The following is a 57,671-nucleotide window of genomic DNA, read 5'->3' on the forward strand; positions in this document are numbered from 1 at the left end:
CCTCATCAGCCGCGTGCGGCACAAGTGACGACGTCGCCGAGCCGGCCACCGGACACACGCGCGAACACGTCTCACTATATCGACGGCAAAACCTGACCCGTCGCGCATCGAAATACCGCTGATATCGTCGGCACCTTTCCTGCTCAGTGCGTGACTTTCGCGAACGAGTGCAGTGACCTGCCTGTTCATCGCCGGAACCAAATCGATCTACGTCGGTCGCGCGAAGATCCCGTGCTGACCATGCTTCGCGCGTGATTCTTCTGCCCCTGAACACTGTGTCCCAAGCGCAACACCTGTCGCTTGCGCCGTCATTTATCGCCTAGGCTTAATCAAGCCAATCCCTTATTCGATAAAGCTTTCCGGCGCATTCAGCAGATTCTTCCCGTATCCGAAATAGATTCTTGCGGATTCTGAAATAGGTGCGAGTCGCGCTCACTCATACACTGCCCCCTGTCAACAGAGCAGTGCCGATACCTGATCGGGTTCGCGAATGACAAACCGTCACCTCGACATGTTCTGTTTCGCCGCGTTCTGTTTTCACGCGAATTCTGCGATTCGTGTCACGTTACTGGAGCTTAAACCATGAAAAAAACTCTTCTTGCCGCTGCCGTTGTCGGCGCGTTCTCCGCGAGCGCCCAAGCGCAAAGCAGCGTCACCCTGTACGGCTTGATCGATGCTGGCGTCGCTTACACCAGCAACTCGACGACTTCGACGGCTTCGGGTTCGAAGAACTTCCGCGCGACGAGCGGCCTGGTCAACGGCAGCCGTTGGGGCCTGAAGGGCGCGGAAGACCTGGGTGGCGGTAACAAGGCCATCTTCGTGCTGGAAAACGGCTTCTCGATCAACAACGGCACGTCGGGCCAAAACGGCCGCATGTTCGGCCGTCAGGCTTTCGTCGGCCTGCAGAACGACAAGTTCGGCTCGGTGACGATCGGTCGTCAATACGACTCGCTGGTTGACTATCTGGCACCGCTGACCTTGAACGGCTCGTCGTTCGGCGGCACGATCGCAGCGCACCCGTACGATAACGACAACACGAACAACTCGTTCCGTGTGAACAACTCGGTCAAGTACTCGAGCGCCAACTACAACGGCCTGACCTTCGGCGGCCTGTACGGCTTCTCGAACAAGGCTGGCGACTTCGCCAACAACCGTGCCTTCAGCGCCGGCGTGAACTATGCCAACGGCCCGCTGACCGTGGCAGCAGCCTACTTGGAACGCCAGGGCAACACGGGCAACAACAACACCAGCGGCGCAGTCGACACGTCGAGCAGCGGTGACTCGGTGTTCAGCGCCTCGAAGCAACGCGTCTGGGGTATCGGTGGTAACTACGCCTTCGGTCCGGCAACCGTCGGCCTGGTGTACACCCACACGCAACTCCAGGGCCTGACCGGCCTGAACTTCAACAGCACCGCCGTTGCCTTCGGCAACGACGGCCTGAAGTTCGACAACTTCGAAGTCAACGGTCGCTACATGCTGACCCCGGCCGTCTCGCTGTCCGCCGCGTACACGTACACGATGGCCAAGCAAGATTCGACGGACAAGAAGCCGAAGTTCCACACCGTGACGCTGCAAGCCGACTACCGTCTGTCCAAGCGTACCGACGTGTACCTGACCGGTTCGTACCAGCACATCTCCGACAACGAAGGCACGGGCCTCCAAGCCGGTGTCGGCGCTGCCGGCGGTATGTCGTCGACCAGCTCGCAAACCGTTGTGGGCACGGGTATCCGCCACCGCTTCTAATCGACGCGGCGTGAGCCCCGGGGGCGTTATTCCGGTGCTCGCGACATGAAAATGGGCAGCCTCGCGGCTGCCCATTTTTCATGGAGAAGCGCAATCAGAAGCGCGTTTCGCGCGCCGCCCGCAGGAAGTTGTCGAGCACCGGCGTGCAATCGAGATACTCCGGCCCGCCCGCCCTGTGAAATTCCGGGTGCCATTGCAGCCCCATGACGAACGGCGCCTTGCGATAGCGAATGGCTTCCACCACGCCATCTTCCGAGCACACCGCCTCTACACTCAGATCGCGTCCAAGCGTCCGCACCGACTGGTGATGGATGGAGTTGACGATCGGCACATCGACCGGCCCCAACATCTGCGCGAGCGATGAACCCTCAGGGAACGTCAGCGTGTGCCGGTTGTGCTCGTAGGTATCGGTCACGTGCGGGATCGCGTCGGGCAGATCCGTGGCGATGTCCTGGTGCAGCGTGCCGCCAAATGCCACGTTGATGAGCTGGCAGCCACGGCAAACGCCAAGAATCGGCTTGCCCTGCTCCACGAACTCATGCAGCAATTCGAGTTCGTACATGTCGCGCATGCGGTCGCCCTGCCATTCGTGACGCGTTGCCGCTTCCGAATAGCTATGCGGCGAGACGTCCGCACCGCCCTGCAACACCAGCCCGTCGAGATGCTTCGCGTAATCGTGCAGGCGGATGTGGCTCGGATGCAGCTGACCCTGCGTGTCGACCGTGGGGATCATGAACACCAGGACGTCGCGCGACATCACCCAGTGTGCGATCGACTCTTCGAGGTACTGCAGCGTCTTGCTGCGCAGCCCCTTCGCCCCCGGCTCCGGATGGAAGATGCGCGCCGAAATGCCGATCTTCAGCGTGCGCTGCGTGATGCGCTGTCCTGCGCGCTCGTACCATGCACGAAACCGCGCCGACGTGATGCGACGCAGCACCGACCATGGCGAATCGCCCGCTTGCAGATAGGACGGCTGCGTGCCCATCGACGCTGGACTGCCCGGACGCGCCGCGCCGGCGCCGAATGTCGGCTGATGCGGCGGCTCGTCGGCACCGGCACCGCCGGTCGTGCCCGCGATCGCCGTCTCACCGACGCGTTCGCTCGACGTCGGTGCCGGCGCGCCAATCGGATTCCGCTCGGAGGCCACATCGGCGGTCGGCGCATGGACAGACGGTTCCATTGCTGGCATCGCTGGCGCCTGCGGTGTCTCCGATGCGTGCGCCGGGCGGGTGAGCGTGTCGGGATTTGCCGGCATGTCGCCGGAGGCCTCGGCCGTGCCGGCGACGGGCTTCGCCGTCGGATGTGGCGTCGCCGCGGTTGGCGGCTCCACATACTCGGATTCCTCCGGCGAAGCTGACTTGGGCGCAGCGCCGACATCGGTGGCAGGCGGTGTTTGCGGTGGGATTGCGCTCTTGCTCGTATCGGACTCGGGCTTGTTTGGCGGCTGCGGCGATTTCGGATCTTGAGCGTCGGTCATGATGGCGTTTGGATGGCGTCCGCGAAGGGGGAAAAATGGATGGACCAATGCGGCTGGCAAATTATCCCGCTGGCCCGATCCTGCCGCAACCGGGAAAGCCGATCGACCGCCAGATGCTGCGCCAGGGCACCGGGCGCGTCTCGATGAGCGATGAAACCGACACGACGCGGCGCGGTCGAAGGAAAATGTCACGCATCGCGCGCTCTTGCCAGCACTTGACGGGCCACTCGCCCCGTGAAAACAATAGGCGCACGATGCCGGATTTTTACCGATCAATGAGCGACGTTTTTCGCCAATTGAATGAAACCCCGCCCCATCTGGCGGCGATATCGCTCAAGGAGCCTGCAAGTGAAGCGTTTTCTGCGTCTGTGGCAAGTCGCCCGCCACGATTTCCGCGTGCTCTGGCGCGCCGCCCGCGATCCGCGCCGCCCGCGCTGGTTGCTGCCCGTGCTGGCGCTGCTCGCCCTCTATCTGGTCAGTCCGTTCGACCTGATCCCCGACTTCGTTCCGGTGTTCGGCTTGCTCGACGACGTCGTCGTGATCGGGCTGGTCGTACATTGGCTCATCAAGCGTTTGCCTGCCGACGTGCGCGAGGATGCGCGCGCCCACGTCTTTACGCAGCGGGCCTGATTCCGGCCGCCGGCGACAAGCAACGGCCGCGGGTCAAGCCCCCCGCCCAACGGTTTGACGAACGGCCAGCGTTCAGGGGGCTTCACATCGCGTCCCGCAGCGTCTGCGCCATGCGCCATGCGCCGCAACTCAGGGCACGAGCAACGTCGACCCCGTGGTTTTGCGCGCTTCGAGGTCGCGATGGGCTTGAGCCACGTCGGCCAAGGCGTATCGCTGATTGACCTCAATCTTGACCGCCCCCTTGCCGACGATGTCGAACAGATCGTTGGCCATGGCTTCCAGGTCGGCACGCTTGGCCGTGTAGCTGAACAGCGTCGGGCGCGTGAAGAACAGCGAGCCGCGTGACACGAGGTCGGCCGTGTTGATCTGCGCGACCGGGCCGGACGCGCTCCCGAAGTTCACCATCATGCCGAGCGGGCGCAGGCAGTCGAGCGAGCCAATGAACGTATCCTTGCCGATCGAATCGTAGACCACCGGCACGCCTTCGCCTCCCGTGATCTCCTTCACCCGTTCGACGAAGTTCTCACGCGTGTAGACGATCGGATGGTCGCAGCCGTGCTTGCGCACGAGCGCCGCCTTCTCGTCGGAGCCGACCGTGCCGATCACCGTTGCGCCAAGCGCCTTGGCCCACTGGCACACGATAAGGCCCACGCCACCGGCGGCCGCATGGATGAGGATCGTGTCGCCCGCCTTGACCGGGTAAGTGCGACGCAGCAGATACTGCGCGGTCATGCCTTGCAGCATCATCGCGGCGGCCTGGTCGTCGCTGATGGTGTCCGGCAGACGCACGAGCGGGGCCGCAGGCATCACGCGGGCCTGCGAATAGGCACCGCACGGACGGCTCGCATAAGCCACGCGATCGCCCGCCTTGACATGCGTCACGCCCTCGCCCACGGCCTCGACCACGCCGGCGGCTTCCATGCCGAGCCCGGCGGGCAGCGGCTGCGGGTACAGACCCGTGCGGAAATACACGTCGATGTAGTTCAGCCCAACGGCGTTATGGCGCACGCGCGCTTCGCCCGGTCCCGGGTCGCCGACTTCGACGTCGACGTACTTCATCACTTCCGGGCCACCATTCTGTTCGATTCGAATTGCCTTGGTCATCCTCGCTCCTTGCGCTCGTGTGATGTGTCGCGATGGGTCGTGATGGGTCAGTGCCCGGCGTCACGCCGCCGGTTGGGCCGCCAGACGCACGATCAACTGCTCCAGCAACAGACGCGCGGTGGCACTGTTGGTCGCGCACGGCACGTTGTGCACGTCACAGGCGCGCACGAGGGCGTTGATATCGGGCTCGTGCGGTTGCGGCGTCATCGGGTCGCGCAGGAACAACACCATATCGACACGCCCCTCAGCCAGTTGCGCACCGATCTGGAGATCGCCGCCGTGCGGCCCGGAGAGCATGCGCTCGATGTCGAGGCCAAGCTCGGTGGCGATGCGTCCGCCCGTCGTGCCCGTCGCGACCAGTTGGCACTGGCGCAGCACGTCGACGTAGTCGCTCGCCACCGCCAGAATTTCGTCCTTCTTCTTGTCGTGCGCGATCAGCGCAATCCGGACCTTGGGTACCGTTGATACTGTCATGGAAGCCATCTCGCAAGGGTTAAAACGTGCCCGGATACGCGCCGCCGTCGATCAGCACGTTCTGCCCGGTCATGTATCCGGCCTGTGCGCTGCAGAGAAACGCGCAGGTCGCGCCGAACTCGTCCGGCTGCCCGAAGCGACCGGCCGGGATCGCGGCAGCCCGCTTCGCGCGCGCTGCTTCGAGCGTCTGTCCGCTCCTGGCCGCCCACGCCTGCAGGGTGCCCGCGAGGCGGTCGGTATCGAAAGCGCCCGGCAGCAGATTGTTGATGGTGACGTTATGGCCAACGGTTGTCCGCGCCAGTCCGGCAACGAACCCGGTCAGCCCGGAGCGGGCGCCATTGGACAGCCCGAGGATATCGATGGGCGCCTTCACGGCCGACGACGTGATGTTCACGATGCGCCCGAAACCGCGCGCGATCATGCCGTCCACGCTCGCCTTGATGAGTTCGATGGGCGTGAGCATGTTCGCGTCGAGCGCTCGAATCCAGTCGTCGCGTTGCCAGTCGCGAAAGTCGCCCGGCGGCGGCCCGCCCGCATTGGTCACGAGAATGTCGAGGGGTTCGCATGCCGCAAGCGCCTGCGCACGCCCCTCGGGCGTGGTGATGTCGCACGCCACGGCGGTGACGCGCACGCCTGTGGCCGCACGAATCTCGTCGGCTGCGGCGTCCAGCGCCTGCGCCGTCCGGGCGACGATGACGACATTCGCCCCCGCTTCGGCCAGCGCCTGCGCGCACGCCCGTCCCAGTCCCTTGCTCGCACCGCAGACCAGCGCGGTGCGCCCCTTGATTCCCAGATCCATGTTCAGCCTTCGACAAGTGAAACGTTGGACAACTGCGGCCGTACCGCGTCTTTCAGCGATTCTAAGGGAATCGTGCGCGCCCTGCTTTGTCGGGCCCGCGCCTGGGCGATCGCCCCCGCCGAGATCGAAACCCGGACCGGCGGCGCCCGCATCGGCTAAAATCGCGGCCATGCGGGCCACACCGGCCCTGCCTCAGATTGCCTGCCATGAAACAAGACGCCCGCTTCCCGAATCTCTATATCTGCGATCATCCGCTGATCCAGCACAAGCTCTCGCACATGCGCGACAAGGAAACGTCGACGCGCACGTTCCGCGGCCTGTTGCGCGAGATCACCTTGCTCATGGGCTACGAGATCACCCGCGACCTGCCGCTCACGACCGAGCGCATCGACACGCCGATGGTCGCCATGGACGCGCCCGTCATCGCGGGCAAGAAGCTCGCCATCGTGCCGGTGCTGCGCGCTGGGGTGGGCATGAGCGACGGACTGCTCGACCTGGTGCCGTCGGCACGCGTTGGTCATATCGGCGTGTATCGCGACGAGCAGCATCGTCCGGTCGAATATCTCGTACGACTGCCGGATGTGGCCGACCGCCGTTTCATCCTGTGCGACCCGATGGTGGCGACCGGCTATTCGGCCGTGCATGCCGTGGACGTGCTGCGCAAGCGTGGCGTGGCGGCAGAGAACATCGCGTTCCTCGCCCTCGTGGCCGCGCCCGAAGGCGTGAAGGTGCTCCTTGACGCGCATCCGGACGTGAAGCTGTATGTCGCGTCGCTTGACGAGCGTCTGGACGATCACGCCTACATCATTCCGGGTCTGGGCGACGCGGGCGACCGCCTGTTCGGCACCAAGAACTGACGCGCGACGGATCGCGGGCCCCGGCCATTGCGTGGCGGGGCCCGCGTCCCCCGCCCTACCGGGCCTTGCGCCGCGTGGCCATCGCCACCCCGATGGCCGCCAGCCCCATCCCACCCCAAGCGATTGGCGGCATGTGTTCCCCGACCATGAGCCACGCGGCGAGCGCCGCCGACGGCGGCACGAGGAAAAACAGCGCCGAGACGCGCGACGCCTCGCCTCGCCGGATCATCGCCAGCAGCAATGAAATCGCGACGATCGAGTTGCCGATCACGAGATAGACGAGCGCGACGCCAAGCTGCCACGTCCAGTCGATGCGCATCGGCTCGAGCCACCCCGCAAGCGGCAGTGTCACCGCGAAGCCCACGGCGTATTGCACCAGATTGGCGGTGACCGGGTGCTGCCCCACGCCGAAGCGCTTTTCGTAGAGCGTGCCACAGGTGATCGCCCCCAAGGCCACAAACGTCAGCACCAGCCCCAGCGCCGAGGTCACCTCCACCGCCGAGCGCGCCACGATGACCAGCACCGCCCCCGCCAGCCCCAGCGCGAGTCCGATCCAATTCAGACCGCTCACGCGCTCGCCCACCAGATGCGGCACGGCCAGCGCCACGAGAATCGGCTGCAGCGAGGTAATCAGTGCCACACTGCCGGCCGACACGCCCAGACGCAGCGCCAGGTACGTCATGCTGAAGTACAGCGCCTGGATGAGCAGACCAATGACAATGAGATGCCCCCAGGCGGCGGCCGTCTTGGGCAAGGGCGGGCGCATGACGACCGCCAGGGGCCCGAGCAGCACGAGCACAAGCCCATAGCGCAACGCGAGGAACGTGAGCGGGTCGGCATACGTCAGACCGATCTTGGCCACGGTGAAGCCGACCGACCACAGCAACAGGAAGATGAGCGGGGCGGCGCGCAACCACAATGGGTCTTGGGCAACGCCGGTGCGTACCGGTTTCAGCGAAGATTTCAGCGACATGGGGGAATCAGGAATCGTTGAACGGGCGACGGCGCCCGCGGCACACCGGCGGCTCGGCACACGCCACTCACGCCACTCACGGCCGAGCGCCGGATCATTGCATCGTCGCCGGGTCAGGCGGGCACGGTCATCGGCGCTTGCTACCGCCCAGAATGCTGCCCAGCACACCGCGCACGATCTCCCGGCCCAACTGGCTGCCGATGGTGCGCACCGTACTCTTGACCATCGCTTCGACGACCGTGTCCGTGCGGCGCGACCCACCTGTGCCGCCCAGCAGGCCGCCGAGCGAGTCCTTCACGGCATCGAGCAGCCCGCCGCCCGAGGTCTCGCCGCCGTTCGGCGCTTGCGGCACGGCGCCGCCCGCGTCAGGTTGCGGCGCCTCGCCCTGGCGAGTCTGGGTGCGCCCGACGAGCCGCTCGTAAGCCGACTCGCGATCCACCGTCTTTTCATACACGCCAGCCACGAGCGAGGCAGCGATGAGCGCTGTGCGCTCTTGCGGCGTAATCGGTCCGATACGCGAGGCTGGCGGCGCGATATACGCGCGCTCGGTCACCGCCGGGCGCGCCTTCTCGTCGAGCAGCGACACCAGCGCTTCACCCACGCCCAGTTCACCGATCGCCGCTTCGATGTCGAGCAACGGATTGGCACGCATCGTCTGCGCCGCCACCTTCACCGCCTTCTGGTCGCGTGGCGAATAGGCGCGCAACGCATGCTGCACGCGATTGCCCAACTGACCGAGCACGGTGTCCGGCACGTCGACCGGGTTCTGCGTCACGAAATACACGCCGACGCCCTTCGAACGAATCAGGCGCACCATCTGCTCGATCCGCTCAAGCAACGGCTTCGGTGCCTCGTTGAACAGCAGATGCGCTTCGTCGAAGAAGAAGACGAGTTTGGGCTTGTCGGGATCGCCCACTTCCGGCAGGCGCTCGAACAACTCGGCGAGCAGCCACAACAGGAAGGTGGCGTAGATGCGCGGCGCGGCCAATAGTTTGTCCGCCGCGAGAATGTTGACGATGCCACGCCCTTGCGCGTCCGTCTGCATGAAGTCGTCGATATCGAGCATCGGCTCGCCGAAGAACTTGTCGGCGCCCTGTTGCTCGAGTGTGAGCAGTCCGCGCTGGATCGCCCCGACCGACGCGGCCGAGATGTTGCCGTACTGCGTGGTGAAGGTCGACGCGTTCTCACCCACGTGCTGAAGCATGGCACGCAGGTCCTTGCTGTCGAGCAGCAGCAGGCCGTTGTCGTCGGCAATCTTGAAGACGAGGTTGAGCACACCGGTCTGGGTCTCGTTCAGTCCCAGCAGTCGCGAGAGCAACAGCGGGCCGAGATCGGAGACCGTCGCACGCACGGGATGGCCCTGCTCGCCGAACACGTCCCAAAGCGTGGCCGGGCTGCCGTGCCAATCGGGCGTATCGAAGCCGAACTGGGCGATATGCGCCTTGAGCTTGGGCGTCTCGGCGCCCGGTTGCGTGATGCCCGTCAGGTCGCCTTTCACGTCGGCGAGGAACACGGGCACGCCGATGTCGGAAAAGGCCTGCGCCATGACCTGGAGCGTGACGGTCTTGCCCGTGCCTGTGGCGCCGGTAATCAGCCCGTGACGATTGCCCATGGCGGGCAGCAGACCGAGCCAGTGCTGGCCGTTGCGTGCGATGAGGAGTCGGTCGCCGGATTCGCCGCCCGCGCTCGCCGCCCCGTCGGGGGCAGCGGGGGTCGCAGTGACGTGGGACGATGCCGCCGGGGAAGCGGCAAGCGACGAGGTTTGCGGCGGCACGGGCTTCTGGGGCATTGAGAGACCTCGGCGGTAGACGCGGCGTAGCGCGTGACACGGCGCAGCAAACACCCGTGGCACGGTGCGGCGGCATGATAAAATTGCCTCCGATTATAGCGGCAGGTTGCCGCTCGGACTGCCCCGGCCCCGAAATGACGGGAAACCGATGGGGTCGACACGACCCACGGAAGCCCACGGGGCGATGGGGCAATTCGCGCCCGCGCCCCGGGGGTGGCGGGCGCTCGCGTTTCAACGGTTGGCCGCGCCGCACTGCGCCGGCCGGCAGAGCATACTTCGCCGCACAGCGCGGCACGACGGAGAAATTCATGGCGGGTCATTCCAAATGGGCCAACATCAAACACAAGAAGGCAGCGGCAGATGCCAAGCGCGGTAAAGTCTGGACACGCCTGATCAAGGAAATCACGGTGGCCGCGCGCCTTGGCGGCGGCGAAGTCGACAGCAATCCGCGCCTGCGCCTGGCCGTGGAAAAGGCGGCCGATGCGAACATGCCCAAGGACAACGTCAAGCGCGCGATCGATCGCGGCGTTGGCGGGCTTGACGGTGCCAACTACGAAGAAATCCGCTACGAAGGCTATGGCATCAATGGTGCAGCCGTGATCGTCGACACCATGACGGATAACCGCGTGCGCACCGTCGCGGAAGTGCGTCACGCCTTCTCCAAGTTCGGCGGCAACATGGGCACCGACGGTTCGGTGTCGTTCCTCTTCACGCACTGCGGCCAGTTCCTGTTCTCGCCGGACACGCCGGAAGACAAGCTCATGGACGTGGCGCTCGACGCCGGCGCCGACGACGTGATCACCAACGACGACGGCAGCTTCGAAGTCATCTGCCCGCCGAACGACTTGCAGGCCGTGAAGACCAAGCTCGAAGCGGCCGGCCTGAAGGCCGAAGTCGCGGAAGTCACGATGAAGCCGCAAACCGAAGTGGTCTTCACCGGCGACGATGCCGTGAAGATGCAAAAGCTGCTCGACGCGCTCGAAAACCTCGACGACGTGCAGGAAGTATTCACCAACGCCGTCATCGAGGAATAAGATGAAGATTCTGGTTGTCGGCTCGGGCGGCCGCGAACACGCGCTGGCATGGAAGCTTGCCCAATCGCCCCGTATCCAGTTGGTTTATGTCGCCCCGGGTAACGGCGGCACGGCACTCGACGAGCGCCTGCGCAATGTCCCGATCAGCGATCCGAACGTGCTCGCCGAGTTCGCCGCGCGCGAAGGCATCGCGCTGACGGTGGTCGGCCCGGAAACGCCGCTCGCCGCCGGCATCGTCAACATCTTCCGCGCGCGTGGCCTGAAGATCTTCGGCCCGACGAAGGAAGCGGCGCAGCTCGAATCGTCGAAGGACTTCGCCAAGGCGTTCATGAAGCGTCATGGCATTCCTACCGCCGATTACGAAACGTTCTCCGACGCGGCCAGCGCGCATGCCTACATCGACACCAAGGGCGCGCCGATCGTCATCAAGGCGGACGGCCTCGCCGCAGGCAAGGGTGTGGTCGTGGCGATGTCGCTTGATGAAGCCCATCACGCTGTCGACATGATGCTCGCGGACAACAAGCTCGGCGACGCCGGCGCCCGCGTGGTGATCGAGGAGTTCCTGCACGGCGAGGAAGCCAGCTTCATCGTGATGGTCGACGGCAAGAACGTGCTGCCGCTCGCCACGTCGCAGGATCACAAGCGTCTGCTCGACAACGATCAGGGCCCCAACACGGGCGGCATGGGCGCCTATTCGCCCGCGCCGATCGTCACGCCGCAGATCCACGCGCGCGTGATGCGCGAGATCATTCTGCCGACCGTACGCGGCATGGAAACCGACGGCATCCGCTTCACCGGCTTCCTGTACGCCGGGCTGATGATCGACGCGCAAGGCAACGTCAAGACGCTCGAATTCAACTGCCGCATGGGCGACCCGGAGACGCAGCCGATCATGGCGCGCCTGAAGGGCGACTTTTCGGTGGTGGTCGAGCACGCGATTGCCGGCACGCTCGACAAGGTCGAACTCGACTGGGATCGCCGTTATGCGCTGGGCGTGGTACTTGCCGCGCACGGCTATCCGGACACCCCGCGCAAGGGCGACCGGATCTCCGACGTTCCGGCCGAGACCGCCGATTGCGTCACGTTCCACGCGGGCACCCAGCTCGAGAACAACGTGCTCACGGTGACCGGTGGACGCGTGCTGTGCGTGGTCGGCCTGTCCGACACCGTGCGCGGCGCCCAGAGCGTGGCATACCAGACCGTCAACCAGATCCATTTCGACGGCATGCAGTATCGCCACGATATCGGCAACCGCGCACTGGCGCGCAAACCGGAGTAAGTCCGGCCACGCTGGAAGGGCGGCCTGAAGCACCAAACCGTTGTGTCGCGGCCCGGGAGACGTCATGTCGCCCGGGCCGTTGTCGTTTTGGCGGCGTCACACGCGCCGCACGCCGTCACACGGCTGCGATTGACAAGCGCGGGGCAAATGGGCACGCTGACACCGCGCGGGCGCGTCACTGTCTGCCGCGCGTCCGGCCAGCCCCGGCGGAATTCATGCAGTTTTCCCGACAGACCCTCGCTCGACGGAGACTTACATGTTCGATCTCGACAAGCTGGTCAACGATTACCTGATGCCGTTCGGCCTGAAGATTGTGATGGCCGTCGTCATCTGGATTATCGGCGGTATCGTCATCAACGTGGTGGCGCGGCTCGTGCGCAGCGCCATGACCCGCCGGGCCATCGACCCCACCCTCGTTCGCTACACCGAATCGACGCTGCGCATCGCCCTGCGCATCGCGCTCATCCTGACCATCCTCAGCGTCTGCGGTATCGAGACGACATCGTTCGCCGCGTTGCTCGCCGCCGCCGGCATCGCCATCGGCGCGGCATGGTCCGGACTCCTGTCGAACTTCGCCTCGGGCATCTTCCTCATCGTGCTGCGCCCGTTCAAGACCGGCGACATGATCAGCGCAGGCGGCGTGATCGGAGTGGTCGACGAGATCGGCCTGTTCGTCACCACGCTCACCACGGCCGACAACCTGCGGGTGTATGTGGGCAACACGAAGGTCTTCGGCGACAACATCACGGTGTACGACGCCAACGCGTTCCGCCGCGTCGACCTGACGGCGCAGCTAGCCCATACGGTCGATGCGCAGGATGCGATAGCGCGCCTGAAGGCACGCATCGCCCAGATCCCGAACGTGATGAGCACGCCGGCCGTCGACGTGGCGATTCTCGAATTCAATCCGGCCGGGCCAGTGCTCGCGGTGCGCCCTTATTGCCACAATCGCGACTACTGGCAGGTGTATTTCGATACCAACCGGGCCATCGCGGAGGTCGGCGGCACGGCACAGTGGCCGGTGCCGGCAACGCGCCAGATCCTCATGCCGCCGCCGGGCGACGTCGACAAAGGGATGCCGACCGCGTCGGCGGGCGGCGCCGCAGCGGCCAGCCCGCTGCCCAACGCCCCGGCGCCCTGATCGCCAGGACTTGATGCAGGTCATCCGGGCGGCAATCGGCGCGACCGTCTGCCGCGCCGGCCCACCCCCGAACGCATGGCTGCCGGTACAATCGCGGTTATTACCTCGCATCGGGACGTCACAGCATGACAGCGCAAGACGCCGCACCAGCGCCGGATACGGGCGCAGTGCGTACTTATCTGCTCGGGCTTCAGGACCGCATTGTCGAGACGCTCGGGCGCCTCGACGGCAAACGCTTCCTCGCCGACGACTGGCAACGTCCGGCCGATAGCGCGCTGCGCGGCGACGGCCGCACCCGCGTGCTCGACGACGGCGACTTCTTCGAGCGCGGCGGCGTGAACTTCTCCCACGTGGTCGGCGACAAGCTGCCGGGCTCGGCCAGCGCGTCCCGGCCCGAGCTGGCCGGGCGCGGCTTCGAAGCCCTGGGCGTCTCGCTGGTGTTGCATCCGCGCAATCCGTACTGCCCGACCGTGCACTTCAACGTGCGCATCCTGATCGCCACGGCCCCCGGCCAGTTGCCCGCGTTCTGGTTCGGCGGCGGCATGGATCTCACGCCCTACTACCCGTTCGAAGAGGACTGCCGGCACTTCCACCAGACGTGCAAGGACGCCCTCGATCCGTTCGACACCTCGTGGTATCCACGCTTCAAGACGTGGTGCGACGAGTACTTCTACCTGAAGCACCGCCAGGAGCCGCGCGGCATCGGCGGCATCTTCTTCGACGACTTCTCGGGGGGCGGCTTCGAAACGGGCTTCGCCGTCATGCAAAGCGTGGGGGACGCGTTCCTCGACGCGTACGTGCCGATCGTCGAGCGCCGCCGCGGCATGCCCTACGGTGAGCGCGAACGGGATTTCCAGGCCCATCGGCGCGGACGCTACGTCGAATTCAACCTGGTCTGGGACCGTGGCACCCATTTCGGCCTGCAATCGGGGGGCCGTACGGAGTCGATCCTGATGTCGATGCCGCCGATCGTGAAATGGCACTACGACTGGAAGCCCGAGCCGGACACCCCGGAAGCGAAGCTCTATACCGACTTCCTCGTGCGCCGCGAGTGGGTGTGAAGGCCTGCTGCGCATGACCGTCTCTTCCCCTGCTGCACCACACGCCGCGCCTTCGTCGCCCGTCGGCTCGATCCGGCGCATCGGCGTGCTGGGCGGCACGTTCGATCCGATTCACACCGGCCATCTCGCGCTGGGCGCGCTTTTTGCCCGAACACTCGCGCTCGACGAACTGATCCTGATGCCGGCCGGCCAGCAGCCGCAGAAACAGCGCAGCACCCCGGCCGAACATCGGCTGGCCATGACGCGCCTGGCCGCAGAACAACTCGCCGCCGAGCTGGCACGCACGCAGCCGACCACGCGACTGATCGTCAGCACGCGCGAAATCGAGCGCGCCGGACCGAGCTATACCGTCGACACACTGCGCGAGATACGCCGTGAGGTCGGCCCGCAGGCGTCGCTGTCGCTGCTTATCGGCTCCGACCAGTTGGTGCGCCTGGACACCTGGCACGCCTGGCGCGAGCTGTTCGACTATGCGCACATCTGCGCGGCCGCGCGCCCCGGTTTCCGGTGGGCCACCGCCCCCCTGCCGCTGCGCCAGGTCTTCGCCGAACGGGAAAAGTCCGCACTCGGGGTACAATCCACGCCATGCGGCGGCATCCTGATCGACAACTCACTGGCTGTCGACATCTCCGCCACCGAGTTGCGCGCCACGCTGGCGCACGCGCGAGACGCGGCCACGCCCCCGGCGAACCTGCCCGAACCCGTGTGGCATTACATCCGCGCGCAACACCTGTATCGCGCCTGACGGCCCTTCCCGGGCCGCCGCCTCGGCGCCCCCTGTTTCACCAAAAAGACGCACTATGGATATTCGTAAACTTCAGCGCCTGATCGTCGACGCCCTCGAAGACGTCAAGGCCCAGGACATCAAGGTGTTCAACACCGAGCACCTCACCGCCCTGTTCGAGCGTGTGATCATCGCGAGCGGCACGTCCAATCGCCAGACCAAAGCACTCGCCGCCAGTGTGCGCGACAAGGTCAAGGCCGCTGGCGGCGACATCGTCAGCATGGAAGGCGAAGACGTGGGCGAATGGGTGCTGGTCGACACGGGCGACGCCATCGTGCACATCATGCAGCCGGCCCTGCGTCAGTATTACAACCTCGAGGAAATCTGGGGCGAGAAGCCGGTGCGCCTGAAAGCGGCCGGCACCAAGGCCGGTGCCAAGGCCAGCGTGGAAGATCAGGAAGACGACGAGGACGACGCGCTCGAATCCCCGGCCCTCGCACGCCGCAAGGCAAAGTAAGCCGGCGCTGCGCGGGAGTCTGCCGTCATGCGTCTGTTCATTCTCGCGGTCGGGCACAAGATGCCCGGCTGGATCGAGACCGCTTTCGCCGAGTACGCCAAGCGCATGCCGCCCGAGCTGCGCATCGAACTCAAGGAAATCAAGCCGGAGCAACGCTCCAACTCCCGCACGGCCGAGACCGTCATGGCGGCCGAGGCGCAGCGTATCGACGCGGCCCTGCCGCGTGGCTGCCATCTCGTGTGCCTGGACGAACGCGGACAGGACCTCACGACGATGCGTCTGGCCCAGTCGCTCACCGGCTGGCAGCAGGACGGGCGCGACGTAGCGTTCGTGATCGGCGGCGCCGACGGTCTCGACCCAGACCTCAAGGCGCGCGCCGACACCCTCATCCGGTTGTCCAGTCTGACGATGCCCCACGGCATGGTGCGGGTGTTGCTCGCCGAGCAGCTCTACCGCGCGTGGAGCATCAATGCCAATCATCCATATCACCGCGTCTGACGACACCACATGTCAGAAACAAGTCGAAAATAAGTCAGTTCGCCTTGTGCGGTGCAATGCCACGTTGCGCCTAACATCAAACGACGCGCAACCCTCCGCCGTCCGGTACCCTCCAGCCATTGTCAATCCCCCATAGACGCCGCCATGCAACATGCGTTGTGCGCTGCGGGTGGAAAAAACACGATGACGTGGTAGTCTAGCCCGCGCTACACAGTTCGCACCGCGAACAACAATTAGACTTCTCGTGAACCACCGGAGATTGGCATGAAGCAACCGTCCCTGCGAAGTATCGTCCTGGCCGGCGTTGGCGCTGCAATGGCGTTCGGCATGAGCACATCGGCCCTGGCCGCGACCGAGATTCAGTTCTGGCATTCCATGGAGTCTGCCCTCGGCGAGCGCGTCAACCAGATCGCCAACGATTTCAACGCGTCGCAAAGCGACTACAAGATTGTCCCGATCTACAAGGGCAACTACGAGCAGGGACTGGCGGCCGGGATCGCCGCGTTCCGCGCCGGTAACGCGCCAGCCATTCTTCAGGTATACGAAGTGGGCACGGCCACGATGATGCAGGCCAAGAAGGCAGTCAAGCCGGTGTGGCAAGTCATGAAGGACGCCGGCGAGCCGTTCGACGAAGCGGCGTTCGTGCCGACCGTGGCGAGCTACTACGCCGACAGCAAGACCAATCATCTCGTGTCGATGCCGTTCAACAGCTCGACGCCGGTGTTGTACTACAACAAGGACGCCTTCAAGAAGGCGGGCCTCGATCCGAACACGCCGCCGAAGACCTGGGCCGACGTGAAGACCGACGCCGAGAAGCTCAAGGCCGCCGGCCTGGCGTGCGGTTTCAGCACGGGCTGGCAGGGCTGGACGCAGCTCGAGAACTACAGCGCCTGGCACGCCCTGCCGTTCGCCACGAGGAACAATGGCTTCGACGGTCTCGACGCCAAGCTGAACTTCAACGGTCCGCAGCAGATCAAGCACATCCAGTTCCTGGCCGACATGGCCAAGGAAGGCACGTTCACGTACGTGGGCCGCAAGGACGAAGTGACGTCGAAGTTCTATAGCGGCGACTGCGGCATTGCCATCACCTCCTCGGGTGCGCTCGCCAACATTGCCAAGTACGCCAAGTTCAACTATGGCGTGGGCATGATGCCGTACGACGCCAACGTGAAGGGTGCGCCGCAGAACGCCATGATCGGTGGCGCCAGCCTGTGGGTGCTCGCCGGCAAATCGTCCGCCGAGTACAAGGGCGTGGCCAAGTTCCTGAACTACCTCGCGTCGCCGGCCGTGGCGGCGAAGTGGCACCAGGATACCGGTTACCTGCCGGTGACGAAGGCCGCCTATGAACTGACCGAGAAGCAAGGCTTCTACGCGAAGCATCCAGGCGCCGACGTGGCCATCAAGCAGATGCTCAACAAGCCGCCTCTGCCGTTCACGCGCGGTCTGCGCCTGGGCAACATGCCGCAGATTCGCACGGTGGTCGACGAGGAACTCGAAGGCGTGTGGAGCGGCAAGCAAACGCCCAAAGCCGCACTGGACAAGGCGGTCACCCGTGGCGACGAACTGCTGCGCCGCTTCCAGAAGCAGGGCGGCTGAGCGGCTCCCAACACACGATGGCGCGCGCGAAGCCGGCGAATTGGCCGCGTTCGCGGCGCGCATCGTGACGTTAAAATCGTGACGTTATCCTGACTACCCGGCCCCGTCGACGACGTGGGCCGGGTTGGTTTTTTTCCGCTCATTACGTTATGGCGCATAACTCCAGAGAACGCCCTCGCTTCGGCACCGGCTGGCTGCCCTACGCGCTCGTCGCCCCGCAGCTCCTCATCACTGTCGTGTTCTTCCTGTGGCCTGCGGGCGAGGCCCTGTGGCAATCGACATCGACGCAGGACGCCTTCGGGCTGTCCAGCGAGTTCGTCGGCCTGGACAACTTCGTTTCGTTGTGGCGCGACCCGCTCTACCTCGCATCGTTTCGCACCACGATGATCTTCAGCGGGCTGGTGACGGTCTGCGGACTCGTCATCTCGTTGCTGCTCGCGGCCATGGCCGACCGTGTCACGCGCGGCAAGCGCACCTACCAGACACTGCTCATCTGGCCCTACGCCGTCGCGCCGGCCATTGCGGCCGTGCTGTGGGCGTTCCTGTTCAATCCGAGCATCGGTCTCGTCACTTTCGGCCTCGCGAAGCTCGGCATCGAGTGGAATCACGCGCTCAATGGCGGCCAGGCGATGTTCCTCGTCGTGCTCGCCTCGATCTGGAAGCAGATCAGCTACAACTTCCTGTTCTTCTACGCCGGTCTGCAGGCGATTCCGCGCTCACTCGTGGAAGCGGCGGCCATCGACGGCGCCGGGCCGATCCGGCGCTTCTTCGGACTGGTGTTGCCGCTGATTTCGCCGACGACGTTCTTCCTGCTGGTGGTCAACCTCGTGTACTCGTTCTTCGACACATTCCCGGTGATCGATGCCGCGACCGGCGGCGGTCCGGGCCAGTCGACCATGACGCTGATCTACAAGATCTACTCGGAAGGCTTCAAGGGGCTCGACCTCGGCAGCTCGGCTGCCCAGTCGGTAGTGCTGATGGCCATCGTCATCGTGCTCACGGTCGTGCAGTTCCGCTTCATCGAACGCAAGGTGCAATACGCATGATCGAGAATCGTCGCGGCCTGGATATCTTCTGCCACGTCATGCTGGTCATCGGCGTGCTGCTGGTGGTCTTCCCGCTCTACGTGGCGTTCGTCGCCGCCACCATGAACGAGCGCGAGATCTTCAACGTTCCCTTGTCGCTCATCCCGAGCACGCACCTGCTCCAGAACCTGGCCACCGTGTGGAACCAGGGCACGGGCGATTCTGCGATGCCATTCGGGCTGATGCTCGGCAACAGCCTGTTCATGGCACTGGTCATCACCTTCGGCAAGATCTCGGTGTCGATCCTGTCGGCCTTCGCCATCGTGTATTTCCGTTTCCCGTTGCGCAATCTGTTCTTCTGGCTGATCTTCGTCACGCTGATGCTGCCGGTCGAAGTGCGGATCTTCCCGACGGTGCAGGTGATCTCGACGCTCGGCCTCATCAACAGCTATACCGGGCTGACGCTGCCGCTCATTGCCTCGGCCACGGCCACGTTCCTGTTCCGGCAGTTCTTCATGACGCTGCCTGACGAACTCGTCGAAGCCGCACGCATCGACGGCGCCGGCCCGATGCGCTTCTTCGTCGACGTGGTGCTGCCGCTGTCGAAAACGAATATCGCGGCATTGTTCGTCATCACCTTCATCTATGGCTGGAATCAGTACCTGTGGCCGATCCTGGTGACCAATGCCCCGTCGATGACGACGGCCGTGGTTGGCATCAAGAGCATGATCGGCAGCGGGGACACCGCCACCCAATGGCAACTGGTGATGAGCGCCACGCTGCTCGCCATGTTGCCGCCCCTCGCGGTGGTTCTGCTCATGCAGCGGTGGTTCGTGCGCGGTCTGGTCGATTCGGAAAAGTAATCATGGCAAATCTCAAACTCCATCACGTCAAGAAAACCTACGACCGGAAAAACTATGTCCTGCACGGTGTCGACATCGACATCGAAGACGGCGAATTCGTCGTGATCGTCGGCCCCTCGGGGTGCGGGAAGTCGACGCTGCTGCGCATGGTCGCCGGCCTCGAATCCGTCAGCGAAGGCAGCATCCTGATCGGCTCGCAGGTTGTCAATGAACTGGAACCGAAGGATCGCAACATCGCGATGGTGTTCCAGAATTACGCGCTGTATCCGCACATGGATGTGCGCCAGAACATGTCGTATGGCCTGAAGATCCGCGGCATCGCCAAGAAAATCATCGACGAACGTGTACTCGCCGCCGCGCGCATTCTGGAACTGGAGCCCCTGCTCGCGCGCAAGCCGCGCGAACTCTCGGGCGGTCAGCGCCAGCGCGTGGCCATGGGCCGCGCGATCGTGCGTGAGCCCGCGGTGTTCCTGTTCGACGAACCGCTCTCGAACCTCGATGCCAAGCTGCGCGTGCAGATGCGCCTGGAAATCCAGCGACTGCACGCACGGCTGAGAACCACCAGCCTGTACGTCACGCACGATCAGATCGAAGCGATGACGCTGGCCGATCGCGTGATCGTCATGAACAAGGGCTACGCGGAGCAGATCGGCACACCGACGGACGTGTACGAGCGCCCGGCGTCGCTCTTCGTGGCGAGCTTCATGGGATCGCCCGCCATGAACCTGCTGAAGGGGCGTGTCGACACGGAAGGCCGCACGTTCCAGGTCGACGGCGGCGGACCGGCCCTGCGTCTGCCGCCCACCAGCATGGCGTATGCGAACCGCGAACTCGTGCTGGGCGTGCGTCCCGAGCATCTGGTGCCCGCCGAGCCGCACAACGGCCTGGGTGCCTTCGCTGCGCAGACCAACATCCTCGTCGATCAGCTCGAACTGCTCGGCGCGGATAATCTGGCCCATGGCCGCTGGGGCGAACAGCCCGTGACCGTGCGTCTGCCGCACGAGATGCGTCCGGCGACGGGCACGGTGGTGCCGCTGGCCATCTCCGCCAAGGCCTTGCACCTGTTCGATCCGGCCACCGGAAAGCGAGTCGAGGCATGAGCGAACCCTCGACACCGGCCCATCTGTGGCCCGCCTGGCCTTATCCGCGCATCGTTGCGCACCGCGGCGGCGGCAAGCTGGCGCCGGAAAACACGCTGGCCGCGTTCGAGACGGGCGCATCGCTCGGCCTGCGCATGGTCGAGTTCGATGCCAAGCTCTCGGCGGATAACACCGTCTTCCTGCTGCACGACGACACAGTCGATCGCACGAGCAACGGCCACGGCGCCGCCGCGCAGATGGCCTACGCGGACATCGCGAAACTCGACGCCGGCAGTTGGTTCGGCGCGCGCTTCGCCGGTCAGGTGATGCCGACCCTCGCCCAGGTGGCGGAGCGCTGCCGTTCGCTGGGACTGGCGGCGAACGTCGAGATCAAGCCATGCCCCGGCCGCGAGGCAGAAACGGGCAAGCGGGTCGCCGAGGCCGTTCAGGCGCTGTGGGCAGGTCAAACCCCACCGCCGCTGCTCTCGTCGTTCTCCTACGAGGCGCTCGAAGCGGCGGCCGCCGCCGCCCCCGACCTGCCGCGCGGCATGCTGTATGACGCCATTCCGGCACATTGGCGTGAGGACGCCCGCAACCTCGGCACCGTCTCGCTGCACGCGAACCATCAGCCGCTCGACGGCCCCCAGGTCGCACAGATCAAGGCGGCCGGCCTGCAGATGCTGGTCTACACGGTCAACGATCCGGCCCGCGCGCGCGAACTGGCGGTGTGGGGGGTCGATGCCATCTGCACCGACCGCATCGACCTGATCGGCGCCGACTTCCTCGAGCGCGCCTGAGCGCGGCCCCGACGGCAATGGGCGGCGATCCGTCCGCCGCGCGTGCTGGCGGGCATGGACGCAAGGCGGCATAATAGGGCGTTCCCCTCGCCCAGCCCATCCCCGCGGCCCGGTACATGCGATTGCAGAGCATTGCGAAGTCGTGTGCCGGGCTGGACGAATTCAAGCCAAGCCGCCATGCCGTACATCTATCTCGCGTCGCAAAGCCCTCGCCGTCAGGAACTGCTGCAACAGCTCGGCGTTCGCTTCGAACTGCTGCTGCCGGGGGCCCACGAGGACGCCGAAGCGCTCGAAGCCGTGCTGCCGGGTGAGCCGCCCGACGATTACGTGCAGCGCGTCACGCGCGCCAAAGCCGAAGCGGCCCTCGCGCGTCTGGCCCGCGCCGGTCTGCCCGGCGCCCCTATTCTTGCCGCCGACACGACGGTGTGCCTGGACGGCACGATCCTCGGCAAGCCGTTCGACGATGCCGACGCCTGCGCCGTACTCGCCCGTCTGTCGGGCACGCGCCATCGGGTGCTGACCGCCGTCGCCGTGTGCGCCGACGGGCAGATCCATCAGGCGGTGAACATCTCGCACGTCTGGTTCCGGCCAATGCGTCGTGAGGAAATCGAGCGCTACGTCGCCTCGGGCGAGCCAACGGGCAAAGCCGGCGCCTACGGGATTCAGGGCAAGGCCGCCGAATTCGTGCTGCGCATCGATGGCAGCTACTCGGGCATCATGGGGCTACCGCTGTGCGAAACCGCCGCGCTGTTGCGCCAGGCGGGCATCGACTTCTGACACATATCGAATTTGCCAAGCCTATCGAGTCCGATCGACACCTTATGAACGAAGACATTCTGGTCAATATCACGCCACAGGAAACCCGTGTGGCGCTCATGCAGCTCGGCGCAGTACAGGAATTGCACATCGAGCGCACGCTCTCGCTCGGTCTGGTCGGCAACATCTACCTGGGCAAGGTCGTGCGCGTGCTGCCGGGCATGCAATCGGCGTTCATCGATATCGGCCTGGAGCGCGCAGCGTTTCTGCACGTGGCCGATATCTGGCATCCGCGCACAAGCAACGACACGTCCACGCCGCATCCGCAGCCGCCCATCGAGAAAACGGTGTTCGAGGGGCAGACGCTGATGGTGCAGGTCATCAAGGACCCCATCGGCACCAAGGGCGCGCGCCTGTCGACGCAAATCAGCATTGCCGGGCGCACGCTCGTCTACCTGCCGCAGGAGCCCCATATCGGCATTTCGCAGCGCATCGAGAGCGAAGCTGAACGCGAGGCGTTGCGCAGCAAGATCCAGGCACTCGTGCCGGCCGACGAGAAAGGCGGCTTCATCGTGCGCACCATCGCGGAAGACGCGGCCGACGCCGAGCTGGCCAACGACATCGCCTATCTGCGCAAGTCCTGGCAGACCATTGGCGAGCAAAGCACACGCATGCCGGCGCCTTCGCTGCTGTACCAGGACCTGAACCTCGCCCAGCGCGTGCTGCGCGACTTCGTGCACGAGGACACGGGCAAGATCCTGGTCGACTCGCGCGAGACGTTCCAGAAGCTGGCCGAATTCGCAACGATCTACACACCGGCGGTGCTCGGCAAGCTCACGCATTACACCGGCGAGCGGCCCCTCTTCGACCTGTACAACGTCGAGACGGAAATCGAGCGGGCGCTGTCGCGCCGCGTCGATCTCAAGTCGGGGGGGTATCTGATGATCGATCAGACCGAGGCGATGACGACCATCGATGTGAACACCGGCGGCTACGTCGGCGCGCGCAACTTCGACGACACGATCTTCAAGACGAACCTCGAGGCGGCCTTGATGATCGCGCGCCAGTTGCGGCTGCGCAACCTCGGCGGGATCATCATTATCGACTTCATCGACATGGAAAGTGCCGAGCATCGCGACTCGGTGCTGGCCGAGCTCAAGAAGGCGCTCGCGCGCGACCGGACACGCATCACCGTGAACGGCTTCTCCCAGCTCGGACTGGTCGAGATGACCCGCAAGCGCACACGCGAGTCGCTCGCCCACGTGCTGTGCGAGCCGTGCGCCGTGTGCCAGGGCAAGGGACAGGTCAAGACGCCGCGTACGCTGTGCTACGACATCCTGCGCGAGATTCTGCGCGAATCGCGCCAGTTCAATCCGCGAGAGTTCCGCCTGATCGGCTCGCAGGCGGTCGTCGATCTTTTCCTCGAGGAGGAATCTCAGCATCTCGCGATGCTGATCGATTTCATCGGCAAGCCGATCTCACTGCAAGTGGAATCGTCGTTCCATCAGGACCAGTACGACATCATTCTGATGTAACCCCACGCAACGCTCGCACGTTCCGACGTCATGCCCTACTCGAACTACGACAACCTGGCGGCATCGAGCGAGGCGCTCGACAAACATGCCGTCGCACGCCATACGACCTGGGTCAGCATATGGGTCAATATCGTGCTCACGACGGCGCAGATCGTCGTTGGCGTCTTCGCCCGCTCGCAGGCATTGATTGCCGACGGCATCCACTCGCTCTCGGACATCGTCTCGGACTTCGTCGTGCTGGCGGCCGCACGCGGCAGCGCCCGCGCGCCGGACGCCGACCACCCCTACGGCCATAGCCGCTACGAGAACGCGGCGTCGTTGTTTCTCGGCACCATTCTGCTCGTCGTCGGCGCGGGAATGCTGTGGCGCGGTATCGAGCGTTTGCTGCATCCGGAAGAGATTCCGGAAGTACACACCATCGCGCTGGTCGTCGCCGTCCTGGTGCTGGTCAGCAAAGAGGGGCTGTTTCGCTATATGTTGCGCGCCGCCCAGCGCGTGCGCTCGGCGATGCTCGTGGCCAACGCGTGGCATGCACGCTCCGACGCGCTGTCGTCGCTCGTCGTCGCGTTCGGTATCCTGGGCAACCTCGCGGGCTATCGCATTCTCGACCCGCTCGCCGCCGCCCTCGTCGGGCTGATGATCGGTCGCACCGGGTGGAAGTTCGGCTGGAATGCGTTGCAGGACCTCATCGATCGCGGCGTGGACGACGCCACGACCGTCACCATTCGGGAGCGTCTGCTCGCGACGCCCGGCGTGCGCACCATCGACATGCTGCGCACGCGACGCATGGGCGACGAGATCGTCGTCGACGTGCATATCCTGGTCGATGCGCGTTTGTCGGTCTCCGAGGGACACTACATCGCGGAGCAAGCGCGCGCGACCGTCATGCTTGAGCCGCAGATTCTCGATGTGCTCGTGCACGTCGATCCGGAGAGCGACACCAAGGGCACCGCGTTGCAGCAATGGCCCGCGCGCTCGGTGGTGGCCGGGGCGGCGGAGGCACTGTGCCGCGCCAATGCGTTGACGCTGCACGACGTCAAACTGCATTACCTGAACAACGGGCTGGAGGCCGACGTCATTGTCGAAGGTCTGCGTGAACCGGCACGTTCGGGCACTGATGGGGCGGACGGCACGCCCGTGGGTGGTGGCATGGAACCGTCATCGCAGAGCGTGGCCGACGCGCTCACCGCGCGTTTTGGCCTGCGCGCCGTCAGGGTATTGCGGGTGACGGGGGACACCTCCGCCGCGCCTGACGGCACGGACGTCGCCACCCTCACGACGCCGGCCGCAAAAGCGACGGCCGCCGGTCCCGCCGTCGATTGACGACCGGGCCGCGGCGGCCGGGGACGACGCGTGCGGGACGGTGTGTCCCGTAAGGGCCATCAGTCTTCGTGGCGGTAGTCCGAGAACAGCATGCCCTGCCGGTCCTTGTCCGAGACGATCGGCGTGACGCCGTCGAGCGGCCAGGGGATCGCGAGCGTCGGGTCGTCCCAGCGAATGCAGCGCTCGAACTGCGGCGCCCAATAGTCCGTGGTCTTGTACAGTACCTCGGCCGTCTCCGACGTCACGACGAAGCCGTGGGCAAAACCGGTCGGAATCCACAGTTGCTTCTTGTTTTCGGCGCTCAGCACTTCGGCGACCCACTGGCCAAAGGTCGGTGAGCCTTCACGGATATCGACCGCAATGTCATAGATTTCGCCGTGCAGCACACGCACGAGCTTGCCCTGCGGTTGCTTGACCTGATAGTGCAGGCCGCGCAGCACACCCCGGACCGAACGTGACTGGTTGTCCTGCACGAACGTGAGGGTCTCGCCGAGCGCGTTGTCGAAGTTGCGCTGGTTGAAACTCTCGAAGAAATGGCCGCGAGCGTCGCCAAAGACCTTGGGTTCGATCACGCGAACCGCTGGAATGGCGGTGGGGGTCACTTGCATAACGAGATACCGGTAAGAATCGAAGGGGGGCGTTGCGCCAGGCTCAGAACAGCCGCTCGTGCAACATCGAGAGCAGGTATTGGCCGTACCCGGTCTTGGCGAGCGGTTGCGCAAGCGCCTCGATGGCGGCGGCGTCGATCCAGCCGCGCCGGTACGCAATCTCCTCGGGGCACGCGACCTTCAGGCCCTGGCGGCTTTCGATCGTCTGGATGAACGTGCTCGCTTCGAGCATCGATTCATGGGTGCCGGTATCCAGCCAGGCATAACCGCGCCCCATGATCTGGACGTTGAGCTTGCCGCGACGCAGGTATTCGTTGTTCACGTCGGTGATTTCCAGCTCACCGCGTGCCGACGGCTTGATCGAGCGTGCGATCTCGATGACGTCGTTATCGCAGAAGTACAAACCGGTCACGGCGTAGCGCGACTTCGGTTCCTTGGGTTTCTCGACGAGTTCGATGGCCTTACCCTTCGCATCGAACGTCACCACGCCGTATCGCTCCGGATCATGCACGCGGTACGCGAATACGGAAGCCCCGTCCGTCTGGCGATTCGCCGCCGAAAGCAGTGACGCGAAATCGTGGCCGTAGAACAGATTGTCGCCGAGCACCAGCGCGCACGGATCGTTACCGATGAAGTCCGCGCCGATCAGGAATGCCTGCGCCAGTCCGTCCGGCGACGGTTGCACGGCGTATTGCAGGTTCAGGCCCCACTGACTGCCGTCGCCCAGCAGTTGCTCGAAGCGCGGCGTGTCCTGCGGCGTCGAGATGATCAGCATGTCGCGAATCCCCGCCAGCATCAGCGTGGCCAGCGGGTAGTAGATCATCGGCTTGTCGTACACCGGCAGCAACTGCTTGGAGACGGCCAGCGTCGCCGGATACAGCCGAGTGCCGGAGCCGCCGGCGAGGATGATGCCCTTGCGCTTGATACTCATGCGTGCCTCAATCGTTCGTCCGATAGTGTGTTTCGATCCAGCGCTGGTATTCGCCCGACTGCACCTGGCGTACCCACTCGCCATTGGCGAGGTACCACTGCACCGTCTTGCGCATGCCGGTCTCGAACGTCTCGGCCGGGCGCCAGCCCAGTTCACGCTCGAGCTTGCGCGCGTCGATGGCATAGCGGCGATCATGGCCCGGACGATCGGTGACGAACGTGATCTGATCGCCATACGACTTGCCGTCGGCGCGCGGTGACAGTTCGTCGAGCAGTGCGCACAGGTGCTTCACGACCGACAGGTTGTTCTGCTCGTTCCAGCCGCCCACGTTGTAGACCTCGCCCGTGACGCCTCTGGCCAGCACCTCGCGAATGGCGGAGCAATGGTCGCCAACGTAAAGCCAGTCGCGCACGTTGCTGCCGTCGCCATAGATCGGCAACGGCTGACCGGCCAGCGCATTGGCGATCACCAGCGGGATGAGCTTTTCGGGGAATTGGTACGGGCCGTAGTTGTTCGAGCAGTTGGTCGTAAGCACCGGCAGGCCATACGTGTGGTGATAGGCGCGCACCAGATGGTCGGAACCGGCCTTCGACGCCGAGTACGGGCTGTTGGGCGCGTATGGCGTGGTCTCGGTGAATGCCGGATCGCTCGGACTCAGCGAACCATAGACTTCGTCCGTCGAGACGTGCAGGAAGCGAAAGGCATCGCGCGCCTCGCCGTCGAGCGTTCCCCAATAGGCACGCGCGGCTTCGAGCATCGTGAACGTGCCGACGATGTTCGTCTGCACGAAGTCGCCGGGGCCATGAATGGAACGGTCGACGTGGCTTTCCGCCGCGAAGTGCAGCACTGCGCGCGGGCGATGCTCGGCATACAGCCGATCAAGCGCGGCGCGGTCGCAGATATCGACTTTGGCAAAATGATGTCGCCGGTCATGCTCGATATCGGCCAGGTTGGCGAGATTGCCCGCGTACGTCAGCTTGTCGATGGTCAACACGGGCTCGTCATGTTGCGCGAGCCAGTCAAGAACGAAATTCGCGCCGATAAATCCGGCGCCGCCAGTCACAAAAATCATGGGCTGAAATTATATAGGAGTGCGAGAGCGGTCTTATTTGCGCGGCACGCGCCCCATCAAGAAGAATTCGTCGTTGGGCCGCATCGAGATGGCATTGGCGATGCGGTTGGACATGCCGAAAAACGCCGTGATCGCGGCGATGTCCCAGATGTCCTCGTCGTCGAGGCCGTGACGGCGCAACGCCACGTAATCGTCGTCGCCGACTTCCTGGGAGCGCTCGCACACCTTCATCGCGTAGGCGAGAATCGTCCGCTGGCGCTCGGTCAAGTCGGCCTTGAGGTAGTTGACGGCGACCTGATCGGCCAGCAGCGGCTGCTTTTCATAGATGCGCACCAGCGCGCCATGGGCAACCACGCAATACAGGCACTGATTCACCGCGCTCGTGGCGACCACGATCATCTCGCGCTCGCCTTTGCTCAGATTGCCCTCTTTGACCATCAACGCGTCGTGATACGCGAAAAACGCGCGGAACTCGGCGGGGCGATGCGCCAGCGCGAGGAATACGTTAGGAATGAAGCCGGCCTTTTCCTGCACCTCTTCGATGCGCGCGCGAATATCGGCCGGCAACGCGGCAAGGTCGGGTACGGGGAAACGGCTGATCGGCGGCTGGCTCATCGTGATCCTCTTCAAGACAGGCGGATAAAGGCTGACGTTCGCGACGCGAGGCGTCGACAACGTCAGGCGTCCTGCTGCTGTGCGTACTGAATGCGGTGCAGATGCGCGTAGAGGCCATTATGCGCCACCAGCGCCTGGTGCGAGCCCTGTTCCACGATGCGACCGTGTTCGAGCACGACAATGCGATCCGCGCGCTCGATGGTCGAGAGGCGGTGCGCGATCACCAGCGTGGTGCGCCCTTCCATCAGGACTTCCAGCGCGGCTTGTACGTGACGCTCCGACTCAGAATCCAGTGCAGAGGTCGCTTCGTCCAGGATCAGGATCGGGGCGTCCTTGTAGATGGCGCGCGCGATCGCCAGGCGTTGGCGCTGGCCGCCCGAGAGGCGCATGCCGTTGTCGCCCACGAGCGTCTCGACACCGTCGGGCATGGCCGCGACCGCATCGGCCAGATTGGCCGCCCGCAGTGCCGCCTGCACGCGCTCGGCGTCGATCTCCTGGCCGTAGGCCACGTTCGCGGCGATGGTGTCGTTGAACAGTACGACGTCCTGGCTCACGAACGCGATCTGACGACGCAGATCGGCCAGGCGCAGGTCCGTCAGCGCAATGTCGTCGAGCAGAATGCGGCCGCCGGTCGGATCGTAGAAGCGCGGCACCAGGTTGACCAGGGTCGTCTTGCCGCTGCCGGACGGCCCCACCAGTGCCACCATCTCTCCGGGCGCCACGTCGAGCGAAATCCGATCGAGCGTCGGACGCTCGCTCGCGCCATAGTGGAAGCTCACCTGATCGAACGTCACGCGGCCCTTGGCGCGTTCCAGTGTGCGCTCGCCGCCGGTCGGTTCGACTTCGACGTCCATGACTTCGAAGATCAACTCGGCGGCCGTCACGCCGCGCTGCAGCGGCTGGTTGACATCCATCAGGTGCTTGAGCGGAGACACGACGAGCAACAGCGCCGTGACGAAGGCCGTGAAGCCGCCCACGGTCATCTCGCCCGACGACGACTCGATCATCGCCACCGTAATGACGATGGCCAGCGCCAGCGAGGCGAGGGCCTGCGTCACCGGCTGCGCCAGGCCGCCGGAGACCGTCACGCGCATGGCGTAACCGCGCAGCGTGCCGGTCATCTTGTCGAAGCGCGACTTTTCATACGCTTCGCCGTTGTGGATCTTCACCACCTTGTAGCCGCCCACGGCTTCTTCAACCACGTACGACAACGCGTTGGTCAGCGTCTGCTGCTCGCGGTTCAGGCGACGCAAGCGCCGGTTGATCTTGCCGACGAGCCAGCCGATGAACGGCAGAATCACGGCCACGACGAGCGTGAGGCGCCAGTTCAGGTAGAACAGATAGCCCAGCAGGCCGACGACGGTGAGTGAATCGCGCACGAGCGTGATGAGCACCGTGGTGAGGACGCCGAGCACCTGGTTGACTTCGTAGACGAGCGCATTGATGAGCGTGCTCGTCGTCTCGCGTTGATAGAAGGCGGCCGGCGCATGCAGCAGGCGCTCGAACATGCGCACGCGCAGGTCGAGCAGCACGCGGTTGGACACCCACGAGAGCATATAGTTGGCCGAATATTGCGCCAGCCCCCGAATGACGGCCAGACCGATCACGGCGGCGGGCACGTACCAAAGGTTCCACGGATCCTGACCCGAGAAGCCCTTGTCGAGCACCGGCTTGAGCACGGCCGGAATGGCGGCTTCGGTGCCGGCCACGAGCGCCATGGCGAGAACGGCCAGGACACCCATATGCCAATACGGCTGAAGATAGCCCAGCAGACGTCGAAGAATCGGTCCGACGGGCTTGTGCGGTGCGCTCATGTAGGTGGGAGACGGCGGAAAACCGCTATTCTAACGTACCGGCCGGTCTTGCCGGGACACGTCCGAGCCGGACTCGGACGCCGCCGCGAAATTCGCCACGATGGCCGCTATCGGGGGCCGATGGCGCGCCGCAGCCAAGGGGAACCGGTATACTCCCGCCCATGGCAAGCGCACTCGAAGTCCTCCGTACCGTATTCGGCTATAACGCATTCCGTGGTGATCAGGCCGCCATCGTCGACCATGTGACCGACGGGGGCGATGCGCTCGTGCTGATGCCCACCGGCGGCGGCAAGTCGCTGTGCTACCAGATCCCCGCGCTGCTGCGCCCTGGCGTGGGCATCGTCGTCTCGCCGCTCATCGCGCTCATGCAGGACCAGGTCGATGCGCTGCTGCAAGCCGGGGTGCGTGCCGCCTACCTGAATTCCAGTCTCGGCTTCGAGGAAGCGCTCGATACCGAGCGCCGCGCCGCGCGCGGCGAACTCGATCTGCTCTACGTGGCCCCCGAGCGCCTGCTGACCGATCGCTTCCTCGATCTGCTCGACCGCCTCGACGAGCGTGGGCAACTGGCGCTGTTCGCCATTGACGAGGCGCATTGCGTCTCGCAATGGGGACATGACTTCCGTCCCGAATATATCCAGCTCTCGGCGCTGCACGAACGCTATCCGCGCGTGCCGCGCATCGCGCTGACCGCCACGGCGGACGGGGCAACGCGCGAGGACATCCAGACACGGCTCGGCCTGATCGAGGCGCGGGTGTTCGTCTCCAGCTTTGATCGGCCGAACATTCGCTACGAGATCGTCGATCGCGACAATCCCCGCAAGCAGCTGCTCGCCTTTCTGGGGCGGCATCGCGGCGAAGCGGGCATCGTCTATTGCCTGTCGCGCAAGAAGGTGGAAGAAACCGCCGCCTGGCTCGAGACGCAGGGCATTGCGGCCCTGCCCTATCACGCGGGGCTCGACGCGGATGTGCGCCGCACGCACCAGCAGCGCTTCCTGCGCGAGGAAGGGCTGGTGATGTCGGCCACCGTCGCCTTCGGCATGGGCATCGACAAGCCCGATGTGCGCTTCGTCGCGCACCTGGATTTGCCCAAGAGCCTCGAGGCCTACTACCAGGAGACCGGACGCGCGGGGCGCGACGGCGAACCCGCCGAAGCCTGGATGACCTATGGGCTGAACGACGTCGTGGTGCACCGCAGCCGCATCGACGAATCGAATGCGCCCGAACTGCAAAAGCGCATCGAGCGCCAGAAGCTCGACGCCCTGCTCGGCTATTGCGAAGCGCCGCGCTGCCGGCGCACCGTGCTGCTGTCGTATTTCGGCGAGTCGAGCGAGCCGTGCGGCAATTGCGACGTGTGCCTGAATCCGCCCGAAGTGTTCGACGGGACGATCGCCGCGCAGAAGGCACTCTCGGCCATTCTGCGCACGGGCCAGCGCTTCGGCGCGGGGCATCTGGTCGACCTGCTGCGCGGGCGCAGCACCGACAAGATACGTCAGTTCGGGCACGAGGCCCTGCCGACATTTGGCGTCGGCGGCGAACTCGACGACCAGGGCTGGCGTGCGGTGTTCCGGCAGTTGATCGCGCATGGCATCATCGAGCCCGACAGCAGCCAGTACGGCGCGCTGACGCTTAACGCGGCGGCACGCCCGGTGCTCAAGGGAGAAACCACACTGTCGTTGCGACGCCAGCGGGCCGCCGTCGGCAAGAAGAGTCGTTTTGCCGGGTATGCGTCGTCGCAGGCCATCGAGCTGGACCCCGCCGATCAGCAACTGTTCGACAAGCTGAGGGCCTGGCGGCAAGACATCGCCAAGACGCAGCAAGTGCCGGCCTACGTTATCCTGCACGATCGGACGTTGCGTGAGCTCGCCCAGCGCCGTCCCCGTCATCGTGAAGGGTTGGCCGATATCACCGGACTTGGCGAAGCCAAGATCGAACGCTACGGTGAAGCGCTTGTCGAGTTGCTCACCGACGTCGCCAACGCCTGATCGCCGCCCGGGTCCGAGGATCGGATGCCGCCATTTCGTGAGTCGTCATGATTGAAGCCACACCGCCCGTCTCGTCTTCACCGCGTCTGCCGCTCACGGTCACGATTCTCACGCGCAACGAGCGTCACAACATTGCCGAGTGCATTGCGTCGGTGCAATCGTTGGCGTCGCAGATCGTTGTACTGGACAACGCGAGTACGGACGGCACGACGGACATCGCTCGCGCCGCAGGCGCGGAGGTGCATGTCACCCCCGACTGGCCTGGCTTCGGTCCGCAGAAGAATCGTGCGCTGTCGCACGCGACACAGCCCTGGGTACTGTCGCTGGACGCCGATGAACGTGTTACGCCCGAACTGGCGGCCGACATTGCCGCGGCGATTGCGCAAGGCGGCCACGCGGGCTATCGCATCCCGCGTCTGTCGCAGTTCCTCGGGCACTGGGTGCGGCATTGTGGTTGGTACCCAGACTACGTGTTGCGGCTGTTTCGGCGCGACGCCGGACGCTTCTCAGACAATCTTGTGCACGAACGCGTGATCGTCGACGGCGAGATCGGTGCGCTCGCGCATCACCTGCTGCATTACAGCTATACCGAAGTTCACCAGGTTGAGGACAAGGTCCAGCGCTATGCGCGTGCAGGCGCGAAGGAGATGGCGCTGCGCGGCAAACGCGTCTCGCCGCTAAAGCCGTGGATCAATGGCGGATGGGCGTTCGTGCGCACCTATGTGCTGCGCAGAGGGTTTCTCGACGGCGCCACCGGCGCCGCGATCGCGCGGATGAATGCCCGCAGTGCCTTTCTGAAGTACGCACTGCTGCGACACGGGGAAGCCTGACGCACGCGCAGTACATACCGCAAATCACGAACTGCGAAAGCGAAATGGACGCCGATGGCGTCCGTTTTGGCTTCATCCGACGTCGGCGTTACTTGGCGAGCGCCCGCTTCACACGCGAGCGGAACCGTTCCCAGCGCAGCGTGCCGTCCTCAACGGGCTCGGGCAGCCGCCCATCGCTACCCGCTGGCACCGGCTTGCCACGGCGCAAGTAATAGCGGTCGAAAATGGACTGTGTCACGCCCCACTTGCGCAGGAACTGCGTGCGGCCGTCGTTCTTCACCACCTTGCCCGTGCTCTTGCACTGAAAGTGGTACACAAGACTTGCGCCAACGCCGACGAAGCGGCGCGCACCCGCCGCCCACATCTTCATCGAGAAGTCATTGTCGCTGCTCATGCCCGGGCTAAGCTCGGTGCTGTAACCACCAACGAGAAACCACCAATCGCGGTGCACGAGCGTCGGCGGCCAGGTCGCGCCGAACCAGTCGGACTTGTGATAAGTCGGGATTGCGGCGAGCAGCCCCGTTTCGTCGAAGGTATCGACGTCGCGGCCGAAGTCCTGCACGAGCACGCACGGATTCCCCGTATCGACCGGCTCGATCATGGTGCCGGAGAGCATGAACGCCCTGTCGGGCATGGCTTCGGCACGGTCGATCAACGCGCGATCCCAGCCGGGACAACAATACATGTCGTCGTTCAGATAGACGATGTATTTTTCACGCGCGAGTGCCGCCGCCTGATTCACGGCGTAACAGATACCGATGTTGTCCGGCGACGCCGTATGCTCGATCCCCTCGGCCCGCACCCAGTCGAGCGATCCGTCCGAGCCGTCGTTCACATGAACGATGATTTGGTGCGGATAACGCGAATTCTGGCGAATGCTGCGCACGCAAAGTTGCAGCAAGGCGAGGTTGTTCCAGGTCGGAACGATGATGGAAAACATCCGGATTTCCTTGTTGTGTCGCAAGTCGGGCGGGATCGCGCGGCGTCATGCAGCACCGCACCGCCTCGACTGCGTCAATAGATGACTTGCACCGAATCGGCCGTCAGCCACTGGCGAAGCTCACCGAGCAGTTCGTCGCCCGGCTGGACCTTCCAGTCGTCGCCCAGTCGCGACTCGCATTCGGCGTCAGGACGGCGATACACGATGTGCACCGGCAAGCCGTTCTGCTTGTCGCCCTCGCCATCGTCATTGCGTCGGCCGAAGCCACCGCCCCGCCCACCGCCGCCATTGAAGCCGCCGCCTCCCCCATGGGAACCGCCGCCGGCGCCTGCGGTTGCCGCAACGCGGTACATCGTGCAGTGCGGTTGCAGCGTGGCGCGCAGACGCGTCCAGTCGGCATTGCCGTTGAACGACAACTTGAGCGCCCGCGCAAAACGCGCCCGCGCACGGCCAAGGTCCATCAGGCTTTCCACCGTGAAGCGCAAGCCACCGGTGAAGCTGTCCGGGCGTGCGTTGCCCTGTACGATCAGCAGTTCGTCTTCCTTGAAGAGATGCTTGTTCGCCTCGAACTGCTCGTTGAAGATCGTGACTTCGAGCGTCGCCGTGCCATCGTCAAGCTGTACGATCAACATCTTGCCGCGCTGGGTCATCATCGTGCGCATGCTGGAAATCACACCGGCGACCAGCCGGTCACGGCCCTCGGACAAATCTTTGATGCGCGTACGGACGAAACGCCGCACTTCCTCCGCATAGGCATCGAACATATGGCCCGACAGGTAGAAGCCGAGCGCCTGCTTCTCCTCCTGCAACTTGCGCTTGTCGGTCCAGGCCGGTTCGTCGGCCAGCTCCAGCGGGGCTTGCAGGCTTTCGTCACCAAGATCGAACAGGCTGACCTGATTGGCCGCCGCGCTCGCCTGCTCGGCGGCTTCCATCGCCAATGGCACCGACGCCATCAACTGCGCACGATTGGCGTGAATACTGTCGAAAGCACCGGCGCGAATCAGCGCTTCGATGGTGCGACGGTTCACCACGCGACGATCGACACGCGCGCAGAAGTCGAACAGATCGACGAATGGCTTTCCTTCGCGTGCGCGCAGAATTTCTTCGATGGCCGACTGACCGCTCCCCTTGATCGCACCCAGGCCGTAACGCACAGTCTTCGCGTCGGCCGGCTCGAAACGGTAGGCCGAGACATTCACGTCCGGCGGCAGCACGCCCAGGCCATTGGCACTGGTCAGGCAGTCTTCGTAGAGAATCTTGACCTTGTCCGTGTCGTCCATGGCCAAGCTCATGTTGGCGGCCATGAATTCGGCAGGGTGGTGCGCTTTCAGCCAGGCGGTGTAATACGCCAGCAGCGCGTATGCTGCCGCGTGCGACTTGTTGAAGCCGTAGCCCGCGAATTTCTCCATCAAGTCGAAGATTTCATCAGACTTCTCACGCGTGAGGCCATTCGTCGCGGCGCCCTGCGCGAAAATCTCGCGGTGCTGAGCCATCTCCTCGGCCTTCTTCTTGCCCATCGCGCGACGCAACAGGTCGGCGCCACCGAGCGAGTAGCCGCCGATGATCTGCGCCATCTGCATCACCTGCTCCTGGTAGACCATGATGCCGTAGGTCTCCTGGAGCACCGGCTCGACGCGCGGATCCGGGTATTCCACCTTCTCGCGGCCGTGCTTGCGGGCGCAGAAGCTCGGGATCAGGTCCATCGGGCCCGGGCGATACAAGGCCACCAGCGCGATGATGTCCTCGAAGCGGTCCGGCTGCGCGTCCTTCAACATGCCCTGCATGCCGCGGCTTTCCAACTGGAACACTGCCACGGTGTTGGCCTTCTTCAGGATGCTGAAGGCGGCCGGGTCCGTGAGCGAGACCTGGTCGAGCGACCAGTCCGCCATCTCCGGATGCAGGCGCTTGATGTAGCGCTCGGCCCAATTCAGGATCGTCAGCGTGGTCAGACCCAAGAAGTCGAACTTCACCAGACCGACGGCTTCCACGTCGTCCTTGTCGTACTGGCTCACGACGCCGCTGGCATCTTCGCCGCCGCCCTGCGTGTATAGCGGGCAAAAATCCGTCAGCTTGCCCGGCGCGATCAACACGCCGCCCGCGTGCATGCCGACGTTACGCGTCAGGCCTTCAACGCGCTGCGCCAGTTCGATCAACTGCTTGACTTCGTCCTCGGTCTGGAAGCGCTCGGCGAGTTGCGGCTCTTCCTTGAGCGCATCGTCGATGGTGACGTGCTTGCCCGGCTTGAACGGGATCAGCTTGGAGATTCCGTCGACGAAGTTGTAGCCCAGATCGAGCACACGACCGACGTCGCGCACCGCCGCCTTGGCAGCCATCGAGCCGAAAGTCGCGATCTGCGAGACGGCGTCCGCGCCGTACTTGTCCTTCACATACTGGATGACGCGATCGCGCCCGTCCTGACAGAAGTCGATGTCGAAGTCGGGCATCGAGACGCGTTCCGGATTCAGGAAGCGCTCGAACAGCAGGTTGTACTTGAGCGGATCGAGGTCGGTGATGCCCAGCGCGTACGCGACAAGCGATCCCGCCCCCGAGCCGCGGCCTGGCCCCACCGGCACACCGTTGTTCTTCGCCCACTGGATGAAGTCCGCCACGATCAGGAAGTAGCCGGGGAAGCCCATCTTGATGATCGTGCCGGTCTCGAAGTCGAGCCGCTTGTAATAATCGGGGCGCTGCGCGTCGCGCTCGGCCTCGTCGGGGAACAGTTGGCCGAGACGCGTCTCCAGCCCCTGCTTGGACAGATGCACGAGATAGTCGTCGAGCGACATGCCGTCCGGGGTGGGGAACAGCGGCAGCTTCGGCTTTCCGAGTTCGAGCGTCAGGTTGCAGCGCTTGGCGATCTCGACGGTATTGGCCACCGCAGAAGGCACGTCCTCGAACGCGGCGATCATGTCGTCCTGCGTGCGGAAACTCTGGTCCTGCGTGAACCGGCGCACACGGCGTGCGTTGCCCAGCATCTCGCCTTCCGAAATACACACGCGCGCCTCGTGCGCGGTGAAGTCGTCGGATGTCATGAACTGGATCGGATGCGTGGCGACGACCGGCAGGCCGGCCTTCGCCGCCAGTTGTACCGCCTGCTGCACGTAAGTCTCCATGCCCGCCTGGCCGGTGCGCTGCAACTCGATGTAGAAGGCACCAGGGAAAACGCTCGCCCAGTGCTGCGCGCATTGCAGCGCCTGCTCCGGGTTGCCCGCCGCCAGCGCCGCGCCGACATCCCCCATCTGCGCCCCGGACAGCGCCAGCAGGCCGCGCGCGAGACCATCGGGACGCAGCCACGACGATTCGATCTCTGCCCGCCCGCGCCACTGATTGCCAAGCCAGGCCTTGGAGAGCAACTGGCAAAGGTTCAGATAGCCTTCCTTGTCGCGCGCGAGCAGCAACAGCCGCGACGGCTTGTCGCGATCGACCGGATTCGTGATCCAGGCGTCGCAGCCGATGATCGGCTTGACGCCCTTGCCGCGGGCTTCCTTGTAGAAACGAATGGCGCCGAACATGTTCGCGAGGTCGGTCAGCGCGAGCGCGCCCTGACCATCCTTGGCGGCGGCCTTGACGACGTCGTCGAGCCGCACGATGCCATCGGCGATCGAGTATTCGGAATGGAGACGGAGGTGGACGAAGCGAGGTTCTGACATGGGCCGTATTGTAACGCGCCGCCCCCCGATACAACGCCTTGCGTCACGAAACCTGCCGCTTCGCTGTGCTTTTCGGATGAGACCGGGCGGGCACTCGGAATTTTTCCTCTCCGCGCCCGGGATGTCGTCCGATTCGGCGAAATCCGGGGTGAAATCAAAGTGCGTTCGGGCCGAATCGGCGATAATGGCACTTTATTGCTTCACGCTTTTGCGAAATCCCGTTGCCATGTCTATCGTCAACATCGCTGCGTACAAGTTCGTCACGCTCGACGACATCGCGACCCTGCGTCCGGCCCTGCAGGCAAGCTGCCAGGCGCTCGACCTGAAGGGCACCATCCTGCTTGCGCCCGAGGGCATCAACCTGTTCCTGGCGGGCTCGCGCAAGGCCATCGACGCCTTCCTCGCCGAGCTGCGGGCCGATGGGCGGTTTGCCGACCTGGCGCTCAAGGAAAGCCTCTCCGACACCCAGCCGTTCCGCCGGATGCTGGTGCGCCCGAAGAAAGAGATCATCACGATGAAGATGCCGGTCATCAAGCCGGCAGACGGTCGTGCACCCGGCATCGATCCCGTCACGCTCAAGCGCTGGCTCGACGCCGGCCACGACGACGAAGGCCGCCCGGTGGTGATGCTCGACACGCGCAATGACTTCGAAGTCGATGTCGGCACGTTCGACAATGCCCTCGACTATCGTCTGACCAAGTTCTCGGAGTTCCCCGATGTCGTCGCGGCACACCGCGAGGACTTCGAAGGCAAGACCATCGTGTCGTTTTGCACCGGCGGCATTCGCTGCGAGAAAGCCGCGATCTACATGCGCGACATCGGCCTCGCGCATACGTATCAGCTCGACGGCGGCATTCTCAAATACTTCGAGGACGTTGGCGGCGCGCATTATCAGGGCGACTGCTTCGTCTTCGACTACCGCACGGCGCTGACGCCCGACCTCACGCCGTCCACGACCAAGCAGTGCTTCGCCTGTCGTGCCGTGGTCACGGCCGAGGATCAGCGCAATCCCGCGTACGTCGAAGGCGCACAGTGTCCGGCGTGTGCTCACAGCCGCACCGACGCCGGCACGCTTGAGCAGGCCATCACTGCGCCCACGCCTGCCATCTCGGCCTGAGCGCGCCGGTGGCTCACGCTTTCGTGCACGACGCCACGCCGCACGCCAGTCCTGAGCCACGCTATCGGGGCCGTTTCGCGCCGTCGCCGACCGGGCCGCTTCATCGAGGCTCGCTCGTCACGGCACTGGCCAGCTGGCTGGATGCACGCGCGCACGACGGCGTCTGGATCGTCCGCATGGAAGACGTGGACGAACCGCGATGTGTACCGGGGGCGGCCGAAGCCATTCTCGCGACGCTCTCGCGCCTGGGCCTGCATTCTGACGAGCCGGTTGTCTGGCAAAGCCGGCGGCACGCCCAATACGAACAAGCGCTCGCCGCGCTCACTGCACGCGGGCTCGTTTATCCCTGCGGCTGCACGCGCCGCGAAATCGCCGATTCGCTCACTCGCGTGCACGCGCGCAACAGCACGCTCGCCTATCCGGGCACGTGCCGCCACGGCCTGCACGGCAAAACGCCACGCGCCTGGCGCTTGCGTGTGCCGGACGGCGAGGCGGCGCGCATCCGTTTCGACGATCGCTGGATGGGGCCGCAGACGCAGGATCTGGCGACGGAGGTCGGCGACTTCGTGCTCAAACGCGCCGACGGCCAGTGGGCCTACCAGTTGGCCGTGGTGGTCGACGATCAGGCGCAGGGCATGACCGATATCGTGCGCGGTGCGGATTTACTGGACTCGACGGCACGTCAGATCTATCTGCAGGCGTGCCTCGATGCCCCGACGCCGCGCTATCTGCACGTGCCGCTGGTCCTGGCGGACGACGGCGAGAAGCTGAGCAAGCAAAATGGCGCGGCGCCGCTCGTCCTCGATACACCCGAGACAACACTCTCGGCGCTCAAGGACGCCGCGACGCATCTCGGATTACCCACGTCGCTTGCCTACGCCCCACATCGCGAAGATTTCTATGCCGCCGCGACACAGGCGTGGCGGAGTCGGCACCTGGGGTGAAACCCGTCCCCCTGACGTCTTTGGCGCGCCCCAAAACAAAAAAGCCAGCGCAACCACGCTGGCTCTTTCACCTGCATCACGCACCTGCATCACGCCACTTCAACGCGCGAAGCGCAGGACGCCGTCAGTCGGCACTCAGTGACTTGCCTTGCGCGGGAAGCCCGCAAGCAATGCGGCCACCTGACGCTTCGGTGCCTTGTCGGGCAACCCGCCAAACGCCGTCGGCGCACCCGACGCCTGAGACGACCGGCCATCGTGTTGCGCCTCGTCCGCCGACGCTGACGTCGACGGCTCGTACGGCTTGTAGAAGAACTCATCTTCCGGCCGGACACGGCGCGGTGCGGTGCCACCGCTGCGGCTGACTCGCAGGCCCTCATGGCGGCTGTGGCGCTCGCCTCGGTCGCTGCGCTCACCGCGCTCGCTACGGTCACTGCGCTCGAAACGCTCGCCACGGTCGTCACGCGGACGGCTGCGGCGCTCCAGCACCAACTCGCCACGCTTGAGTTCGCGCTTGATCAGCTTCTCGATTTCCACGATTTGCTTGCGCTCGTCGGGGGCGCACAGCGAAATCGCTTCGCCCGACGCGCCCGCACGGCCCGTACGGCCAATGCGATGCACATAGTCTTCCGGGTTGTACGGCAGATCGTAGTTGATCACGCCGGGCAGGTCCGAGATGTCCAGGCCGCGCGCCGCGACGTCCGTGGCCACGAGCGCCTGGATACCGCCCTGCTTGAACGCTTCGAGCGCCTGCATGCGCTCGTTCTGCGACTTGTCGCCGTGAATCGCGGCCGTTACGACGCCTTCACGCTCCAACTGGCGTGCCAGACGGCTCGCGCCGACCTTGCTATTGACGAATACGATGACCTGCTTGAGATCGCGGTCCCGCAGAATCTGCACCACGGCAGCACGCTTGTCGTCTTCATCCACTTCATAGACGACCTGCTCGACGTTGTCGGCCGTCGCATTGCGACGGGCAACTTCGATCGTGAGCGGATTCGTAAGATAGCTCGAGGCAAGCTTCTTGATCTCGTTCGAGAACGTGGCCGAGAACAGGAGCGTCTGGCGTTGTTTCGGGAGCAAATTCAGAATGCGCTGAAGGTCGGGCAGGAAGCCCATGTCCAGCATGCGGTCAGCCTCGTCGAGCACGAGCATCTTCACCTGGCTCAGATTCACCGTCTTCTGTTCGACGTGATCGAGCAAGCGGCCCGGCGTTGCGATCAGGATCTCGACACCACGTCGCAGCGTATCCTTCTGCGGATTCATGTCGACGCCGCCGAACACCACGGTGTTGCGCAATGGCGTATGCCCCGCGTAGGCGCGCACGTTGTCGGCAACCTGGTCGGCAAGTTCGCGCGTCGGGGTGAGAATCAGGGCGCGCACCGGGTGACGGGCGGGCGAGGCACTCGTGTTGGCATCGGGCAGCAGGCGCTGGATGATCGGCAGCGAGAAGCTGGCGGTCTTGCCCGTTCCCGTTTGCGCGGCACCCATGACGTCACGTCCGGACAGCACCACCGGGATGGCCTGCGCCTGGATCGGCGTCGGCTGGGTGTAGCCCTGCTCGGCGATGGCCCGCAAGATGTCCGCATGCAGCCCAAAGCTATCGAAGCCGGGGGTCGGAACAGCATTTACATCAGCCATGATGAAGGGACATCTCTTTTAAAAAACGGGGGCCGCCACGCGGAAGGATTCCGCATCAAAGCTCACTCGCGAAGATTCAAGGGGCGCTGCGCGCCATGCTCGGGGCTGGCGCAAGAGGGGCCTGTCGAGGGACAGATGCGTCGGGCGCCGCCGGACCAGGGAGGTCATGAAGAAGCAAAACAAGCGCAATTCTAGCACTTGCGCACGACCAACGTGTGACAGTGGCCCTTGATGGGCCGCGTTTTGCCCGGATTCCCTTGTCAGCGGCCCGCGCCGGCGTTGGCGCTGCTCTCGGACTTGCCGTCAGGCACGCCCGGCTTGGAGCCGCCCGCCTTCAGCCGCTTGCCCGCCTGTGCCGCGCGCTGACGATTGGCGTAGCGCTGCGCGAGCACGGCGCACACCATCAGTTGCATCTGATGAAACAGCATCAGCGGCAACACGATAGCACCGAGCGGCCCGGTCGCGAACAACACCTTGGCCATTGGAATACCGCTCGCGAGACTCTTCTTCGAACCGCAGAAGACGATGGTGATCTCGTCCTCGCGGGAGAACCCGAGCCAGCGGGCGGAATAGGTCGTGAAGGCAAGCATGATCGCCAGGATCACCGCGCAGCAACCCAGCAGACCGAGCAACGCCAGCGGCGGGATCTGGTGCCACAGGCCCGTGTTCACGGCTTCACTGAACGCGGTATAGACCACCAGCAGAATCGAGCCCTGATCGACGATCTTGAGCAATGCGCGATTACGCTCGACCCACTTGCCGATGGCCTTGCGCGACACCTGGCCAGCGATGAACGGTACGAGCAACTGCAGCATGATGTTGCCAATCGAGTCGAACGGCGAAGCGCCGGTCCCACCGTCGTGATGCATGACCACCAGGCCGACGAGCACCGGCGTGATGAAAATGCCGAACAGGCTCGACGCCGACGCGCTGCACACGGCGGCCGGCACATTGCCCCGGGCGATCGAGGTGAACGCGATAGCGGACTGCACCGTCGCCGGCAACGTGCACAGGAACAGGATGCCCAGATACAACTCCGGGGTCACCATCCATGAGAGCAGCGGCTTGAGCGCCAGGCCGACGATCGGGAAGATCGCGAACGTGCTGCCGAACACCAGCAGATGCAGGCGCCAGTGCGTCGCACCGGCGAGCACCGCCTCGCGCGAGAGCTTCGCACCGTGCAGGAAGAACAGGGCGGCAATCGCCACGTTGGTGAGCAGGTTGAAGGCGACTTCGCCTTCGCCGTGTGCCGGCAGGACGCTGGCAAGCGCGACGGTCGTCACAAGCATCAACGTGAAATTGTCGGGAAGGTAACGCGGTCTGGCCATCGTCGATCTCGAATGCGTCGGAAAAGACAAAGCCCGTCCGCCAGAACACGGGACGCGACGGCGTGGCGGCCGCCAGCGTTCGTCCGTCAGTCGATCGGCAGGCGATCGAGGGTGACCGGAAGTGTGCGCTCGCGATACGGGTTTTTACGTATTAGAGCGCAAGAGCAGTTAAAATACAAATTCATTTAAAAAAATTATTCATACCAAACACGCATGAATATCTCGCTGCGCCAGCTCAAGGTGTTCCTCGCAGTGGCCGAACACGGGAGTTTCAGCCGTGCTGGCGAGGACATCGGCCTGACCCAGCCGGCCGTCAGCCGCTGTATCCGTGAATTGGAGCAAGAACTCGGGCTCAAGCTTGTAGACCGCACCACACGGGAGGTCACCCTGACCGAAGTGGGCACTAGCCTCTCCGCAACGCTCGCCCGGGTGCTCGACGAGTTGGAGAGCGCCTTGCGTGACACGCACGGACTGGCCGAAGAGCGGCGAGGGCGGGTACGTGTCGCCAGCGCGCCGACGATCTCCGCCAATCTGATGCCTGAATGCATCTCCGCCTGCGCGGCCCGCTACCCGGACATCACGCTCATGCTGCGCGATCAGGTGCAGACGCTCGCAAGCGACAGCGTGCGGCACGGCGAAGTCGATTTCGGCGTCATCGTGGCCTCGGAAGGCACGGACGATCTGGTCGGCGAGCCCATCATGGTGGAACCGTTTCTCGTCGTGTGCGACCGCTCACATCGCTTCGCGAAGCAGACACAGGTGACATGGGAGGACCTCAATGGCGAGAAGTTGGTGCTGCTTGACTACGCGTCGGGCAGCCGGCCGCTGATCGACCGGGCGTTGGCTGAGCATGGCGCCTATTGCCAGGTGGCGCAGGAAGTCGGCCATGCCATTACCGTCTTCCGGATGATTGAAGCGGGCATCGGCATCAGCATCATGCCGGCCCTGGCCCTTCCCGCAATGCCTGGGGCACCGGCGCAAGCTAGCCGCCTCGTCGCCCTGCCGCTCGTCCCGCAACTCGACCGCACCATCGTGCTCGTGCGCCGCAAGAACCGTACGCTCTCGCCCGCCGCGCAAACCGTCTGGACGCTGATCCAGCAGATCACGGCCGGTACCGCTCACGCGATGACCACCCCGCCGGGACGAAATGGGGGAACGAGCGCCCCTCCCCCTCGACCCTGACATCATGGGAAATGTGGCACGATGCTGAAAATTCGAGGTGGATTGCACGAAATTCAGCGAAATTTTCCGGCGACCGATCGCGTTCCAATACCGCAAAGTGAGTGAGTGCCTGCTACAATATGCGGACGTCGACTCCCTCAAGTGCGTGACTGTGCCATCGGGCGACTGCCCTGCCATCGTGCCTCGACGACGTGCCCGCGCCCTGCGGGCATTGTGTTTCCGGTACGGCGTCATGGACTTGTTCATCAAATACTTCAGTCCGCTGTGGCTCTTCCACGCGGCGACCGATCTGTCGTTCTGGCAGCGGCATCAACTCGACGCACGCATGCACATCGTCAGCCGCTTCATGTGGCGGTATGTCATGCGCTGGTGTGTCGTGAGCACGATGTTGCTCGTCCCGGCCGCCGTCATGGCGCATGGCATGGCTGCCACCGGGCTCGCGCTGGCAGGCGGAGCGTCAGCGAGCGTCACGGTGCTGATCGCGGCACTCGCGCTCGGTTGCCTCATCGGCTCGCGCTTGCGTTAATCGCTCCGGGGACACGAGGCTCCAATCGGCCGCCCGTTGATGCTTCGCCGGCGTGCGAGCGCCCGCGCTGCGGCGAATTGTTCCGTCGGGCGCTTGGCACCAAGGAATTCGGTGTTTCGTCCTTAGCGTCGACTATGATGGAACGGCTCGCCTCGCGCGGCGAACCGCCGCTGACGCCAGCCTCTCTCGCCCCCTAAGGAGATTCACATGGCCAACGCCAAGATCTTGGTGGTGTTCTACAGCATGTTCGGGCACATCTATACGATGGCCGAAGCCGTCGCCGAGGGCGCACGCAGCGTCGCCGGCACCGACGTCACCGTCATGCAAGTCCCTGAGCTGGTCCCCGACGAAATTCTTGAGAAGAGTGGCGCGAAAGCAGCACGCGCCGCGTTCGCAAACGTGCCTGTCGCTCGTGTCGACCAGCTTGCCGACTACGACGCGATCCTTTTCGGCACCCCGACGCGCTTCGGCAACATGACCGCACAGATGCGCAACTTCCTCGATCAGACGGGCGGCCTATGGGCCAACGGCACGCTCGTCGGCAAAGTCGGCAGTGTGTTCGCCAGCACGGGAACGCAGCACGGCGGTCAGGAGACCACGATCACCAGCTTTCACACCACGCTGCTCCACCACGGCATGGTCATTGTCGGCGTGCCGTACACCGAGCCGGGTCTGACCAACATGGGCGAAATTACCGGCGGCACGCCGTACGGGGCGACCACGCTCGCCGCCGCCGATGGCTCGCGCAAACCCAGCGAGAACGAGTTGAAGATTGCCAGGACGCAAGGCCGTCATGTGGCGGAAATCGCCGCTGCCCTCAAGCACGGACGCGCCTTGTAACGCGCTTTGATCGCGCCGGTGCGCCGCCGCCTGGCGTACGCGCCGCGCGATGCTCGCGACGGTGCCCTGGCGTCATCGTGCCAGCGACAGATCCTTCGGCCCCCACCCACGATGTGCGGCTGTGGACCAAGCACGACGGTTTGCCACCGGCAAGATGCGCCGGAACGTCGACCTGCCCGCCTGTCAAATTTAGTGATACTAATGTTTTTGGCTGCGGCTGGAATTGCAAGCACGTTGTCGAAATCGCTGATCAAGCGCTCGCTTACGCGATCGTTTGCGACATCGTCTGCGTGTCGGCACGCACGAAGCAACGCTACCGTAACCGACGTAACCGCCGTATCATCGGCGCACCGCATCCGTAGATCGCATCCGTAGATTTCGCCGCGTCCGCGGGCGTCGTCCGATGAGCGGTGCGACTCGATTCCCCTCGACGCCATGCCCGATCCCCGTCTTCCACACATCCCCCCGCCCGCCACACCGGCCACCACCACGGGTGCGCCGACGCTCGTCGTTCGCCTCGACGCCCCGCACCATATCGACGGTCAACCGGCTCGATATCAGAGCCTGTGGTTGTTGATGCGGGTCTACTACGCGGCGCATTACGAAACGTCGCCCGTCTCGCTCGCCTCGTTGAAGATTCGATTCAGTCAATCCGAGACGGGAGGCGATCTGCGTATGCTGATCAGCCGCGCTTTCTCGGACTTCGCGCGCTGGGGCGTCGCCGTCGGCTGGGGCGACAACGTCCAGGCCGATGCGCGGCTACTGCCGACGCGCGGCCGGGGCAAAGGACCATTCTGGCTCGACCGAGACGAGATGTCGCGCATTGTCGTGACGATCGGCGACACGACGCCCGCCGACCCGCGACGCGCCCTCGCCTCGTTTCTCGGGCTTGCACGAGACGCGCCCCCGCATACGCCATCGCCCGCACTCGACTATGTCATGCAGGACATCGCGTTCTGGCATCACCTGACCCTGGGCAAGCGCGATATGCAGGATGGCGTGTTCTTCGCGCCGCCCCAAGCGCCGTCGCATGGTGAGGTACGCCGCCAGCAGCGCACCGGGGCCATTCCATCGTTTCATGCGGCGCAAGTGTGTGCCGTCGACGACGTGCAACGCGGCATCGCCCTGCTTGCCGAGACGATCGCCTGGCGTCGCATGGGGGACGCGACGCGCACGAATCGAACCCTTGCGTCGCTCGCCGCGACCTTTGGCGCGAACCTGCCGGGCTCGCCCACGTTACGCGCAATGCACTGGATCGTACAGGCCTGGCAAGCGTACGCATCGCGCGACGAAGCCGGCGCATTCGCCCATCTGCAACGCATCGCCGACGACACCACGCTCGCCCCCTGTCTCGTCTACAACCCGCGCATTCGCTTCGAGAGTCGCAACCTGCAGGCGCTGCTGCACAAGTCGCACGCCACGCGCAGCGGCCCGATGCCCGCGCGCGAACAGTCGGCGGCCAACGCCCTGGCCGCCTTTTCCGACGCCCTGCAAGCCGCGTTCGAAGCCGACTCCCTCGAACTCGCGCAACACGTCGCGGCCAATATCGGGCTGTCGTTGTGGCTGTTTTGGCAGGGCGCGCTCATCGATCCCGGTCGACGACTTGCCGCGGCCGACGTCCAGCGGCAGGCGCTGCGCTGGATCGGGCTGTCGGAGTGGATTTGCGACCGGTTTGGCGTTGGCGGCAATTCGGTCTGGAATACCGTCTTCCTGCTGCGCATTGCGCGCGGTGCCGTGCCGGCGCGGCGCGACCCCGATCTGGCATCGCTGCGCGCGAGCACACCGCTCACCGTCGGCGCCTTTCTCGACGCCGTGCAGCCGTTCGGCGCGCCGTTCTCGCGGGCGAAGGGATTCCTGCGCTGGACGGATGTGGTGGCGACGACGCTCGCCGACCACGAAGAGGGGCGCGTCTGCTTCGAGCCGCTGCAGCTCGCCAACCTGTGGTTCGAGATGTTGTGGTTCGCGCTGCACCAGGACGGCGACTCGCCGCAGGCGTTGCACGCCGCCCAGTCGCTGGGCCGCGTGCTGCCGATGTTGCCTCCGCCGGACCGCCGCTTTTTCCGCGACGCGCTACGGTGGATGCCGCGCGACTTTCAGCGCGAAGTGCGTCTGGCGCGCTAACGGCCCCGTCAGAACGCGCATCGCGTCGGGCCGGCGCTCAGCGCACGCCGTGCGGGGTCTTCGGAAGCGGTGCGCGAAACGCGATCGCCATGCGATTCCACGCATTGATCGTAGCGACGGCGAACGTCAGGTCGGCGATCTGCTTGTCGTCGTAATGCGCGCGCAGGTCGGCGAACACCGGATCCGGCACGTGGCCGTCCTGCACGTTGGTCACGGCTTCCGTCCATGCCAGTGCGGCACGCTCAGCCGGCGAGTACAACTCGGTCTCGCGCCAGGCGTCAAGCAGATGCAACCGGCGCGCCTCGATGCCCACCTTCAGGGCGTCGGTCACGTGCATGTCAATGCAGTACGCGCAGCCATTGAGTTGCGAGGCTCGCAACCACACCAGTTCGACCAGACCGTCCGGCAGGCCACAATCGTGAAAGTATTGGCTTAGCGCGTTCATATGTTCGAATGGGCGCGGGGCCGCCTTGATGTAATTCAGTCGTAGCATGAGTCGATTCTCCGTTCCGTTGAGGATGGGCTTCACAAAGCGGGCGTATGCCGTTGTCATGCATGCGCCGCGTTCACGTGTTCGAAGATACGCGCCCCTTGTCTCAACCAGAAGAGCCAAAACCGAATAGAATCATTAGGCCAAAGTGAGCCAAGCCGGCCATCCGCGTGTGCGGTGCCCAGAGTGCTCGACGCCAGACACTCCCCACGCCATCCCCGGCGTTGCGCCATGACCGACAAATCCAGCCCTCCCGCGCTGACGGTGCTGCATCTGGCCGCTGCCGCGCAAACCCCCGGTGTGCCGACGTACCGGGCCCTTTACGAACGCATTCGCGAAGGCATTCTCTCGGGCAAGCTCGCGCCGTCGACCCGGTTGCCGTCGACGCGCTCGCTCGCGAGCGAACTGGGCGTTGCGCGCGGCACCGTCGAAGCCGCCTACGAGCGCCTAGTCGCGGAAGGCTTCGTGATCGGACGCGGCGCCGCCGGCAGCCGCGTCAATCCCCAGTTGGACGCCACACGGCTCGAGGCGGCCGCGAAAGCGATGCCGTCGGGGACGGGAACGGCCTGGGCCGGGACGCATCGCCCCGCCGGGGTCGTCGAAGCACGCGTCGACGCGCCGGGCGCCCTTGGGAGCGATCTCGCCGACAACCCGGACGCGATGCCGCTGAACGCCGTCGGCATGCCGTTCCCGCTGCAAAACGGCCTGCCCGCCCTCGACGAATTCCCGCGCAAATTGTGGGCGCGCCTATCGGCACGCCGTGCCCGGCATCTGTCCCCCGAGGGCCTGCATTACCATAACGCCGCCGGCTGGGCGCCGCTGCGCGAAGCCATCGCCGGCTATCTCGCGATCTCCCGAGGCATTCGTTGCGACCCGGGGCAGATCGTCGTCACGGCAGGCTATCAAGGCGCGCTCGCGCTGATCGCGCGTGTGATCCTGGGTCCGGGCGATGCCGTGTGGTGCGAGGATCCAGGCTATTTCCGCGCGCACGACGGGTTGCGGATGGCGCACGCGAAGCTGGTGCCCGTCCCCGTCGACCAGGACGGCCTCGACATCGCGGCGGGCGAACGCGCGGCGCCCAACGCGCGCCTTGCCATCGTCACGCCCTCTCACCAATCGCCCCTGTCCGTGACGCTCCCGCTTGCGCGCCGTCTCGCGCTGCTGGCCTGGGCGCAGGCCAACGAGGCGTGGATCGTTGAAGACGACTACGACAGCGAATTCCGTTACACGGGTGCCCCGCTGCCCGCGCTCAAGAGCCTGGACGGTGGCGAGCGCGTGCTCTACGCCGGGTCGTTCAGCAAGGTGCTGTTTCCCGGCTTGCGACTCGGCTACGTCGTCGTGCCGCCCTCGCTGGTCGACGCCTTCATCGCCCATGCGTCGCTCACCTGCCCGGCGCAAGGGTGGATAGAACAGGCGACCGTCACGGATTTCATTACCCAGGGGCATTTCAGCCGCCACATCAAGCGCATGCGCCAGCTTTACGCGGCGCGTCGAGCCGCCCTTGCCGACGCGCTGCGGCAGCACCTCCCGGGACGCATCGAACTCGCGCATCAGGCGGGCGGCATGCATCTGCTCGGCTGGCTCGAGGCGCACCGCGACGACCGTACCGTCTGCCGCGCCGCCTTGCGTCACGGGCTTGCGCCGGCTGCGCTATCGAGCTTCAGTCTCGCCCGCACACTGCCGCCAGCGCTGGTGATGAGCTTTACCAACGTGCCGGAAACGCTCGCCGGCGACGTCGCGCAACGGTTGGCCCGCACGTTCGACGACGCCCCCAGCGCACGCCCGGTCAGTTGAGATCACCGCCGGACGCGAGGTCACGAGTCTCCACCCCTTGCATGCGGCAGCGCACCATCGGTCGTTCACGTTTTTCGGGACGCATCGTGCTTGTGTTTGCTGGGCATGTCGGTGTATCGTTGCCGCAAAGCTAGCGCAGGGGTCCTGCAACGTGAGTTGTGGGTGAGAAATACCCTTAGAACCTGATCTGGATAATGCCAGCGCAGGGAGCGTAGAAGTTCCTCGCCCCCGTTCATGCTCCTGAGCCGCTTTTCGCCGAAATTGTCGGCGTCAACACGTGCCCCGCCAGGAGACATTGCATGAACGCCAATCCGAAGTTCCTCTCAGCCAATGCGCGCGTGGACGAAGCCGCGATCGCACCGCTGCCGAATTCCCGCAAGATCTACGTCAGCGGCTCGCGCCCCGACCTCCGTGTGCCGATGCGCGAAATCTCGCAAGCCGACACGCCGACGAGCTTTGGCGGTGAGAAGAACCCGCCGATCTTCGTGTACGACACTTCAGGTCCGTACACCGATCCCGACACCAAGATCGACATTCGCTCCGGCCTGCCCGCCTTGCGTGCGGCATGGATCGAAGAGCGCGGCGACACCGAAGCGCTGCCGGGCATGACGTCCGCCTACGGCCGCGAGCGCGCCGCCGACGACGCCACGGCCGAACTGCGCTTCCCGGGCCTGCATCGCACGCCGCGCCGCGCCAAGGCCGGCAAGAATGTGACGCAGATGCACTACGCGCGCCAGGGCATCATCACGCCCGAGATGGAATACATCGCCATTCGCGAAAACCTGCGCCGTCAGGAGTACATCGAGAGCGTGCGCAACGCCGGCCCGCAAGGCGAGCGTCTGGCCAAGCTGCTCTCGCGCCAGCATCCGGGTCAGCATTTCGGCGCGAGCCTCCCCGCCGAGATCACGCCGGAGTTCGTGCGCAGCGAAATTGCACGCGGGCGCGCCATCATCCCGAACAACATCAACCACCCGGAATCGGAGCCGATGATCATCGGCCGCAACTTCCTTGTGAAGATCAACGCGAACATCGGCAATTCGGCCGTGACCTCGTCGATCGGCGAGGAAGTGGACAAGATGACGTGGGCGATCCGCTGGGGCGGCGACACGGTAATGGACCTGTCGACCGGCAAGCACATTCACGAGACGCGTGAATGGATCCTGCGCAACAGCCCGGTGCCCATCGGCACGGTGCCGATCTATCAGGCGCTCGAGAAGGTGAACGGCAAGGCCGAAGACCTGACCTGGGAAATGTTCCGCGACACGCTCATCGAGCAGGCCGAGCAAGGCGTCGACTACTTCACGATTCACGCCGGTGTGCGCCTCGCGTACGTGCCGATGACCGCCAACCGCATGACCGGCATCGTGAGCCGCGGCGGCTCGATCATGGCCAAGTGGTGCCTCGCACATCACAAGGAAAGCTTCCTGTACACGCACTTCGAAGAGATTTGCGAAATCATGAAGGCCTATGACGTGGCGTTCTCGCTGGGCGACGGCCTGCGTCCGGGCTCGATCTACGACGCCAACGACGAAGCGCAACTCTCCGAGCTGAAGACGCTGGGCGAACTCACGCAGATCGCCTGGAAGCACGATGTGCAAGTGATGATCGAAGGCCCGGGCCACGTGCCGATGCAGCTCATCAAGGAGAACATGGATCTCCAGCTCGAGTACTGCGATGAAGCCCCTTTCTACACGCTCGGACCGCTGACGACGGACATCGCCCCCGGCTACGACCACATCACGTCGGGTATCGGCGCGGCGACCATCGGCTGGTACGGCACCGCCATGCTGTGCTACGTCACGCCGAAGGAACACCTCGGCTTGCCGAACAAGGACGACGTGAAGGAGGGCATCATCACGTACAAGCTCGCCGCGCACGCCGCCGATCTCGCCAAGGGCCACCCCGGCGCGCAGATTCGCGACAACGCGTTGTCGAAGGCGCGTTTCGAATTCCGTTGGGAAGACCAGTTCAATCTGGGCCTCGATCCGGACAAGGCGCGTGAGTTCCACGACGAGACCCTGCCGAAGGACTCGGCCAAGGTTGCCCACTTCTGCTCGATGTGCGGGCCGCACTTCTGCTCGATGAAGATCACGCAGGACGTACGCGATTACGCGGCCAAGCAAGGCCTTACCGACGAAGCGGCCCTCAAGCAGGGCATGGAAGTCAAGGCCGTTGAGTTCGTCAAGAGCGGTGCCGAAATCTATCGTCGCACCTGACGGTGCGCACGCGGCGGCGGCGAAGGTTTCACGCTGCCCCGCCGTGCGTCGTCACCAACGGTAGCCAACGCGCCCGGGTCACCCCGGGCGCGTTTTTTCATGGATCACGCCTGTCCGGCCAAGCCCGGGGCGCGCTTAGCCCTTCGCTGACGGGTCGATCGTGGTGCTGGCCGGGATCGTCGGCACACCGCGCATCGCAAGCTGGTTGCGCAAGCGCTGCGTTGCGATGTGCGGCGGGCGCGACGACATCGACGTTGCCAAGGCCGTAAAGGCCTTCGTGTTCGTCGCGGGCAGCGCCGCCGCGTCCATCACCTCTGAGTGACGAAGCTCCCAGTGACGCTCACCGACTTGCTCGACGCCGAGGGCGAGTTTGATCCACTCGTCCGTGCCCAGCCCGACGGACGGCGGCAGATCGGCGCGCACCATGGCCTGATGCATCGGCAAGCCGTCGGCGAATCCCACGCGAAGCATCCATTCGGTGCTCTCGCGCGACGGCAGGACGCGAGACCCCTGGTGCAGACGCTCGTTCACCTTCGCGATGAACGTCGCGGGCGACTCCAGTTCCTCGCACGCCTTCGACCACTCCTTTTTCCCCGCCAGTGCCGATTTGCCCGTCCATCGGCGCGCGGTATCCGCGACGATCGTCGTCACGTCGTCGCGGCCGGTATCGAACGCCACCGTACCGTTGCGGCCGGCCGTGCCGAGCAGCGAGCCGTTCACAATGTCGCGGCAGATCTGTGCCCGTTCGCTTCGCCCGTTGGGCATGAAGACGGGATGATTGCGACCGTCCGGCGATACGCCACGTGTATGGACGTTCTGCGCGCTGGCACACACATGAAGCGTCTGCATGGCCGACGCGCTCAGGACGGGTTGCGCGCCACGCGTTGCACCCGACGTCGGACCGGCAAGCGCGTATGCGGTGAGTTCGACGCGGCCCGTGCCGTCGCCTTCGGGGATGAACTGGCCTGTGGCGACTTCGCCAGACGCCTCGGTTTCCGTTGACACGCCCAAAAAGTCGCTGCCGAATGCCTTGTCCATGCCACGAGACACCGGCACGGCATGGACGTCGCGCGACGTCCATGGGTGCGCCACGCTATCGGCGCGAGCGTTGGCGACGCGCACCAGCGAAATGCCGGCAGCATTGGCGGGTCCCGCGCCCGGCGCCAACGCGATGGGTGCCAGTGCCGCAACGTTGCCCATACCGGGCGAATAGTGGAATGCCTGGATGCCATTCATGATGGTGAGATCCTCAGGAAGGAGAAACGTGGCCCGTCGCCACGGCCTCGACAAGGTGTCGATGCGAGGATCACGATGCCCGAGCCGTCGCAAGTCGATTGTCGGTTCTGTACCCGGCGTCTCGCAGCTCGTGCAAGCCACCGTCCGAAAGTAGACGGCGGTGTCGCCCGGCGCACGCCCAATCGTCGGGGCGCCGGTGTCGAGGTGCCCCGAACTTATGGCATGCTATTGGACAGCGGCACAGCCGACGCGGCTGACGCGCCCCGCCAACATGGCGTCGACGGCACCTTTGGCCCGTCGGCGACACCGCACCGGGTACGCGCCTTCCGTGCGCCCGCCTGAAGGCATCTCAAAATGATGGCCCACCGGGCTTGTTTTGAAATGTCTCCCTGCCAACCGGACCCTTTTCCCGTGCGAATTCGTCCGGACAGCGTCGCGGCTGTGTACCCGCCTTCGCATTTACAGGGATGACAACATGAGTGGTTACGGCTTTCTTTTCAGTATCTTCCTGCTGGTTCTGGCGAGCGCCTTCTTTTCCGCCGCCGAAATCTCGTTGACCGCCGCCAAGCGCACCAAGCTGCATGTGCTCATGGAAAAGGGGGATCCGCAGGCGATCAAGGTACTCGCCCTCAAGGAACAACCGGGCAATTTCTTCACGGTTGTGCAGATCGGCGTGAACGCGGTCGCCGTGCTCGGTGGCGTGCTTGGCGAGAGTTTCCTGACCGGCTATCTGTTCGCATGGCTCTCGCCGCTCACCGATCAGGCACTGGCCTTGCGCCTGTCGGCCATCGGCTCGTTCCTGTTCATCACGATCGCCTTCATCCAGTTTGCCGACCTGATCCCCAAGCGTCTCGCGATGGTCAACCCCGAGCGCGTTGCCATGGGCATCATCGATCCGATGTTGCTGTGCCTGAAGGTGCTGCGGCCCCTCGTCTACCTCTTCAACGGCGTGGCGAACCTGTTCCTGCGTCTGCTCAAGCTACCGACGCATGCCATCGAAAACATCACGTCCGAAGACATCGCGGCGATGGTCGGTGCCGGTGCGCAGGCAGGGGTGGTGCGCAAGCAGGAGCTCCATCTGATCGAGAACGTCTTCGAACTGGAATCGCGCACCGTCGGCTCGGTCATGACGTTTCGCGACGACGTGGTGTTCTTCACCATCGCCGAGGACGAGCGCAGCATTCGCGAGAAGATCACGCAAAGCCCGCATTCGAAGTACCTCGTGTGCCGGGACGACATCGACAACGTGCTCGGTTACGTTGACTCGAAGGATTTGCTCCAGCGCATCGCCAGCGAAGACCTGTCGAGCGTGATTCGCAATCTGGACCGCCTTTACGCAAAGAAGCTGCTGGTGATTCCCGACACGCTGAATCTGTCCGAAGCGCTGGCACGCTTCAAGGAAACCCGCGAAGGCTTTGCCGTCATCATCAATGAATACGGTCTGGTGGTCGGTGTGGTGACGCTCAACGACATCGTGGGCGCACTCATGGGCGATGTGATTCACCCCGCCGACGAAGATCAGATCGTGCAGCGCGACGAGCACTCGTGGCTCGTCGACGGTGTCACGTCGGTCGAAGACGTGAAGAAAGCGCTCGATATCGACACGCTGCCCGGTGAAGGCGAATTCGAGACCATCGCGGGGTTCATGATCTATCAGCTCAAGCGCATTCCGAAGAAATCGGAGGCCACCGAGGCCGCGGGCTACAAGTTCGAAGTGGTCGATATCGACAACTACAAGATCGACCAATTGCTTGTCACGCGGCTGGGTCCGGTGGCCGAGGCCGCTATCGCGGCATCGCAGGCAACTAAGGCACCGAAGCAGGCATCGTAGCCAGCACCTCGGTCAACCGGTCGGTTAATCCACCATCGCGCTGCGTGGGGCGCGCGATGGCCGACGCTATCACCTGCCACGGCGCGTAGAGCCATACCTGACGGCGTGCTCGCGTCACCCCCGTATAAATCAATTCCCTCGACAACACCCGACTCGACTGCTCGGGCAACACCATCGCCACCCGCTCGAATTCCGAGCCCTGCGACTTGTGGATCGTCATGGCGAACGCGGTTTCGTGCGCCGGCAGACTGGCCGGGGAATAAAGACGATACCCGCCGTCTGGCGTGGCGAAAGCCACACGCAGCGTGCCCGACGGTCCGAGCGGCAACGCAATCCCGATGTCGCCGTTGAACAGGTTCAGCGCATACTCATTCTGCGTCACCAACACCGGACGCCCCGCAAACCACGCGCCCCCTCCGGCGCCGAGCGCCATCCCGGCGCGACGCGCGAGCAGGGCCGTCAGTTGCGTCCCAAGAAGCTCGACGCCGCGCCGACCGCCGCGTGTCGCACACAACACGCGGAACTGGCCGAACGCCGCGAACACCGGCTGTGCGACCATCGCCACGTCGGCGGCCGTGGCCGCCGCCGGATCGCCAAGCTGCCCGATCGTCGTCACCGCTTCGGCCAGCGCCGCAAGGTACGCCGAATACCCGTCCGCCAGCGCGTTCAGATTCGCGGCAGACAACTGCACGCCGCCGTCCTCACTGAAGATCACTTGGTCCTCGACGGTCGCGGCGGGCGCGTTCGCCGATCCGATGCTGGCGAGCGCCCCGTCGTCCGGGACGGTGCACGCCTTGCGCGCCTCGATGACCTTGCCCGCCTTGATGGCCGCAGCGAGACGGCCGATCGCCGAGTTTTCCCCGAAGCGATACGTCCGCTCCAACCAGATGACGGTGTCTTCCAGACCTCGCGACACGCGCACGCTCCCCCCCGCGGCCCGCGTCACCCCGGTCTCGACGACGGCCAGAGGCCCCGAGCGCGGCGGTGCGTCGACAGGCCATTCCAGCGCGGACAACAGTCGCATGCGCATGTCCGGCGAGAACATGCGTTGTGCACTCAACTCTCCGAAGACGGCCCCCGCCTCGACCGCCGCCAGTTGATCCTTGTCGCCCAACAGGATCAGGCGCGCGCCTTCGGGTACCGCTTCAAGCAATTGTGTCGCCATCGACAGATCGATCATCGACGCCTCATCCACGACGATCAGATCGTAGGGCAGCGGATTGCCGGCGTGATGGCGAAAGCGCCGCCCCACTTGCTCGGCCGATTCAGGCAACACACCCAGCAGCCGATGCAATGTCACGGCCGCCTCGGGCAACGCCCGGCGAACCGTCTCCGGGAGATCCTGACGCGCCGTCAATGCCTCCTGCATGCGTTGCGCCGCCTTCCCCGTGGGCGCGGCGAGTGCCACGCGCAGGTTCTCATCCCGCTCCAGCAGACAGGCCAGCAAGCCCACTACGGTGGTCGTCTTGCCCGTGCCCGGCCCGCCGCTGAGGACAACCAGCGGGCGTTGAAGCGCCAGCGCTGCGGCTGCCATCTGCCAATTCGGTTCACGCTGCCCGTCCGGCGACACCAGCACGCCCTCGCCAAAGTACCGGCGCAAACGTGCGCGATCCTCAGTGGTGACCGGTGTGCGCGTGGTCGGCGACAACTTGCGCCCGAGTGCTGCCGCCAACCGCGCTTCATAGCTGTAATAGCGTGCCAGATAGAGACGGTCGCGGTCGTCGAGCAGCAGCGGGTAGGCGTCGGCGTTCGCGTTGCCGGTGAGTGCCGCCGCCAGACTGGCGGGGGCACACAAGCCGCTGGCAAAAAGCGCCTCACGCCACGCGGACAAGGCGGGCGCATCGCCGGGAAACAGTTCGCCGCTGGCTTGCCCGTCGAGCAGGTTATCGAGCGGCACACAGACGTGACCTTCGGCCGTGGCGAGACTTACCGCGAGGGCAGCGCGCCAGACGTAGCGGCACGTGAGTTCGTCCGCCCCGTGTCCACGCGCAAGCCATGTCATTCGGCGCGCGAAGCCCTGCGCCAATCGCACCACGCCGCTGTCGGCCAGCGAGGCGCCGGACGCCTCTGCCCGATGTCGCATATCGCTCATGCGCCCGCCTCGTCGGCACTGGCCCTCGCGCCGTTGTCCGGCACGTCGAGCGACAGGGCGTGTGCCAGCGCGGCGTTTTCGCCCGCGGCGAACAGCCGGTCGAGTGCATCGACCATCTCGCGCGATGGCTTGTCGAAGAACACACCGGGGACCTCGTCACCGGACAGATGCGCACTCGCCCAGTCGGGCCGGACGCCCCGGATAAACAGATAGAGACTGCCCCCCATATCGCGGTCGTATTCGTAGTCGGCCAAGCGGCGTTTCAAGTAGCGATGCAATGCCAGCGTATAGAGCAGATATTGGAGATGATAGCCATGCTCGGCCATCGCTTCGCGCAGACCGTCCGCGCCATAGTTTTCCGGCGCAGTCCCGAGGTAGTTCGACTTCCAGTCGAGGATCCACCACTGGCCGCCGTGCCGGAACACCAGATCGATGAAGCCCTTGAGGTATCCACGCAGCACCGTGGCATCGAGCGGCAAATCGGGGTAACCGAACTGGCGCAACACGCCGCGCAATGCCTCAAGCGACACGGCATCGGCGGGATACGTGAATTCCATTTCGGTGAGCCGTTCGGCCAGCGCCACATCGGCCAGTTGCAGACCGGGGCGCAGTGGCGTGGCGACGGTATCGGCCAGCATGTTAGTCATCATGGCTCGCCACGTCTCGTTGTGCTCGGCGCCACGCCCCGGTGGTCGTTCGCGCAGGGCGCGCGATACGGCATGCTGCCATTGCGCGCGCGTTTGAAAATCGGCGAGTTCGAACACACGGTGCAGGCTCTCGCCGGCGGCCGGCCCGCGCGGGAA

Annotated in this window: 48 protein-coding genes and 1 riboswitch (1 of these 49 cut by a window edge); of the genes, 29 read left to right on the forward strand and 19 right to left on the reverse strand. The window is 64.8% G+C overall.

Going from position 1 to position 57,671, the window contains the following annotated elements; genetic code table 11:
• Positions 1–582: 582 nt before the first annotated feature.
• Positions 583–1,743 (forward strand): porin, encoded by a 1,161-nt coding sequence (locus PTE31013_RS04815; RefSeq protein WP_150611704.1) that lies wholly within the window; start codon positions 583–585, stop codon positions 1,741–1,743.
• Positions 1,744–1,837: 94 nt separating this feature from the next.
• Here the strand turns inward: PTE31013_RS04815 and PTE31013_RS04820 are convergent, their stop codons facing one another.
• The gene (locus PTE31013_RS04820; RefSeq protein ID WP_150611705.1) at positions 1,838–3,220 is read right to left on the reverse strand and encodes a gamma-glutamyl-gamma-aminobutyrate hydrolase family protein; all 1,383 of its coding nucleotides are present in this window, start codon (positions 3,218–3,220) and stop codon (positions 1,838–1,840) included.
• Between the two features lie 348 nt (positions 3,221–3,568).
• Between PTE31013_RS04820 and PTE31013_RS04825 the strand changes: the two genes are divergently transcribed.
• Positions 3,569–3,850 (forward strand): YkvA family protein, encoded by a 282-nt coding sequence (locus PTE31013_RS04825; RefSeq protein WP_246173898.1) that lies wholly within the window; start codon positions 3,569–3,571, stop codon positions 3,848–3,850.
• Positions 3,851–3,979: 129 nt separating this feature from the next.
• Here the strand turns inward: PTE31013_RS04825 and PTE31013_RS04830 are convergent, their stop codons facing one another.
• Genes PTE31013_RS04830 through PTE31013_RS04840 form a run of 3 tightly spaced genes read right to left on the reverse strand, consistent with a single transcriptional unit; the run spans position 3,980 to position 6,227 of the window.
• A complete protein-coding gene (locus tag PTE31013_RS04830; RefSeq protein ID WP_150611707.1) occupies positions 3,980–4,954 on the reverse strand; it encodes a quinone oxidoreductase family protein in 975 nt (324 codons plus the stop codon).
• A 60-nt stretch (positions 4,955–5,014) separates the two neighbouring features.
• A complete protein-coding gene (locus PTE31013_RS04835; protein ID WP_150611708.1) occupies positions 5,015–5,428 on the reverse strand; it encodes a methylglyoxal synthase in 414 nt (137 codons plus the stop codon).
• Between the two features lie 19 nt (positions 5,429–5,447).
• Positions 5,448–6,227, reverse strand: coding sequence for an SDR family oxidoreductase (locus PTE31013_RS04840; RefSeq protein WP_150611709.1), 780 nt, complete (start codon positions 6,225–6,227; stop codon positions 5,448–5,450).
• Positions 6,228–6,433: 206 nt separating this feature from the next.
• On the opposite strand from PTE31013_RS04840, the gene upp reads away from it, so the two are divergent.
• Positions 6,434–7,084, forward strand: a complete 651-nt coding sequence (gene upp / locus PTE31013_RS04845) for a uracil phosphoribosyltransferase (protein ID WP_150611710.1) — start codon at positions 6,434–6,436, stop codon at positions 7,082–7,084.
• Between the two features lie 55 nt (positions 7,085–7,139).
• Here the strand turns inward: upp and PTE31013_RS04850 are convergent, their stop codons facing one another.
• Together PTE31013_RS04850 and PTE31013_RS04855 are read right to left on the reverse strand one after the other, a co-directional pair.
• Positions 7,140–8,057 (reverse strand): DMT family transporter, encoded by a 918-nt coding sequence (locus PTE31013_RS04850; RefSeq protein WP_150611711.1) that lies wholly within the window; start codon positions 8,055–8,057, stop codon positions 7,140–7,142.
• Between the two features lie 127 nt (positions 8,058–8,184).
• Positions 8,185–9,669 (reverse strand): helicase HerA-like domain-containing protein, encoded by a 1,485-nt coding sequence (locus PTE31013_RS04855; protein ID WP_246173936.1) that lies wholly within the window; start codon positions 9,667–9,669, stop codon positions 8,185–8,187.
• A gap of 485 nt (positions 9,670–10,154) precedes the next feature.
• On the opposite strand from PTE31013_RS04855, the gene PTE31013_RS04860 reads away from it, so the two are divergent.
• From PTE31013_RS04860 to PTE31013_RS04930, 15 genes are all read left to right on the forward strand, one after another.
• On the forward strand, positions 10,155–10,880 hold the full coding sequence (locus tag PTE31013_RS04860; protein ID WP_150611713.1) for a YebC/PmpR family DNA-binding transcriptional regulator: 726 nt from the start codon (positions 10,155–10,157) through the stop codon (positions 10,878–10,880).
• Between the two features lies 1 nt (position 10,881).
• On the forward strand, positions 10,882–12,159 hold the full coding sequence (gene purD / locus PTE31013_RS04865) for a phosphoribosylamine--glycine ligase (RefSeq protein WP_150611714.1): 1,278 nt from the start codon (positions 10,882–10,884) through the stop codon (positions 12,157–12,159).
• A gap of 256 nt (positions 12,160–12,415) precedes the next feature.
• Positions 12,416–13,300, forward strand: a complete 885-nt coding sequence (locus PTE31013_RS04870; RefSeq protein WP_150611715.1) for a mechanosensitive ion channel family protein — start codon at positions 12,416–12,418, stop codon at positions 13,298–13,300.
• A 125-nt stretch (positions 13,301–13,425) separates the two neighbouring features.
• Positions 13,426–14,361 (forward strand): oxygen-dependent coproporphyrinogen oxidase, encoded by a 936-nt coding sequence (gene hemF, locus PTE31013_RS04875; protein WP_150611716.1) that lies wholly within the window; start codon positions 13,426–13,428, stop codon positions 14,359–14,361.
• Between the two features lie 13 nt (positions 14,362–14,374).
• A complete protein-coding gene (locus PTE31013_RS04880; RefSeq protein WP_150611717.1) occupies positions 14,375–15,106 on the forward strand; it encodes a nicotinate-nucleotide adenylyltransferase in 732 nt (243 codons plus the stop codon).
• Between the two features lie 55 nt (positions 15,107–15,161).
• Positions 15,162–15,602, forward strand: a complete 441-nt coding sequence (gene rsfS / locus PTE31013_RS04885; protein WP_150611718.1) for a ribosome silencing factor — start codon at positions 15,162–15,164, stop codon at positions 15,600–15,602.
• Positions 15,603–15,629: 27 nt separating this feature from the next.
• On the forward strand, positions 15,630–16,100 hold the full coding sequence (rlmH, locus tag PTE31013_RS04890) for a 23S rRNA (pseudouridine(1915)-N(3))-methyltransferase RlmH (RefSeq protein WP_150611719.1): 471 nt from the start codon (positions 15,630–15,632) through the stop codon (positions 16,098–16,100).
• 264 nt (positions 16,101–16,364) lie between these two features.
• Complete coding sequence (gene ugpB, locus PTE31013_RS04895) at positions 16,365–17,696, forward strand: sn-glycerol-3-phosphate ABC transporter substrate-binding protein UgpB (protein ID WP_150611720.1); 1,332 nt, start codon at positions 16,365–16,367, stop codon at positions 17,694–17,696.
• Positions 17,697–17,845: 149 nt separating this feature from the next.
• Positions 17,846–18,742, forward strand: coding sequence for a sn-glycerol-3-phosphate ABC transporter permease UgpA (gene ugpA, locus PTE31013_RS04900; protein WP_150611721.1), 897 nt, complete (start codon positions 17,846–17,848; stop codon positions 18,740–18,742).
• A complete protein-coding gene (ugpE, locus tag PTE31013_RS04905; protein WP_150611722.1) occupies positions 18,739–19,584 on the forward strand; it encodes a sn-glycerol-3-phosphate ABC transporter permease UgpE in 846 nt (281 codons plus the stop codon). Before ugpA ends, ugpE begins: the two co-directional genes overlap by 4 nt.
• Positions 19,585–19,586: 2 nt before the next feature.
• Positions 19,587–20,684, forward strand: a complete 1,098-nt coding sequence (locus PTE31013_RS04910; protein WP_150611723.1) for a sn-glycerol-3-phosphate import ATP-binding protein UgpC — start codon at positions 19,587–19,589, stop codon at positions 20,682–20,684.
• Positions 20,681–21,460, forward strand: a complete 780-nt coding sequence (gene ugpQ / locus PTE31013_RS04915) for a glycerophosphodiester phosphodiesterase (protein WP_150611724.1) — start codon at positions 20,681–20,683, stop codon at positions 21,458–21,460. Before PTE31013_RS04910 ends, ugpQ begins: the two co-directional genes overlap by 4 nt.
• 177 nt (positions 21,461–21,637) lie before the next feature.
• Positions 21,638–22,237 (forward strand): Maf family protein, encoded by a 600-nt coding sequence (locus PTE31013_RS04920; protein ID WP_150611725.1) that lies wholly within the window; start codon positions 21,638–21,640, stop codon positions 22,235–22,237.
• 44 nt (positions 22,238–22,281) lie between these two features.
• Positions 22,282–23,751, forward strand: coding sequence for a ribonuclease G (rng, locus tag PTE31013_RS04925; protein WP_150611726.1), 1,470 nt, complete (start codon positions 22,282–22,284; stop codon positions 23,749–23,751).
• Between the two features lie 30 nt (positions 23,752–23,781).
• A complete protein-coding gene (locus tag PTE31013_RS04930) occupies positions 23,782–25,074 on the forward strand; it encodes a cation diffusion facilitator family transporter (protein ID WP_150611727.1) in 1,293 nt (430 codons plus the stop codon).
• Positions 25,075–25,133: 59 nt separating this feature from the next.
• On the opposite strand, the gene rfbC is transcribed toward PTE31013_RS04930, so the two are convergent.
• The 5 genes from rfbC to msbA all read right to left on the reverse strand — a co-directional run bounded on the left by rfbC (position 25,134) and on the right by msbA (position 30,114).
• Complete coding sequence (gene rfbC / locus PTE31013_RS04935; protein ID WP_150611728.1) at positions 25,134–25,682, reverse strand: dTDP-4-dehydrorhamnose 3,5-epimerase; 549 nt, start codon at positions 25,680–25,682, stop codon at positions 25,134–25,136.
• Positions 25,683–25,725: 43 nt separating this feature from the next.
• Positions 25,726–26,613, reverse strand: coding sequence for a glucose-1-phosphate thymidylyltransferase RfbA (gene rfbA, locus PTE31013_RS04940; RefSeq protein ID WP_150611729.1), 888 nt, complete (start codon positions 26,611–26,613; stop codon positions 25,726–25,728).
• A gap of 7 nt (positions 26,614–26,620) precedes the next feature.
• A complete protein-coding gene (gene rfbB / locus PTE31013_RS04945) occupies positions 26,621–27,685 on the reverse strand; it encodes a dTDP-glucose 4,6-dehydratase (RefSeq protein WP_150611730.1) in 1,065 nt (354 codons plus the stop codon).
• A gap of 33 nt (positions 27,686–27,718) precedes the next feature.
• Positions 27,719–28,300 (reverse strand): peroxidase-related enzyme, encoded by a 582-nt coding sequence (locus PTE31013_RS04950; protein ID WP_174978434.1) that lies wholly within the window; start codon positions 28,298–28,300, stop codon positions 27,719–27,721.
• Positions 28,301–28,362: 62 nt separating this feature from the next.
• A complete protein-coding gene (gene msbA, locus PTE31013_RS04955; protein WP_150611731.1) occupies positions 28,363–30,114 on the reverse strand; it encodes a lipid A export permease/ATP-binding protein MsbA in 1,752 nt (583 codons plus the stop codon).
• A gap of 161 nt (positions 30,115–30,275) precedes the next feature.
• On the opposite strand from msbA, the gene recQ reads away from it, so the two are divergent.
• Positions 30,276–32,096 carry a DNA helicase RecQ gene (gene recQ / locus PTE31013_RS04960; RefSeq protein WP_150611732.1) on the forward strand — a complete coding sequence of 607 codons (1,821 nt, stop codon included), beginning with the start codon at positions 30,276–30,278 and terminating at the stop codon, positions 32,094–32,096.
• Between the two features lie 47 nt (positions 32,097–32,143).
• Entirely contained in the window at positions 32,144–32,926 is a 783-nt protein-coding gene (locus PTE31013_RS04965) for a glycosyltransferase family 2 protein (RefSeq protein ID WP_425495537.1), read from the forward strand.
• A gap of 88 nt (positions 32,927–33,014) precedes the next feature.
• On the opposite strand, the gene PTE31013_RS04970 is transcribed toward PTE31013_RS04965, so the two are convergent.
• Together PTE31013_RS04970 and dnaE are read right to left on the reverse strand one after the other, a co-directional pair.
• Complete coding sequence (locus PTE31013_RS04970) at positions 33,015–33,866, reverse strand: glycosyltransferase family 2 protein (RefSeq protein ID WP_150611733.1); 852 nt, start codon at positions 33,864–33,866, stop codon at positions 33,015–33,017.
• Positions 33,867–33,940: 74 nt separating this feature from the next.
• Complete coding sequence (gene dnaE, locus PTE31013_RS04975; protein ID WP_150611734.1) at positions 33,941–37,522, reverse strand: DNA polymerase III subunit alpha; 3,582 nt, start codon at positions 37,520–37,522, stop codon at positions 33,941–33,943.
• A gap of 217 nt (positions 37,523–37,739) precedes the next feature.
• Here dnaE and PTE31013_RS04980 point away from each other — a divergent pair, with 217 nt between their 5' ends.
• Positions 37,740–38,630 carry a sulfurtransferase gene (locus tag PTE31013_RS04980; protein ID WP_150611735.1) on the forward strand — a complete coding sequence of 297 codons (891 nt, stop codon included), beginning with the start codon at positions 37,740–37,742 and terminating at the stop codon, positions 38,628–38,630.
• An 8-nt stretch (positions 38,631–38,638) separates the two neighbouring features.
• On the forward strand, positions 38,639–39,574 hold the full coding sequence (gene gluQRS / locus PTE31013_RS04985) for a tRNA glutamyl-Q(34) synthetase GluQRS (protein ID WP_246173899.1): 936 nt from the start codon (positions 38,639–38,641) through the stop codon (positions 39,572–39,574).
• 135 nt (positions 39,575–39,709) lie between these two features.
• Here the strand turns inward: gluQRS and PTE31013_RS04990 are convergent, their stop codons facing one another.
• Entirely contained in the window at positions 39,710–41,212 is a 1,503-nt protein-coding gene (locus PTE31013_RS04990; RefSeq protein WP_150611736.1) for a DEAD/DEAH box helicase, read from the reverse strand.
• A 260-nt stretch (positions 41,213–41,472) separates the two neighbouring features.
• Complete coding sequence (locus tag PTE31013_RS04995) at positions 41,473–42,540, reverse strand: bile acid:sodium symporter family protein (RefSeq protein ID WP_150611737.1); 1,068 nt, start codon at positions 42,538–42,540, stop codon at positions 41,473–41,475.
• Positions 42,541–42,753: 213 nt separating this feature from the next.
• Here PTE31013_RS04995 and PTE31013_RS05000 point away from each other — a divergent pair, with 213 nt between their 5' ends.
• From PTE31013_RS05000 to PTE31013_RS05015, 4 genes are all read left to right on the forward strand, one after another.
• On the forward strand, positions 42,754–43,722 hold the full coding sequence (locus PTE31013_RS05000) for a LysR family transcriptional regulator (RefSeq protein ID WP_150611738.1): 969 nt from the start codon (positions 42,754–42,756) through the stop codon (positions 43,720–43,722).
• 232 nt (positions 43,723–43,954) lie between these two features.
• Positions 43,955–44,248, forward strand: coding sequence for a hypothetical protein (locus tag PTE31013_RS05005; protein ID WP_150611739.1), 294 nt, complete (start codon positions 43,955–43,957; stop codon positions 44,246–44,248).
• Positions 44,249–44,455: 207 nt separating this feature from the next.
• Positions 44,456–45,088 carry an NAD(P)H:quinone oxidoreductase gene (gene wrbA, locus PTE31013_RS05010; protein WP_150611740.1) on the forward strand — a complete coding sequence of 211 codons (633 nt, stop codon included), beginning with the start codon at positions 44,456–44,458 and terminating at the stop codon, positions 45,086–45,088.
• A 435-nt stretch (positions 45,089–45,523) separates the two neighbouring features.
• Positions 45,524–47,209, forward strand: a complete 1,686-nt coding sequence (locus tag PTE31013_RS05015; protein ID WP_150611741.1) for a hypothetical protein — start codon at positions 45,524–45,526, stop codon at positions 47,207–47,209.
• A gap of 37 nt (positions 47,210–47,246) precedes the next feature.
• Here PTE31013_RS05015 and PTE31013_RS05020 read toward each other — a convergent pair whose 3' ends face one another.
• Positions 47,247–47,702: a carboxymuconolactone decarboxylase family protein gene (locus tag PTE31013_RS05020; RefSeq protein ID WP_150611742.1), complete on the reverse strand. Its 456-nt coding sequence runs from the start codon at positions 47,700–47,702 to the stop codon at positions 47,247–47,249.
• Positions 47,703–47,930: 228 nt separating this feature from the next.
• On the opposite strand from PTE31013_RS05020, the gene pdxR reads away from it, so the two are divergent.
• Both pdxR and thiC read left to right on the forward strand, forming a co-directional pair.
• Entirely contained in the window at positions 47,931–49,493 is a 1,563-nt protein-coding gene (gene pdxR / locus PTE31013_RS05025; protein ID WP_150611743.1) for a MocR-like pyridoxine biosynthesis transcription factor PdxR, read from the forward strand.
• Between the two features lie 127 nt (positions 49,494–49,620).
• A riboswitch (TPP riboswitch) is annotated at positions 49,621–49,719 on the forward strand.
• Positions 49,720–49,792: 73 nt separating this feature from the next.
• A complete protein-coding gene (gene thiC, locus PTE31013_RS05030; RefSeq protein ID WP_150611744.1) occupies positions 49,793–51,709 on the forward strand; it encodes a phosphomethylpyrimidine synthase ThiC in 1,917 nt (638 codons plus the stop codon).
• Between the two features lie 135 nt (positions 51,710–51,844).
• On the opposite strand, the gene PTE31013_RS05035 is transcribed toward thiC, so the two are convergent.
• A complete protein-coding gene (locus PTE31013_RS05035) occupies positions 51,845–52,945 on the reverse strand; it encodes a hypothetical protein (protein WP_150611745.1) in 1,101 nt (366 codons plus the stop codon).
• A gap of 475 nt (positions 52,946–53,420) precedes the next feature.
• Here PTE31013_RS05035 and paeA point away from each other — a divergent pair, with 475 nt between their 5' ends.
• Positions 53,421–54,776, forward strand: coding sequence for a polyamine export protein PaeA (paeA, locus tag PTE31013_RS05040; RefSeq protein WP_150611746.1), 1,356 nt, complete (start codon positions 53,421–53,423; stop codon positions 54,774–54,776).
• Here paeA and recD read toward each other — a convergent pair.
• Both recD and recB read right to left on the reverse strand, forming a co-directional pair.
• The gene (recD, locus tag PTE31013_RS05045; RefSeq protein WP_174978435.1) at positions 54,751–56,868 is read right to left on the reverse strand and encodes an exodeoxyribonuclease V subunit alpha; all 2,118 of its coding nucleotides are present in this window, start codon (positions 56,866–56,868) and stop codon (positions 54,751–54,753) included. The two genes, paeA and recD, sit on opposite strands and share 26 nt — an antisense overlap.
• Positions 56,865–57,671, reverse strand: the final stretch of a protein-coding gene (gene recB, locus PTE31013_RS05050) for an exodeoxyribonuclease V subunit beta (protein WP_150611747.1). Its footprint extends 3,045 nt past the window's final position; only the last 807 of its 3,852 coding nucleotides appear in the window; its start codon lies beyond the right edge, outside the window; it ends in the stop codon at positions 56,865–56,867. The genes recD and recB overlap by 4 nt, the downstream gene beginning before the upstream one ends.

The sequence above is a fragment of the Pandoraea terrigena genome (assembly GCF_902459705.1).
Taxonomy (GTDB): Bacteria; Pseudomonadota; Gammaproteobacteria; order Burkholderiales; family Burkholderiaceae; genus Pandoraea; species Pandoraea terrigena.

Coding starts and splice junctions, on each gene's coding strand:
- PTE31013_RS04815 (WP_150611704.1), top strand. CDS start 583: ATGAAAAAAACTCTTCTTGCCGCTGCCGTTGTCGGCGCGTTCTCCGCG.
- PTE31013_RS04820 (WP_150611705.1), bottom strand. CDS start 3,220: ATGACCGACGCTCAAGATCCGAAATCGCCGCAGCCGCCAAACAAGCCC.
- PTE31013_RS04830 (WP_150611707.1), bottom strand. CDS start 4,954: ATGACCAAGGCAATTCGAATCGAACAGAATGGTGGCCCGGAAGTGATG.
- PTE31013_RS04835 (WP_150611708.1), bottom strand. CDS start 5,428: ATGACAGTATCAACGGTACCCAAGGTCCGGATTGCGCTGATCGCGCAC.
- PTE31013_RS04840 (WP_150611709.1), bottom strand. CDS start 6,227: ATGGATCTGGGAATCAAGGGGCGCACCGCGCTGGTCTGCGGTGCGAGC.
- upp (WP_150611710.1), top strand. CDS start 6,434: ATGAAACAAGACGCCCGCTTCCCGAATCTCTATATCTGCGATCATCCG.
- PTE31013_RS04850 (WP_150611711.1), bottom strand. CDS start 8,057: ATGTCGCTGAAATCTTCGCTGAAACCGGTACGCACCGGCGTTGCCCAA.
- PTE31013_RS04855 (WP_246173936.1), bottom strand. CDS start 9,669: ATGGGCAATCGTCACGGGCTGATTACCGGCGCCACAGGCACGGGCAAG.
- PTE31013_RS04860 (WP_150611713.1), top strand. CDS start 10,155: ATGGCGGGTCATTCCAAATGGGCCAACATCAAACACAAGAAGGCAGCG.
- purD (WP_150611714.1), top strand. CDS start 10,882: ATGAAGATTCTGGTTGTCGGCTCGGGCGGCCGCGAACACGCGCTGGCA.
- PTE31013_RS04870 (WP_150611715.1), top strand. CDS start 12,416: ATGTTCGATCTCGACAAGCTGGTCAACGATTACCTGATGCCGTTCGGC.
- hemF (WP_150611716.1), top strand. CDS start 13,426: ATGACAGCGCAAGACGCCGCACCAGCGCCGGATACGGGCGCAGTGCGT.
- PTE31013_RS04880 (WP_150611717.1), top strand. CDS start 14,375: ATGACCGTCTCTTCCCCTGCTGCACCACACGCCGCGCCTTCGTCGCCC.
- rsfS (WP_150611718.1), top strand. CDS start 15,162: ATGGATATTCGTAAACTTCAGCGCCTGATCGTCGACGCCCTCGAAGAC.
- rlmH (WP_150611719.1), top strand. CDS start 15,630: ATGCGTCTGTTCATTCTCGCGGTCGGGCACAAGATGCCCGGCTGGATC.
- ugpB (WP_150611720.1), top strand. CDS start 16,365: ATGAAGCAACCGTCCCTGCGAAGTATCGTCCTGGCCGGCGTTGGCGCT.
- ugpA (WP_150611721.1), top strand. CDS start 17,846: ATGGCGCATAACTCCAGAGAACGCCCTCGCTTCGGCACCGGCTGGCTG.
- ugpE (WP_150611722.1), top strand. CDS start 18,739: ATGATCGAGAATCGTCGCGGCCTGGATATCTTCTGCCACGTCATGCTG.
- PTE31013_RS04910 (WP_150611723.1), top strand. CDS start 19,587: ATGGCAAATCTCAAACTCCATCACGTCAAGAAAACCTACGACCGGAAA.
- ugpQ (WP_150611724.1), top strand. CDS start 20,681: ATGAGCGAACCCTCGACACCGGCCCATCTGTGGCCCGCCTGGCCTTAT.
- PTE31013_RS04920 (WP_150611725.1), top strand. CDS start 21,638: ATGCCGTACATCTATCTCGCGTCGCAAAGCCCTCGCCGTCAGGAACTG.
- rng (WP_150611726.1), top strand. CDS start 22,282: ATGAACGAAGACATTCTGGTCAATATCACGCCACAGGAAACCCGTGTG.
- PTE31013_RS04930 (WP_150611727.1), top strand. CDS start 23,782: ATGCCCTACTCGAACTACGACAACCTGGCGGCATCGAGCGAGGCGCTC.
- rfbC (WP_150611728.1), bottom strand. CDS start 25,682: ATGCAAGTGACCCCCACCGCCATTCCAGCGGTTCGCGTGATCGAACCC.
- rfbA (WP_150611729.1), bottom strand. CDS start 26,613: ATGAGTATCAAGCGCAAGGGCATCATCCTCGCCGGCGGCTCCGGCACT.
- rfbB (WP_150611730.1), bottom strand. CDS start 27,685: ATGATTTTTGTGACTGGCGGCGCCGGATTTATCGGCGCGAATTTCGTT.
- PTE31013_RS04950 (WP_174978434.1), bottom strand. CDS start 28,300: ATGAGCCAGCCGCCGATCAGCCGTTTCCCCGTACCCGACCTTGCCGCG.
- msbA (WP_150611731.1), bottom strand. CDS start 30,114: ATGAGCGCACCGCACAAGCCCGTCGGACCGATTCTTCGACGTCTGCTG.
- recQ (WP_150611732.1), top strand. CDS start 30,276: ATGGCAAGCGCACTCGAAGTCCTCCGTACCGTATTCGGCTATAACGCA.
- PTE31013_RS04965 (WP_425495537.1), top strand. CDS start 32,144: ATGATTGAAGCCACACCGCCCGTCTCGTCTTCACCGCGTCTGCCGCTC.
- PTE31013_RS04970 (WP_150611733.1), bottom strand. CDS start 33,866: ATGTTTTCCATCATCGTTCCGACCTGGAACAACCTCGCCTTGCTGCAA.
- PTE31013_RS04980 (WP_150611735.1), top strand. CDS start 37,740: ATGTCTATCGTCAACATCGCTGCGTACAAGTTCGTCACGCTCGACGAC.
- PTE31013_RS04990 (WP_150611736.1), bottom strand. CDS start 41,212: ATGGCTGATGTAAATGCTGTTCCGACCCCCGGCTTCGATAGCTTTGGG.
- PTE31013_RS04995 (WP_150611737.1), bottom strand. CDS start 42,540: ATGGCCAGACCGCGTTACCTTCCCGACAATTTCACGTTGATGCTTGTG.
- PTE31013_RS05000 (WP_150611738.1), top strand. CDS start 42,754: ATGAATATCTCGCTGCGCCAGCTCAAGGTGTTCCTCGCAGTGGCCGAA.
- PTE31013_RS05005 (WP_150611739.1), top strand. CDS start 43,955: ATGGACTTGTTCATCAAATACTTCAGTCCGCTGTGGCTCTTCCACGCG.
- wrbA (WP_150611740.1), top strand. CDS start 44,456: ATGGCCAACGCCAAGATCTTGGTGGTGTTCTACAGCATGTTCGGGCAC.
- PTE31013_RS05015 (WP_150611741.1), top strand. CDS start 45,524: ATGCCCGATCCCCGTCTTCCACACATCCCCCCGCCCGCCACACCGGCC.
- PTE31013_RS05020 (WP_150611742.1), bottom strand. CDS start 47,702: ATGCTACGACTGAATTACATCAAGGCGGCCCCGCGCCCATTCGAACAT.
- pdxR (WP_150611743.1), top strand. CDS start 47,931: ATGACCGACAAATCCAGCCCTCCCGCGCTGACGGTGCTGCATCTGGCC.
- thiC (WP_150611744.1), top strand. CDS start 49,793: ATGAACGCCAATCCGAAGTTCCTCTCAGCCAATGCGCGCGTGGACGAA.
- PTE31013_RS05035 (WP_150611745.1), bottom strand. CDS start 52,945: ATGAATGGCATCCAGGCATTCCACTATTCGCCCGGTATGGGCAACGTT.
- paeA (WP_150611746.1), top strand. CDS start 53,421: ATGAGTGGTTACGGCTTTCTTTTCAGTATCTTCCTGCTGGTTCTGGCG.
- recD (WP_174978435.1), bottom strand. CDS start 56,868: ATGAGCGATATGCGACATCGGGCAGAGGCGTCCGGCGCCTCGCTGGCC.